Source organism: Neisseria sp. P0020.S005 (assembly GCF_051957055.1).
GTDB classification, from domain to species: Bacteria; Pseudomonadota; Gammaproteobacteria; order Burkholderiales; family Neisseriaceae; genus Neisseria; species Neisseria subflava_A.
In genome coordinates, this window is record NZ_JBQCWV010000002.1 from 1 (window position 1) to 56,659 (window position 56,659).

Annotated in this window: 54 protein-coding genes, 1 rRNA gene and 1 other RNA gene (1 of these 56 cut by a window edge); 26 read left to right on the forward strand and 30 right to left on the reverse strand. The window is 50.3% G+C overall.

The genetic code is table 11. From position 1 onward, the window contains the following. The 5 genes from ACTHTU_RS02065 to ACTHTU_RS02085 form a co-directional block, all read right to left on the reverse strand. Window positions 1-131 (reverse strand): 16S ribosomal RNA (locus ACTHTU_RS02065); the annotation flags it as partial. A 456-nt stretch (window positions 132-587) separates the two neighbouring features. Further along, window positions 588-1,004, reverse strand: a complete 417-nt coding sequence (gene dksA / locus ACTHTU_RS02070) for an RNA polymerase-binding protein DksA (protein WP_003747644.1) — start codon at window positions 1,002-1,004, stop codon at window positions 588-590. Window positions 1,005-1,236: 232 nt separating this feature from the next. Further along, window positions 1,237-1,794 carry a YggT family protein gene (locus ACTHTU_RS02075; protein WP_222570616.1) on the reverse strand — a complete coding sequence of 186 codons (558 nt, stop codon included), beginning with the start codon at window positions 1,792-1,794 and terminating at the stop codon, window positions 1,237-1,239. Between the two features lie 2 nt (window positions 1,795-1,796). Next, window positions 1,797-2,594, reverse strand: coding sequence for a pyrroline-5-carboxylate reductase (gene proC / locus ACTHTU_RS02080; RefSeq protein WP_440361614.1), 798 nt, complete (start codon window positions 2,592-2,594; stop codon window positions 1,797-1,799). A gap of 76 nt (window positions 2,595-2,670) precedes the next feature. Continuing rightward, window positions 2,671-3,366, reverse strand: coding sequence for a YggS family pyridoxal phosphate-dependent enzyme (locus ACTHTU_RS02085; protein ID WP_440361615.1), 696 nt, complete (start codon window positions 3,364-3,366; stop codon window positions 2,671-2,673). Window positions 3,367-3,483: 117 nt separating this feature from the next. Between ACTHTU_RS02085 and ACTHTU_RS02090 the strand changes: the two genes are divergently transcribed. The 3 genes from ACTHTU_RS02090 (at window position 3,484) to yccS (ending at window position 8,147) form a co-directional block, all read left to right on the forward strand. After that, window positions 3,484-4,530, forward strand: coding sequence for a type IV pilus twitching motility protein PilT (locus ACTHTU_RS02090; protein WP_440361616.1), 1,047 nt, complete (start codon window positions 3,484-3,486; stop codon window positions 4,528-4,530). An 86-nt stretch (window positions 4,531-4,616) separates the two neighbouring features. Further along, complete coding sequence (locus tag ACTHTU_RS02095; RefSeq protein WP_049333157.1) at window positions 4,617-5,846, forward strand: PilT/PilU family type 4a pilus ATPase; 1,230 nt, start codon at window positions 4,617-4,619, stop codon at window positions 5,844-5,846. A gap of 165 nt (window positions 5,847-6,011) precedes the next feature. Next, window positions 6,012-8,147: a YccS family putative transporter gene (gene yccS / locus ACTHTU_RS02100; protein WP_440361617.1), complete on the forward strand. Its 2,136-nt coding sequence runs from the start codon at window positions 6,012-6,014 to the stop codon at window positions 8,145-8,147. A 167-nt stretch (window positions 8,148-8,314) separates the two neighbouring features. Here the strand turns inward: yccS and ACTHTU_RS02105 are convergent, their stop codons facing one another. Next, window positions 8,315-9,493, reverse strand: a complete 1,179-nt coding sequence (locus ACTHTU_RS02105; protein ID WP_440361618.1) for a phosphoglycerate kinase — start codon at window positions 9,491-9,493, stop codon at window positions 8,315-8,317. 194 nt (window positions 9,494-9,687) lie between these two features. Here ACTHTU_RS02105 and ACTHTU_RS02110 point away from each other — a divergent pair, with 194 nt between their 5' ends. Together ACTHTU_RS02110 and ACTHTU_RS02115 are read left to right on the forward strand one after the other, a co-directional pair. Next, complete coding sequence (locus tag ACTHTU_RS02110) at window positions 9,688-11,037, forward strand: M16 family metallopeptidase (RefSeq protein WP_440361619.1); 1,350 nt, start codon at window positions 9,688-9,690, stop codon at window positions 11,035-11,037. A 58-nt stretch (window positions 11,038-11,095) separates the two neighbouring features. Next, window positions 11,096-12,394: a M16 family metallopeptidase gene (locus ACTHTU_RS02115; protein ID WP_440361620.1), complete on the forward strand. Its 1,299-nt coding sequence runs from the start codon at window positions 11,096-11,098 to the stop codon at window positions 12,392-12,394. 254 nt (window positions 12,395-12,648) lie between these two features. Here the strand turns inward: ACTHTU_RS02115 and glmS are convergent, their stop codons facing one another. From glmS to ACTHTU_RS02135, 4 genes are all read right to left on the reverse strand, one after another. Then, window positions 12,649-14,487 (reverse strand): glutamine--fructose-6-phosphate transaminase (isomerizing), encoded by a 1,839-nt coding sequence (gene glmS / locus ACTHTU_RS02120; protein WP_440361621.1) that lies wholly within the window; start codon window positions 14,485-14,487, stop codon window positions 12,649-12,651. Between the two features lie 161 nt (window positions 14,488-14,648). Then, window positions 14,649-16,022, reverse strand: coding sequence for a bifunctional UDP-N-acetylglucosamine diphosphorylase/glucosamine-1-phosphate N-acetyltransferase GlmU (gene glmU, locus ACTHTU_RS02125; protein WP_440361622.1), 1,374 nt, complete (start codon window positions 16,020-16,022; stop codon window positions 14,649-14,651). Between the two features lie 98 nt (window positions 16,023-16,120). Continuing rightward, complete coding sequence (locus tag ACTHTU_RS02130; protein WP_440361623.1) at window positions 16,121-16,405, reverse strand: hypothetical protein; 285 nt, start codon at window positions 16,403-16,405, stop codon at window positions 16,121-16,123. A gap of 61 nt (window positions 16,406-16,466) precedes the next feature. After that, the gene (locus tag ACTHTU_RS02135; RefSeq protein ID WP_440361624.1) at window positions 16,467-17,114 is read right to left on the reverse strand and encodes a pyrimidine 5'-nucleotidase; all 648 of its coding nucleotides are present in this window, start codon (window positions 17,112-17,114) and stop codon (window positions 16,467-16,469) included. Between the two features lie 64 nt (window positions 17,115-17,178). On the opposite strand from ACTHTU_RS02135, the gene ACTHTU_RS02140 reads away from it, so the two are divergent. The 3 genes from ACTHTU_RS02140 to ACTHTU_RS02150 all read left to right on the forward strand — a co-directional run bounded on the left by ACTHTU_RS02140 (window position 17,179) and on the right by ACTHTU_RS02150 (window position 19,681). Further along, window positions 17,179-18,180 (forward strand): thiamine ABC transporter substrate-binding protein, encoded by a 1,002-nt coding sequence (locus ACTHTU_RS02140; RefSeq protein ID WP_440361625.1) that lies wholly within the window; start codon window positions 17,179-17,181, stop codon window positions 18,178-18,180. 111 nt (window positions 18,181-18,291) lie between these two features. Further along, entirely contained in the window at window positions 18,292-19,137 is an 846-nt protein-coding gene (locus ACTHTU_RS02145; RefSeq protein ID WP_440361626.1) for a mechanosensitive ion channel family protein, read from the forward strand. A 76-nt stretch (window positions 19,138-19,213) separates the two neighbouring features. Next, the gene (locus tag ACTHTU_RS02150) at window positions 19,214-19,681 is read left to right on the forward strand and encodes a CinA family protein (protein WP_070822553.1); all 468 of its coding nucleotides are present in this window, start codon (window positions 19,214-19,216) and stop codon (window positions 19,679-19,681) included. A gap of 77 nt (window positions 19,682-19,758) precedes the next feature. Here ACTHTU_RS02150 and ACTHTU_RS02155 read toward each other — a convergent pair whose 3' ends face one another. The 6 genes from ACTHTU_RS02155 to ACTHTU_RS02180 all read right to left on the reverse strand — a co-directional run bounded on the left by ACTHTU_RS02155 (window position 19,759) and on the right by ACTHTU_RS02180 (window position 25,341). Continuing rightward, window positions 19,759-21,858 (reverse strand): peptidase domain-containing ABC transporter, encoded by a 2,100-nt coding sequence (locus tag ACTHTU_RS02155; protein WP_440361627.1) that lies wholly within the window; start codon window positions 21,856-21,858, stop codon window positions 19,759-19,761. After that, window positions 21,855-23,147 (reverse strand): HlyD family secretion protein, encoded by a 1,293-nt coding sequence (locus tag ACTHTU_RS02160; protein ID WP_440361628.1) that lies wholly within the window; start codon window positions 23,145-23,147, stop codon window positions 21,855-21,857. Before ACTHTU_RS02160 ends, ACTHTU_RS02155 begins: the two co-directional genes overlap by 4 nt. A gap of 736 nt (window positions 23,148-23,883) precedes the next feature. Then, a complete protein-coding gene (locus ACTHTU_RS02165; protein WP_440361629.1) occupies window positions 23,884-24,120 on the reverse strand; it encodes a hypothetical protein in 237 nt (78 codons plus the stop codon). 118 nt (window positions 24,121-24,238) lie between these two features. Continuing rightward, on the reverse strand, window positions 24,239-24,346 hold the full coding sequence (locus ACTHTU_RS02170) for a bacteriocin (RefSeq protein WP_440361630.1): 108 nt from the start codon (window positions 24,344-24,346) through the stop codon (window positions 24,239-24,241). 431 nt (window positions 24,347-24,777) lie between these two features. After that, window positions 24,778-25,020, reverse strand: a complete 243-nt coding sequence (locus tag ACTHTU_RS02175; protein ID WP_440361631.1) for a hypothetical protein — start codon at window positions 25,018-25,020, stop codon at window positions 24,778-24,780. A 147-nt stretch (window positions 25,021-25,167) separates the two neighbouring features. After that, entirely contained in the window at window positions 25,168-25,341 is a 174-nt protein-coding gene (locus tag ACTHTU_RS02180; RefSeq protein WP_440361632.1) for a hypothetical protein, read from the reverse strand. A 417-nt stretch (window positions 25,342-25,758) separates the two neighbouring features. On the opposite strand from ACTHTU_RS02180, the gene ACTHTU_RS02185 reads away from it, so the two are divergent. Next, complete coding sequence (locus ACTHTU_RS02185; RefSeq protein ID WP_440361633.1) at window positions 25,759-27,096, forward strand: TolC family protein; 1,338 nt, start codon at window positions 25,759-25,761, stop codon at window positions 27,094-27,096. Window positions 27,097-27,230: 134 nt separating this feature from the next. On the opposite strand, the gene efeB is transcribed toward ACTHTU_RS02185, so the two are convergent. From efeB to efeU, 3 genes are all read right to left on the reverse strand, one after another. Continuing rightward, window positions 27,231-28,496 carry an iron uptake transporter deferrochelatase/peroxidase subunit gene (gene efeB, locus ACTHTU_RS02190; protein ID WP_049344915.1) on the reverse strand — a complete coding sequence of 422 codons (1,266 nt, stop codon included), beginning with the start codon at window positions 28,494-28,496 and terminating at the stop codon, window positions 27,231-27,233. Between the two features lie 135 nt (window positions 28,497-28,631). Next, window positions 28,632-29,798 carry an iron uptake system protein EfeO gene (efeO, locus tag ACTHTU_RS02195; RefSeq protein WP_049335642.1) on the reverse strand — a complete coding sequence of 389 codons (1,167 nt, stop codon included), beginning with the start codon at window positions 29,796-29,798 and terminating at the stop codon, window positions 28,632-28,634. Between the two features lie 12 nt (window positions 29,799-29,810). Then, complete coding sequence (efeU, locus tag ACTHTU_RS02200; RefSeq protein WP_137041370.1) at window positions 29,811-30,635, reverse strand: iron uptake transporter permease EfeU; 825 nt, start codon at window positions 30,633-30,635, stop codon at window positions 29,811-29,813. A 382-nt stretch (window positions 30,636-31,017) separates the two neighbouring features. Here efeU and ACTHTU_RS02205 point away from each other — a divergent pair, with 382 nt between their 5' ends. From ACTHTU_RS02205 to ACTHTU_RS02215, 3 genes are all read left to right on the forward strand, one after another. Then, a complete protein-coding gene (locus ACTHTU_RS02205) occupies window positions 31,018-32,193 on the forward strand; it encodes a cytochrome-c peroxidase (RefSeq protein WP_440361634.1) in 1,176 nt (391 codons plus the stop codon). A 139-nt stretch (window positions 32,194-32,332) separates the two neighbouring features. Next, window positions 32,333-32,662, forward strand: a complete 330-nt coding sequence (locus tag ACTHTU_RS02210; protein WP_094192864.1) for an FKBP-type peptidyl-prolyl cis-trans isomerase — start codon at window positions 32,333-32,335, stop codon at window positions 32,660-32,662. 126 nt (window positions 32,663-32,788) lie between these two features. After that, on the forward strand, window positions 32,789-33,037 hold the full coding sequence (locus ACTHTU_RS02215) for a BolA family protein (RefSeq protein WP_003686612.1): 249 nt from the start codon (window positions 32,789-32,791) through the stop codon (window positions 33,035-33,037). Window positions 33,038-33,181: 144 nt separating this feature from the next. On the opposite strand, the gene ACTHTU_RS02220 is transcribed toward ACTHTU_RS02215, so the two are convergent. Further along, entirely contained in the window at window positions 33,182-33,976 is a 795-nt protein-coding gene (locus ACTHTU_RS02220; RefSeq protein ID WP_440361635.1) for a class I SAM-dependent methyltransferase, read from the reverse strand. A gap of 55 nt (window positions 33,977-34,031) precedes the next feature. Further along, a complete protein-coding gene (bioH, locus tag ACTHTU_RS02225; RefSeq protein WP_440361636.1) occupies window positions 34,032-34,778 on the reverse strand; it encodes a pimeloyl-ACP methyl ester esterase BioH in 747 nt (248 codons plus the stop codon). Between bioH and ACTHTU_RS02230 the strand changes: the two genes are divergently transcribed. The 7 genes from ACTHTU_RS02230 (at window position 34,777) to rnpB (ending at window position 38,895) form a co-directional block, all read left to right on the forward strand. Next, complete coding sequence (locus ACTHTU_RS02230; RefSeq protein ID WP_440361637.1) at window positions 34,777-35,493, forward strand: ComF family protein; 717 nt, start codon at window positions 34,777-34,779, stop codon at window positions 35,491-35,493. The genes bioH and ACTHTU_RS02230 overlap by 2 nt on opposite strands. Before the next feature lie 64 nt (window positions 35,494-35,557). After that, window positions 35,558-36,022, forward strand: a complete 465-nt coding sequence (trmL, locus tag ACTHTU_RS02235) for a tRNA (uridine(34)/cytosine(34)/5-carboxymethylaminomethyluridine(34)-2'-O)-methyltransferase TrmL (protein WP_070461542.1) — start codon at window positions 35,558-35,560, stop codon at window positions 36,020-36,022. A gap of 49 nt (window positions 36,023-36,071) precedes the next feature. Beyond that, window positions 36,072-36,791, forward strand: coding sequence for a septal ring lytic transglycosylase RlpA family protein (locus ACTHTU_RS02240; RefSeq protein ID WP_440361638.1), 720 nt, complete (start codon window positions 36,072-36,074; stop codon window positions 36,789-36,791). Window positions 36,792-36,889: 98 nt separating this feature from the next. Further along, complete coding sequence (gene ruvA, locus ACTHTU_RS02245; protein WP_070646431.1) at window positions 36,890-37,474, forward strand: Holliday junction branch migration protein RuvA; 585 nt, start codon at window positions 36,890-36,892, stop codon at window positions 37,472-37,474. A 13-nt stretch (window positions 37,475-37,487) separates the two neighbouring features. Next, window positions 37,488-37,718, forward strand: coding sequence for a methionine-binding protein (locus ACTHTU_RS02250; protein ID WP_440361639.1), 231 nt, complete (start codon window positions 37,488-37,490; stop codon window positions 37,716-37,718). Window positions 37,719-37,772: 54 nt separating this feature from the next. After that, entirely contained in the window at window positions 37,773-38,480 is a 708-nt protein-coding gene (locus ACTHTU_RS02255) for a hypothetical protein (protein WP_070587856.1), read from the forward strand. Between the two features lie 53 nt (window positions 38,481-38,533). Further along, window positions 38,534-38,895, forward strand: an RNA gene (gene rnpB / locus ACTHTU_RS02260) — RNase P RNA component class A. Between the two features lie 107 nt (window positions 38,896-39,002). Here rnpB and mltA read toward each other — a convergent pair. Both mltA and ACTHTU_RS02270 read right to left on the reverse strand, forming a co-directional pair. Next, a complete protein-coding gene (gene mltA / locus ACTHTU_RS02265) occupies window positions 39,003-40,325 on the reverse strand; it encodes a murein transglycosylase A (protein ID WP_440361640.1) in 1,323 nt (440 codons plus the stop codon). Between the two features lie 89 nt (window positions 40,326-40,414). After that, window positions 40,415-40,987 carry an RDD family protein gene (locus ACTHTU_RS02270; protein ID WP_070584504.1) on the reverse strand — a complete coding sequence of 191 codons (573 nt, stop codon included), beginning with the start codon at window positions 40,985-40,987 and terminating at the stop codon, window positions 40,415-40,417. A gap of 240 nt (window positions 40,988-41,227) precedes the next feature. On the opposite strand from ACTHTU_RS02270, the gene asd reads away from it, so the two are divergent. Beyond that, window positions 41,228-42,343 carry an aspartate-semialdehyde dehydrogenase gene (gene asd, locus ACTHTU_RS02275; protein WP_063076326.1) on the forward strand — a complete coding sequence of 372 codons (1,116 nt, stop codon included), beginning with the start codon at window positions 41,228-41,230 and terminating at the stop codon, window positions 42,341-42,343. Between the two features lie 88 nt (window positions 42,344-42,431). On the opposite strand, the gene ACTHTU_RS02280 is transcribed toward asd, so the two are convergent. Beyond that, window positions 42,432-43,229, reverse strand: coding sequence for a factor H-binding protein (locus tag ACTHTU_RS02280; protein ID WP_440361739.1), 798 nt, complete (start codon window positions 43,227-43,229; stop codon window positions 42,432-42,434). 197 nt (window positions 43,230-43,426) lie between these two features. Here ACTHTU_RS02280 and ACTHTU_RS02285 point away from each other — a divergent pair, with 197 nt between their 5' ends. Beyond that, window positions 43,427-43,909 (forward strand): dihydrofolate reductase, encoded by a 483-nt coding sequence (locus tag ACTHTU_RS02285; RefSeq protein WP_440361641.1) that lies wholly within the window; start codon window positions 43,427-43,429, stop codon window positions 43,907-43,909. Window positions 43,910-43,991: 82 nt separating this feature from the next. On the opposite strand, the gene ACTHTU_RS02290 is transcribed toward ACTHTU_RS02285, so the two are convergent. Continuing rightward, window positions 43,992-44,258: a DUF3079 domain-containing protein gene (locus ACTHTU_RS02290; RefSeq protein WP_003686685.1), complete on the reverse strand. Its 267-nt coding sequence runs from the start codon at window positions 44,256-44,258 to the stop codon at window positions 43,992-43,994. A gap of 166 nt (window positions 44,259-44,424) precedes the next feature. On the opposite strand from ACTHTU_RS02290, the gene ACTHTU_RS02295 reads away from it, so the two are divergent. Beyond that, a complete protein-coding gene (locus ACTHTU_RS02295; RefSeq protein WP_440361642.1) occupies window positions 44,425-44,880 on the forward strand; it encodes a GNAT family N-acetyltransferase in 456 nt (151 codons plus the stop codon). A 69-nt stretch (window positions 44,881-44,949) separates the two neighbouring features. Here ACTHTU_RS02295 and dinG read toward each other — a convergent pair whose 3' ends face one another. Together dinG and ACTHTU_RS02305 are read right to left on the reverse strand one after the other, a co-directional pair. Further along, the gene (gene dinG / locus ACTHTU_RS02300; RefSeq protein ID WP_440361643.1) at window positions 44,950-47,100 is read right to left on the reverse strand and encodes an ATP-dependent DNA helicase DinG; all 2,151 of its coding nucleotides are present in this window, start codon (window positions 47,098-47,100) and stop codon (window positions 44,950-44,952) included. A gap of 164 nt (window positions 47,101-47,264) precedes the next feature. Then, on the reverse strand, window positions 47,265-47,483 hold the full coding sequence (locus ACTHTU_RS02305) for a DUF2061 domain-containing protein (RefSeq protein WP_003686746.1): 219 nt from the start codon (window positions 47,481-47,483) through the stop codon (window positions 47,265-47,267). A gap of 128 nt (window positions 47,484-47,611) precedes the next feature. Here ACTHTU_RS02305 and ACTHTU_RS02310 point away from each other — a divergent pair, with 128 nt between their 5' ends. Next, a complete protein-coding gene (locus tag ACTHTU_RS02310) occupies window positions 47,612-48,562 on the forward strand; it encodes a D-2-hydroxyacid dehydrogenase (protein WP_440361644.1) in 951 nt (316 codons plus the stop codon). A 195-nt stretch (window positions 48,563-48,757) separates the two neighbouring features. On the opposite strand, the gene gnd is transcribed toward ACTHTU_RS02310, so the two are convergent. After that, on the reverse strand, window positions 48,758-50,206 hold the full coding sequence (gnd, locus tag ACTHTU_RS02315) for a decarboxylating NADP(+)-dependent phosphogluconate dehydrogenase (protein ID WP_440361645.1): 1,449 nt from the start codon (window positions 50,204-50,206) through the stop codon (window positions 48,758-48,760). A 482-nt stretch (window positions 50,207-50,688) separates the two neighbouring features. On the opposite strand from gnd, the gene ggt reads away from it, so the two are divergent. Beyond that, window positions 50,689-52,458 carry a gamma-glutamyltransferase gene (gene ggt, locus ACTHTU_RS02320; protein WP_440361646.1) on the forward strand — a complete coding sequence of 590 codons (1,770 nt, stop codon included), beginning with the start codon at window positions 50,689-50,691 and terminating at the stop codon, window positions 52,456-52,458. A gap of 237 nt (window positions 52,459-52,695) precedes the next feature. On the opposite strand, the gene lpxC is transcribed toward ggt, so the two are convergent. Then, window positions 52,696-53,610, reverse strand: a complete 915-nt coding sequence (gene lpxC, locus ACTHTU_RS02325) for a UDP-3-O-acyl-N-acetylglucosamine deacetylase (protein WP_070606547.1) — start codon at window positions 53,608-53,610, stop codon at window positions 52,696-52,698. Window positions 53,611-54,259: 649 nt separating this feature from the next. Here lpxC and gap point away from each other — a divergent pair. Then, window positions 54,260-55,264, forward strand: coding sequence for a type I glyceraldehyde-3-phosphate dehydrogenase (gene gap / locus ACTHTU_RS02330; protein WP_049335677.1), 1,005 nt, complete (start codon window positions 54,260-54,262; stop codon window positions 55,262-55,264). Window positions 55,265-55,360: 96 nt separating this feature from the next. On the opposite strand, the gene tsaA is transcribed toward gap, so the two are convergent. Further along, the gene (tsaA, locus tag ACTHTU_RS02335) at window positions 55,361-56,035 is read right to left on the reverse strand and encodes a tRNA (N6-threonylcarbamoyladenosine(37)-N6)-methyltransferase TrmO (protein WP_070646453.1); all 675 of its coding nucleotides are present in this window, start codon (window positions 56,033-56,035) and stop codon (window positions 55,361-55,363) included. A gap of 170 nt (window positions 56,036-56,205) precedes the next feature. Here tsaA and ACTHTU_RS02340 point away from each other — a divergent pair, with 170 nt between their 5' ends. Continuing rightward, window positions 56,206-56,659, forward strand: partial view of a nicotinamidase gene (locus tag ACTHTU_RS02340; RefSeq protein WP_070646454.1) — the 5' portion only. Its footprint extends 182 nt past the window's final position; the window shows 454 of its 636 coding nt (coding positions 1-454); its start codon is at window positions 56,206-56,208; the stop codon falls past the right edge of the window.

Here is a 56,659-nt window from a genome sequence, read left to right on the forward strand (position 1 = left end):
GTTCCGATATATTACTCACCCGTTCGCCACTCGCCACCCAAGAAGCAAGCTTCTCTGTGCTGCCGTCCGACTTGCATGTGTAAAGCATGCCGCCAGCGTTCAATCTGAGCCAGGATCAAACTCTTATGTTCAATCTCTAACTTATAACTTCTGGTCTGCTTCAAAGAAACCGACAGGACAATGTCTAAAACATCATCTTGTCTGTCTTTCAAACAGTGTGAGGCCTAACGCACTCACACTTATCGGTAATCTGTTTTTTAAAGAGCGAATCGAATTATACAGTACATTTAGCAAATGTCAACTAAAATTATCGAAAATTTCAACCAACTGTGTTATACTATCTGCTTCGTTTTCTTCACCGCGTCAGCAGCGAAGAACCGAACTATACTCCTCCCAACAAAACCAGTCAACACCTTTCGCAAAATTATTTTCGAAAATTTAATCACCACCCTGTTTTAACAGGGTTTTTATTTTTCTAAAAACACCTCAAATCTTCCCTATTCGCTTCCCAAATCCAACCCGATTCAATACTAAGGCCGTCTGAAAGAGTATTTCAGACGGCCTTTTTGAGGTTTTATGTCTATATTTTAGTCGGCAAACTGTTTTTTCATTCGTTCGCGTCGCTCTTGCGCTTCTACGGACAGTGTCGCGGTCGGACGTGCCAGCAGGCGTTTGAGGCCGATGGGTTCGCCGGTATCGGCACAGAAACCGTAATCGCCTTCGTCAATGCTGCGGATGGTTGCTTGTACTTTACTGAGAAGTTTACGCTCGCGGTCGCGGGTGCGCAGTTCTAAAGCGTATTCTTCTTCTTGGGTAGCGCGGTCGGCAGGATCGGGGGCGGATTCGTGCTCTTGGAGATGACCGGTAGTGGTGTTTGCATTTTCAATCAGCTCTTCTTGCATTTTAACCAGTAGTTCGCGGAAGAAGGCCAATTGGTCGCTGTTCATGTAGTCCTCTTCAGGACCATCCCAGTTTAAAATATCTTGTTCTGTCAGCTTTGCCATGGTGTCTGCTTTCGGTTTATGTTAATGATTTGGATGCTACGGGTTTGCTTTTATTGGGTTTTCTTGAATTTCCGTTTTGGAAATTGGGCGAATCATATCATGTTTTACCTATTCATTTGTTCTTTATATTTCGATTTGCACTTTTTTGCACTAGCTTACGCCTAAATATATTAATGCGCTTTTTAGGACGTTGTATTTTTGGTCGTTAATACCTGCTGCGCTTTCAGACAGCCTATTGAAGCAACCATAGGTTGGTTTGCTGGATAAGCTGGGGAAACCATCGTGTCAGCCACAACCATAATAAGAGTGCCAGCAAACTGCCTGAAAAATCGTATCGCCCTGCGCGTAAGAAGGAAAACGGTTTGAGCAATGGCTGCAGGATTCGTTCGATGGCATAAGTCAACGGCGAATAGCGACCCTGTATGCTGGACACCATTCTGATAATCAGAGCGATAAGTAATGTATAGGCTGCGGCTTTCAGCATATGGAGTGCGGCAAACCAGAAGTTTGCCAGAATCAGCTTATTGCTGATGGATAATGCCGGCGAGATGAAAATAATGGCGGTACAGGCAAGGTAATACACCAGAAAACCTGCGGGCAGGCAGTACCAATCGGTTTTCTCGCCGCTTGGAAATGCTTTTTGCCAAGGTTTGGTCAGCCAGCCTGTTGCCTGTATGCTGAATTTGAGCAGGGGGTGTTCTGCCGCCAATCCTGCGTATCGGAGCAAAAAGCGTGTGATACACAGGATGGCAACGGCGTCTGCCAATAATAGGAGCAAGTCGCCGCGCATGTTCAGACGGCCTTGTATTGTTGCGCCATTTCTTGCGAACGTTTAACGCAGGCTTCTACGCCCTGTTCGATGGCCTCGGCAACGTGACGGGCTTTGAAGGTTTCGATGGCTTCGTGTGTCGTGCCGCCTTTGGAAGTTACGTTTTGCTGTAATTGTGCGAATGCTTCGCCGGTTTGTTCGGCCAAAGCCACGGCGCCTTTAAATGTGGCGAGGCTCAATTCGCGTGCGTCTTGTTCGTTGAAACCTTGTGCCAAAGCCGCTTTTTGGAGCGCGCCCAACAGATAGAAAACGTAGGCGGGGCCGCTGCCGCTGATGCCGGTAATATTGTGGAGTTGCTCTTCCTCGTTCAGCCAAACGGTCGTGCCGACAGAGCGCATGATGCCGTCGGCGGCTGCGCGGTCGGCTTCTGAAACGCTTGCATCGGCAAACATACCGGATACGCCCAAACCGATTTTAGCCGGCGTATTGGGCATGATGCGTACGATACGGCGTGTGCCGCCCAGATACTGGCTGAGGGTATCGATGGACAATCCGGCCGCTACGGACAACACCAGCGCGCCATTCAAACGAATGTTTTGACAGGCTGCCTGCATGTCTTGCGGTTTGACGGCGAGAATGAGAACGTCGTCCGCACTCAATTCGGGCAGGTTTTCAGAAGTGGCTACGCCCAATTCTTGAACCAGCTGCGCCCGTCTTTCGGCGCCGCGTTCGACAATGTGGACACGATAGCTGTCTTGTTTGACCAAACCGCCTGCAATGGCAGTCGCCATATTGCCGCCGCCGAGAAAATAGATATTCATATATATGTCACTCCTTTGTGATATCGATCAGGCCGTCTGAAACTGCTGTCTGCCCTGTTCAAACGGCCTATTACTTTTATTGAGGATAATGCCGCTTGCCGAAAATCGCGCTGCCGATGCGGACATGGGTTGCGCCGCATTCTACCGCGATTGGCATATCTCCGGACATACCCATAGACAAAACATCTGCTTCGACGCCTGCCGCGTTCAGCTCAGCCAACAGCCGTTGCATAGTGTAAAACTGGCTGCGTAACTCATCGTCGCTGCTGTCGGCCTTGGCCACACACATCAATCCGCGCACTTTAATATTTGGCAACTTGGCCACTTCAAGGGCCAGCTCGACCGCTTCAGTGGGCGCTACGCCGTGTTTTGCTTCTTCCGCAGCGATGTTCACTTCAATGCACACCTGCAACGGCGGCATTTCAGACGGCCTTTGTTCGCTCAAGCGCCACGCCGTTTTCAGACGGCCTATCGTATGCACCCAATGTGCGCGCTCTGCCACAAATTTGGTTTTATTAGACTGCACATCGCCGATAACGTGCCAAACAATATCCGGCAAATCGGCCAGCGTTTCCGTTTTCTCAAACCATTCCTGAATATAGTTCTCGCCAAAATCGCGCTGACCGGCCGCATACACTTCGCGGATATCGTCTGCCGGAAAGGTCTTGCTAACCGCTACCAGCTTTACCGCATCCGCAGGCCGTCCGGCAACCTCAGCCGCCTGTTCAACTGCCCGGCATACGTCCTGATAGTTTTGTTGCAATACCGACATGTTTTTCTCCTTTAACCCGTTCATCACTCGGCATTTTGAAAATTTTACTTGGTCGAACGGATTTATCTATTTAAAATAAAGCGATTTTATTATTCTAAACCAAAACAAGGCCACATTATGCAGATTACCGACTTACTCGCGTTCGGCGTGAAAAACAAAGCCTCCGACCTCCATTTGAGTTCGGGCATTTCCCCTATGATACGCGTACACGGCGACATCCGCCGCATCAACCTGCCCGAGATGAGTTCGGAAGAAGTCGGTACCATGATTACCTCGGTCATGAACGACCACCAGCGCAAGCTCTATCAACAGGATTTTGAAGTCGATTTCTCATTTGAGCTGCCTAATGTTGCCCGTTTCCGCGTCAACGCCTTTATGACCGAACGCGGCCCGGCCGCCGTATTCCGTACCATTCCGAGCACCGTTCTGACGCTGGAAGAATTGCGTGCGCCGCGCATTTTCCAAAAAATTGCCGAAAATCCGCGCGGTTTGGTCTTGGTAACCGGCCCGACCGGTTCGGGTAAATCCACCACGCTGGCGGCGATGGTCAACTACATCAACGAAACCCAACCGGCCCACATTCTGACCATCGAGGACCCGATTGAGTTCGTCCACCAAAGCAAAAAGGCACTCATCAACCAGCGCGAGCTGCATCAGCACACCCACAGCTTCACCAACGCCCTGCGTTCCGCCCTGCGCGAAGACCCCGACGTGATTTTGATCGGTGAGATGCGCGACCCTGAAACCATCTCCCTCGCCCTGACTGCCGCCGAAACCGGCCACTTGGTTTTCGGCACGCTGCACACAACCGGTGCCGCCAAAACCATCGACCGTATTGTCGACGTATTCCCAGCAGGCGAAAAAGAAATCGTGCGCTCCATGTTGTCCGAATCCTTGCGCGCCATCATTTCTCAAACCCTGCTGAAAACCCACGACGGCAACGGCCGTGTCGCCGCACACGAAATCCTGATTTCCACACCGGCCGTGCGCAACCTCATCCGCGAAAACAAAATCGCCCAAATCAACGCCGCCCTCCAAACCGGTCAGGCCCACGGTATGCAAACCCTCGATCAAGCCCTGCAAACCCTTGTCCGCCAAGGCACCATCAGCCCCGAGCTGGCACACAGCAAGGCGCAAAACATCGAAAACCTCTCTGTTTTCTAAACCATCCTCAGGCCGTCTGAACCCTATCCTCCCGTTTTCAGACGGCCTTTCAGCCTGACCGAATACCCGTTTTAAAGAGAATCATCATGAGCGACCTCGCCCCTCTGCACGACCTGTTAAGCGAAATGGTGCAAGCCTACTCACAAAAAAACCAAGCACCGCACATCCCCACCCCGGCCGAAATCGGCACGCATCTTCATCCCCTGCTCGACCGCATGTGTGAAGAAGCCGAAAAACGCAACGCATCCGACATCTTCATCAGCGCAGGCTTTCCCCCTGCCATCAAAGTCGGCGGCACCCTCACGCCCATGCCCCACAAAGCGCTGACCGGCGCGGACACCGCCGCCATCGCCGAATCCACCATGAACCCCGACCAGCTCGAAGCCTTCAATCGCGACTGGGAAATCAACTATTCCGTCCAATCGCGCAGCAACACGCGCTACCGCGTCAACGCCTACCACGAGCAAGGCCGCGTCGGCATGGTATTGCGCCGCGTCAGCCAAGACATTCCCGAAATGAAGACCCTCGGTTTGCCCGAAAAACTCCAAGAGCTTGCACTCGCGCCGCGCGGCCTGCTGATCCTCGCCGGCCCGACCGGTTCGGGTAAGTCCACCACCATGGCCTCCATGCTCAACTACCGCAACCAAAAGCTGCCCGGCCATATCGTTACCATCGAAGACCCCATCGAGTTTATCTACAAACCTTGCCGCAGCATCTTCACCCAGCGCGAAATCGGCATCGATACCGACAACTGGAAAACCGCCGTTCAAAGCGCCATGCGTCAAGCGCCTGACGTCGTCTGCATCGGCGAAGTCCGCAGCGAAGAAAGCATGGAATACGCCCTCCAACTGGCTCAAACCGGTCATCTGTGCGTTTTCACCATCCATGCCAGCACAGCCTCCCAAACCATCGAGCGCATCATCAATTTCTATCCGGAAGACCGCCGCCAACAGGTTTTGATGGATTTGGCGTTAAACCTCGTCGGCATCATCGGCCAACGCCTCACCATCAAGAAAAACCGCCAACGCACGGCCGTTACCGACCTCCTGCTCAACACTCCGGCCATGCAGGACTTGATTTTCAAAGGCGAATTGCTGGAAATCCGCGACCTGATGGCACGCTCCGGCAGCAACGGCATGCAGACGTTCGACCAAAACCTCTTCAACCTCTACGCACAAGGCCAAATCGAACTCAGCGAAGCCCTGCGCCAAGCGGTATCCGCCAACGATTTGCGCCTGCGCATTCAAATGCACGACGAGGGCAACAATACCGAACGTCTCTACGACCGCATCAGCGACCTCAACCTGATGACCTAATGGCGCAAGCCAAACAAGGCCGTCTGAACGGATGTGGAAACGAAATCAAGTATTTTCCCGTATCCGTTCAGACGGCCTTATCCTATTTCAAACATTCTGAAACCGACTGAAAATCCTGTTAAAATCCAATCATTCACCTCATAACGAATAATAAACAACACCATCATGAACACTCCGCCGCTCAAACCTCTGATCATTGCCTCCCTGCCCGTCTTCGCCAGCGTATTCATCGCCGCCACCCTCGTTTGGCACTTCGATACACCCAAACTGGTTATGCCCTTCGTACTCGGCATTATTGCCGGCGGTTTGGTCGATTTGGACAACCGCCTCACAGGCCGTCTGAAAAACATCGTCATCACCGTTGCCCTGTTTACCCTCTCCTCATTGCTTGCCCAAAGCACCATCGGCACAGGCGTTCCCTTCATCTTGGCCATGACCCTGATGACTTTCGGCTTCACCATCCTCGGCACCGTCGGCCTCAAATACCGCACCTTCGCTTTCGGTGCGCTCGCCGTCGCCACCTACACCACGCTGACCTACACCCCCGAAACCTACTGGCTGACCAACCCCGTCATGATTCTGTTGGGCACTGTCCTATACAGCGTCAATACCCTGATCTTCCAAATCATCCTGCCCCACCGCCCCGTCCAAGAAACCGTTGCCAACGCCTACGACGCACTCAGCAACTACTTCGATGCCAAAGCCGACTTTTTCGACCCCGACGAAGCCGCATGGTTGGGCAACCGCCAAATCGACTTGGCCATGAGTAACACCGGCGTGATTACCGCCTTCAACCAATGCCGCGGCGCACTTTTCTACCGGTTGCGCGGCCAACACCGCCATCCGCGTACCGCCAAAATGCTGCGCTACTACCTCTGCGCGCAAGACATGCACGAACGCATCAGCTCCGCCCACGTCGATTACAGCGAAATGGCCGAGCAGCTCAAAAATACCGACCTCATCTTCCGCATCCGCCGCCTGCTCGAAATGCAAGGCCAGGCGTGCCGCAACGTTGCCGCCTCCCTGCGCAACAACAAACCCTACGCATACAGCAAACGCCTCGGCCGCGCCATGGAAGGCTGCCGCCAATCCCTCAGCCATTTTGCCGAGACCCATGCCGACAATGCCAACCTCCACAATATCCGTCGCCTGCTCGACAACCTCAGCAGCGTCGATTACCAACTGCGGCAACTGCAAAACGATGCGTCCCTTGCCGAAAACGACAACGCCAACACCCGCATCGCCGCCCTTGAAAACACCAAGTTCCGCAATATCGGCGAGACCGTCCTCAGCCAGCTCAATTTCGAATCCGGCGTCTTCCGCCATGCCACTCGCCTCTCCATCGTCGTGGCCGCAGCCTGCATCATCGTCGAAATCCTCCATCTCAACCTCGGCTACTGGATTCTGCTGACCGCCCTCTTCGTCTGCCAACCCAACTACACCGCCACCAAAAGCCGCGTGTACCAACGTATCGCCGGCACGATTCTCGGCGTGATTGTCGGTTCGCTCGTCCCCTACTTCACCCCGTCTGTTGAAACCAAACTCTGGATTGTCATCGCCAGCACCACCCTGTTTTTCATCACCCGAAGCTATAAATACAGCTTCTCCACCTTCTTCATCACCATCCAAGCCCTGACCAGCCTCTCGCTTGCCGGTTTGGACGTGTACCACGCCATGCCCATCCGCATCATCGACACCATCGTCGGTTCCGTTATCGCATGGGCTGCCGCCACCTACCTCTGGCCCGATTGGCGTTACCTCACTCTCAGCCACACCGCCGCCCAAACCATCACTGCCAACGGCCGTTATCTCGACGCCATCCTCGACCAGCTGCAAAACGGCAGCCGCGACGATTTCGACTACCGCCTTACCCGCCGCCAAGCCCATGAAAGCACCGCCGCCCTCAGCAGCACCCTGTCTGACATGAGCAGCAACCCGAAAAAATACCAAGACCGCCTGCAAGACGGTTTTACCCTGCTCAAAACCAGCTATGCGCTGACCGGCCATATTTCCGCGCTCGGCGCATACCGCGACCAAGTCCGAATCGACGGCAACGACGGCTTTGCGCCCTATGCCAAGCTAACCCACCACATCGCCGAGTTGCTGACCCAAATGCCCCAAACCGACCCCGAGGCTTTTGAAACGGCTATGACCCAAATCCGTCAGGAATTTGCCGAGCTTGAACAAAACACACAAGCGCAGCAAGACCACATCCTCAAACACCAGCTCGACCTGATCATCCGCCAGCTTACCCCGTGCTATCAGGCATTGCACCGACAAGCCGACGTAGAGGCCGTCTGAAAAGAGCCGGACGCTTTCCAGCCTGTTTAGCAACAAGTCTGCCAATCATCAGCGTTGAATCCAGCTGAACCCTTTCTCCAATAAACACCTAAAAACAAAAGGCCGTCTGAAACCTGATTTCCAGATTTCAGACGGCCTTTATTTTTAACAATCGATATTAAAACCGATTACGCGCTGCGTTTTTCCAAGGCAGCAACGGCAGGCAACTCTTTGCCTTCCAAGAACTCAAGGAACGCGCCGCCGCCGGTAGAAATGTAGCTGATTTGATCGGTTACGCCGAATTTGGCAATCGCCGCCAAAGTGTCGCCGCCGCCGGCAATCGAGAACGCATCGCTTTGGGCAATCGCTTCGGCCAATACTTTGGTACCGCCGGCAAATTGGTCAAATTCAAATACGCCGACCGGGCCGTTCCATACGACCGTACCGGCAGCTTTGAGTAAATCGGCCAAAGCAGCGGCAGATTTAGGGCCGATGTCCAAAATCATGTCGTCTTCGGCAACGTCGGCAATGTCTTTCACCACAGCTTCCGCATCGGCGGCAAAGGCTTTAGCGACAACCACATCGGTCGGCAGCGGTACGGAGCCACCTTTGGCCGCCATTTTCGCCATGATTTTTTTGGATTCTTCCACCAAATCGTGTTCGGCCAAAGATTTGCCGATGGCTTTGCCTTCTGCCAACAGGAAAGTATTGGCAATGCCGCCACCGACGATGAGTTGGTCGACTTTATCGGCCAAAGATTCGAGGATGGTCAGTTTGGTAGACACTTTGCTGCCGGCAACGATGGCAACCATCGGATGAGCAGGTTGTTTCAGGGCTTTGCCCAAAGCGTCGAGTTCGCCCGCCATCAACACGCCGGCGCAGGCAACCGGTGCGGCTTGGGCAACGGCTTCAGTCGAAGCTTGGGCACGGTGGGCGGTACCGAATGCGTCGTTGACGAACACGTCGCACAAAGAAGCGTAGGCTTTGCCCAGCTCCAAGTCGTTTTTCTTCTCGCCTTTGTTGATGCGCACGTTTTGCAACATCACAACATCACCGGCATTCAAGGTCGGTTTGTTTTCACGCCAGTCGTTCAATACTTTCACGTCTTTGCCCAACAGTTTGCCCAAATGCGCGGCAACAGGCGCTACATCGTCTTCAGGATGGAATTCGCCTTCGGTCGGACGGCCGAGGTGGGTCATCACGATCACAGACGCGCCGTTGTCCAAGCAGTATTTGATGGATGCGAGCGAAGCGCGGATACGGGTGTCGTCGCTGATGTTGCCGTCTTTAAACGGTACGTTCATATCGGCGCGGATCAGAACGGTTTTACCTTGAACATTTTGTTCGGTCAGTTTCAAAAATGCCATGATGATTCCTTTGTGATGGTTGGAAACGGGAATGTTTGGGATTATCCGCGAATGAGGCGCGACGGTAAAGATTGGCAACGGCCGCGCTTGATGTGAATCAGCAGATAAGGCTGCAGGCCGTCTGAAATATTCGGCCAATCTTTCAGATTTTCCGCTATACTTTGGCAATTGATTTTCATTTTACGGATTAAACCATGTTACGCCGAATTGCTTTAATGCTTGCCTTCGCGCTACCTGCCGCCTCATGGGCGCAGACGCTTTCTGAAACCCTGCCCAACGGTCTGGAAATCATCGTCAAAGAAGACCACCGCGCGCCTGTGGCCGTTTCGCAGATTTGGTACAAAATCGGCAGCGTGGATGAAAAACCGGGCAAAAGCGGCCTGAGCCACGCTTTGGAACACATGATGTTTAAAGGCACGAAAGACGTCCCCTCCGGCGAGTTCAACCGCCGCGTGTCCGAGCTGGGCGGGCAAAACAATGCCTATACCAACCGTAATGAAACGGTGTATTACGAAAACGTCGCCGCCGCCAACCTGCCCGAGATTCTGAAGCTCGAAGCCGACCGCATGCACAACCTCAACTTCAGCGACAAAGAATTCCTCAACGAGATGAACGTCATCCGTGAAGAACGCCGCCAGCGCACGGAAGACACGGCCGACGGCAAAATGTGGGAGCAAGCCTATCTTGCCGCCTTTACCCAACCGTCCATGCGCGCCTCCGTCATCGGCTACATGAAAGATTTGCACACCCTAAAAGCCGACGACCTGCGCGCGTGGTACAAACAGTATTACGCGCCCAACAATGCCGTATTGGTCATTGTCGGCGATGTCGATGCCAAACAAACGCTTCAGACGGCCGCCAAACTCTTTGGCGATATTCCGGCCAAAGCCCAACCGCCGCGCAACAAGCTCCATACCGAACCCTATTTGCGCAAGCCTGTTACGGTTAAAGCCACTTCTCCAGTCACACACCAGCCACTGATTGCTATCAACTTCCGTGTGCCGAAACTCCAAAAATTCGATGACACGATGCCTTTCGCCCTCGACATCCTCTCCGATATTTTGGCAGGCAACGCGTCCAGCCGTTTTGATAAAAACCTCGTGCGCGGCAAACAAACCGCATTGAGCGCAGGCACGCATTACGACATCATCAGCCGTGAAATGCCGCTGTTCAGCGTCATGGCCATGCCTGCCGAAGGCGTGAAAACCGATACTTTGATTGCCCAGCTGCGCCAAGAAATCAAAGACATTGCCGACAACGGCGTTTCCGAAGAAGAATTGCAGCGCGTCAAAACCCAGGCAGCGGTCAGCGAAATCTACGCCAAAGACTCCATGTCTTCCCAAGCCTCCATGATGGGCCGCCTCGAAGCGCGCGGTTTCCAATATACCGACGAACAAGAAATCCACCGCCGCTTACAGGCAGTCAGCGCGCAAGAAGTACAGGCCGCCGCCCGGATGTTGACCGACGAGCGCATGAGTACCGTCATCATCGAGCCGCAAAAAACAGCCACCGCGCCAAGCAAAAAAGCTGCCAAACGCCGATAAACATCAGGCCGTCTGAAAGCCCATACCCTTTCAGACGGCCTTAACAGAAAGCCACAACATGAAACCCACCCTGCTCGCCCTTGCCCTACTCCTGCCCTTAAGCGTCCAAGCCGCCACCGACATCCAACGCTGGCGCAACCGCGACGGCACCCAAATTCTCCTTGTCGAACGCCACGAAAACCCCATCATCGACCTTGAAGTCAGCTTCAAGGGCGCAGGCAGCGTCGCCAATCCGGACGGCAAAAGCCAAGTTGCCGAATTTACTGCCGCCCTCCTGACCGACGGCACCCAAGAGCTGGACGAAGAAGCCTTCAATGCCGAAGCCGACAACATCGGCGCACAAATCAGCAGCGACAGCAATGCCGAAAGCGCGTCCGCAGGCTTCCGCAGCCTCAGCAAAGCCGACATCCGCGACAAAGCCGCCAACTTGCTCAACCACTCGCTGACCCGTCCGCGTTTTGACGAAGCCGTTTTCCGCCGCCGTCAAATCCAATCCATTACCGGCTTGCAACAACAAGAAACCACCCCCGACTACACCGCCACGCGCGAACTGACCAAACTCATCTACCCGAACCATCCCTACGGCAGCGGCGCAAACATAACCGTCGACAGCCTCAAACAAGTTAGTCTGGACGACATCCGCGCCTTCCACCGCACCCACTACGGCAAAGACAACGCCATCGTCGCCATCGTCGGCGACCTCAACCGCAAACAGGCAGAGCAACTGGTCGATCGCGTCCTCAAAGACCTGCCGGCCAAAGCCACCGCAACCCACGCCATCCCGCCCGTTCCCAAACAAACCGCCCAACGCCGCGACATCCCCTTTGCCGGCACACAAGCACAAGTCCTGCTCGGCACCTCCCTCATCAAACGCCACGACCCCGACTACTACGCCCTCGTTGCCGGCAACTACATCCTCGGCGGCGGCGGTTTCGACAGCCGCCTCATGAAAGTTTTGCGCGACCAACACGGCTACACCTACGGCGTATACAGCAGCCTCACCCCGGCAACAGAAGAAGGCACATTTACCGTTTCATACTCTACCCAAAAGAAAAACACCAAAGCCTCACTGGCCGACACCCAAGCCGTCATCGAGCAGTTTATCGCCGAAGGCCCGACCGAAGCCGAGCTGAAACAGGCCAAAGCCAACATCATCGGCAGCTTCCCCCTGCGCTACGATTCTAACGACAAACTGCTCAACTACCTGAGCCTGATCGGCCTCTACGACCTGCCCAACGACTACTTGGAAGTCTATCCCAAAGCCATCAACAGCCTGACCGTCGAACAAGTCCGCGACGCATGGCAACGCCGCGTCAAATTCAAAGACCTCAACACCGTCGTTGTCGGCGCAGAATAAAACGCTTTAAAACAACAGGCCGTCTGAAAGATTTTTCAGACGGCCTGTTGTCATTCTGTCGGTTTGCTGATCTTGCCATCAGAGGCCACTCTAATCAATAAAATATCGGTCACAATCAACTGTTGTTGTACATTTATAATGAAAGCAAAGACATCATAAATAGCATTTCTATTACTGAAACCGACAAATAAAAAGGCCGTCTGAAAGAAACCTTGAAACAGGTTTCAGACGGCCTTTTTTAACCGGTTTATTGTTTATTCAACCGTTACCGATTTAGCCAAGTTACGCGGTTTGTCCACGTCTGTACCGCGTTCAAGGGCGGCGTGGTAAGACAGGAGCTGCACGGGGATGGTGTGCACAATCGGCGAGAGTACGCCGACGTGGCGTGGGGCGCGGATAACGTGCACGCCTTCGGTAGCGTTGAAGTTGCTGTCGAGGTCGGCGAAGACAAAGAGTTCGCCGCCGCGTGCGCCGACTTCCTGCATGTTGGCTTTCACTTTGTCCAACAGGCTGTCGTTCGGGGCAATCACGACAACGGGCATATTTTCGTCCACCAAGGCCAACGGGCCGTGTTTCAACTCACCCGCAGGATACGCTTCGGCGTGGATATAGGTAATCTCTTTCAGCTTCAATGCGCCTTCAAGGGCGATTGGGAAGTGGATACCGCGGCCGAGGAAGAGTGCGCTGGTTTTCTTGGCAAATTTTTGCGCCCAAGCGGCGATTTGCGGCTCCAGATTGAGAGCGTGCTGAATGCTGCCCGGCAGTTGGCGCAGTTCTTCAACGTATTCACGCGCTTGTTCGTCAGAAACCAGGCCGCGCTGTTTGCCCAAGGTAACGGCCAGGCCGAACAGGACAACCAGTTGGGTCGTGAACGCTTTGGTAGAGGCAACGCCGATTTCTGCACCTGCGCGGGTGTACAGTACCAATTCGCTTTCACGCGGTAGTGCGGATTCCATCACGTTACAAATAGACAGGCTGTGTTTGTGTCCCAAGGATTGCGCGTATTTCAGGGCTTCCATGGTATCCAAAGTTTCGCCGGATTGGGAAATGGTGATGACCAATTGTTTCGGATCGGCAATCACGTCGCGGTAGCGGTATTCGCTGGCAATTTCGACGTCGGTTGGCACTTTGGCAATGGATTCGAGCCAGTATTTGGCGGTCAGCGCGGCATAGTAGGACGTACCGCAGGCAAGGATTTTGATGCTGTGGATATCGTCGAACACGTCGCGGGCGTTGGCACCGAAATTTTCAGGTTCGAAACCGCCGTCCAAGAAGACTTCGGCAGTATCGGCGATGGCGCGGGGCTGTTCGTGGATTTCTTTTTGCATGAAGTGGCTGTATGGGCCCAACTCCAAAGAAGCCAAAGATAATTCGGACACTTTAATCGCGCGTTCGGTTTGCGCACCGGTTTTGTCGAGCAGTTTTTCGATACCGTTTGCGTTCAGCAGGGCGATGTCGCCGTCTTCCAAGTAAGCGATGCGGCGGGTAAAGGCGATCACGGCGGATACGTCGGAAGCGATAAAGGTTTCTTGGTCGCCCAAGGCTACCAACAGTGGGCAGCCCATGCGCGCAACAACCATTTGTTCAGGGTTGTCTTGTGCGATAACGGCAATGGCGTACGCACCGTGGAAACGGGCAGTCGCAGCTTGGACGGCTTCAAACAGTTTGCCACCGTTTTGCGTGTATTCGTGGTTGACGCTGTGGGCGATGACTTCGGTATCGGTTTGCGATTCAAAGGTGTAACCCAACGCTTGCAGGCGTTCGCGTTCGGCTTCAAAGTTTTCGATGATGCCGTTGTGGACAACCGCGATCATGCCGCCGGAAATGTGAGGGTGGGCGTTAGGCTCGGTTACGCCGCCGTGGGTTGCCCAACGGGTATGGCCGATGCCGATATGGCCGAACACGCCATTTTCACGTGCTGCATCTTCCATCAGCTGAACACGGCCGACACGGCGGACGCGTTTGATTTTGCCGTCCATGTTTACGGCAATACCCGACGAATCGTAGCCTCGGTATTCAAGGCGTTTGAGACCGTCGGTCAGAAAATCGACTACATTGTGATTGGCGCGAATAGCACCTACGATACCGCACATATAAGTTCCTTAGTATCAAAAGTTTGAAAAAATGACTGCTGCTCCGGCTCCCGAAAGCGGCAGTCGGAAAACGCCGTTTTATATTCATTGAAACGGCAAATCTGGGTTTCAGACGGCCTGTTGTTTCTCAAGGCCGTCTGAAAACAAATAAAAGACCAGCCTTACTTCTTATCGCCTTTTTCCGGACGCACCCAGCCTTCGATGACGGTTTGGCGAGAACGGGCGAGAACGAGTTTGCCGTCTTCGCAGTTGCGGGTAATCGCGCTGCCCGCGCCTGTCGTCACTTTGTTGCCGAGGGTAACGGGAGCAACCAGTACACAGTTTGAACCGATGCGCACTTCGTCGCCGATGATGGTTTTGTGTTTGTTCACGCCGTCGTAGTTGGCAATAATCGTGCCGGCACCGAAGTTGGTTTTGCTGCCGATCTCGGCATCACCGATGTAGGTGAGGTGGTTGGCTTTGGTGCCGTTGCCGATGGTGGCGTTTTTGACTTCGACGAAGTTACCGATGTGTACATCATTAGCCAGTTTGGCTTGCGGACGCAAACGGGCGTATGGGCCGATTTGGTTGTTTTCACCGACTTCGCAACCTTCAAAATGGGAGAATGGGGCGATTTTGGTGTTGGCACCGATTTTGGCGTTTTTGATCACGCAATTGGCACCGATTTCGACGTTGTCGCCGAGTTCGACTTCGCCTTCGATGACGACGTTGACGTCAATCACGACATCTTGTCCGTGTTTCAGACGGCCTCGTAAATCAAAACGTGCTGGATCGCGCAGGGTGACGCCTGCTTTGAGCAATTCTTGCGCCTGTTCGGTTTGGAAAATACGCTCGAGTTCGGCCAGTTGGAGTTTGTTGTTCACGCCGGCAGCCAGATGGGAGGCACGGACTTGGACGGGATGAACTTTGATGCCGTCGGCAACGGCTTTGGCGATGAGGTCGGTCAGATAGTATTCGCCTTGGGCATTGTTGCTGGAAAGGCTGTTCAACCAAGCTTCAAGTTTGGCGTTGGGCAGAACCAAAATGCCGGTATTGATTTCTTTCACGGCTTTTTGGGCGGCATCGGCGTCTTTTTCTTCGACAATGGCGGTTACGCTGCCGTTACTGTTGCGGATGATGCGGCCCAAACCTGTCGGGTCGTTGGGCACGTCGGTCAGCAGGCCGACTTCGTCACCTGCGGCTTCGAGCAGGGTTTCGAGGGTGGCTGCGTCAATCAGGGGAACGTCGCCGTACAACACCAGCGTGCGGCCTTCGGCAGACAGGTGCGGCAGGGCGGTTTTGACGGCGTGGCCGGTACCGAGCTGTTCGGTTTGTTCAACCCAAACAACATCGCGTTTGACGGTATCCAAGACCTGCTCTTTGCCGTGGCCGATGACGACGCAGATGTTTTGGGGATTCAGGGAGGCGGCGGTATCGATAACGCGCTCAACCATGGGAAGGCCGCCGATGCGGTGCAGCACTTTGGGCATTTTGGAATACATGCGCGTGCCTTTGCCGGCGGCGAGGATGACGATATTTAAAGCTGTCTGAGCCATGATACGGTTTCCGTTGTCGTTGTTTGAGGCCGTCTGAAAAGTGTGGCAACAAGTGTTGGTTGTTTTTCACTCCGTTTCAGACGGCCTTGGGGATATTGTTATTCGGTTACTGGCTGTTGGTTGGCAAATTGCGGTTTTTGCCAATGTTGGCCGCGTTCGCCGTGTTCAGCATGATCCGCTTGATTGGATTGGACGGCGCGGCGCTCTGGGCGGAACTGGTTGTAATTCATGTTTTTAGAATAAGTACCGTCCTGATAAACGATAGGTGTGCCGGTAGCATATTTTTGGCGTACGGCGGTACGGCCGGATTCGTTGGTGTAGGTTTCCCAAGAGCAACCGGCCAAAACGGCGGCAGTGGTCAGAATTAAAGCGAGTTTACGCATGATGTTGTCCTTGTTTTTAAATGTCGGCAATACCGTGTATTGTACTTGTTTTTGCAAAACTTCACGGCAGTTTTGTGCAAACTTCAAGCAAACCCTGCATATCTTTCGCTATGCCGTCGGCAAATGGCAGCGGATGGGCCTTTTCGCCATACCAAACGGTCTTCATGCCCAAGGCTTTGGCTTGGTGCAGATTGTCGGCGCTGTCGTCCACCATAATGCACTGTTCGGGTGTGACGCCCAACAGGCGGCAGACGTTGAGATAGGCCTGCGGATTAGGTTTGTAGAGCAGGCCGAAGTCGTCCGTGCCGAACAAGCCGTCAAAATGCGCTTCCAAGCCCAACGCCTCAACCAATGCGCGGACATAAAACGAAGGCCCATTGGAAAATACGGCTTTTCGCCCTTTCAGACGGCCTAAAACGTCATCAGTTCCATCCATACCCTCCACCTTTGCCAAAATTTGCTTAAGTGGATGACTTTCAAGCAAAAATTCATCGATATCAACTTCGGGATGATGGATTTGCAAACCGGCAAGCGTCGCGCCGTATCGGTGCCAATAATCTTGGCGCAGTTGGGAGGCGGCTTCTTCGGAAAGCTTCAGACGGCCTGCCATGTATTCGGTCATGGCGCGGTTGATGATGTAGAAAATGCCGGCTTCGGCATTGTGCAAAGTGTTGTCGAGGTCAAACAGCCAAACGGGGGAATAATTCATATCGTGCCTTGATATGCAGATTTTGTTATGATATTTCGTATTTTACCCGCACAAAGGAAAGAGAATGAAACTGAAATTGTCCGCAGTGGCTCTATTACTTGCCTCGGCAAACCTGTACGCCCAAACCGAAGTACGTTTGGCCGTGCACAAATCCTTCAGCCTGCCCCAATCCGTCATCGCGCAATTTGAAAAAGCCAACGATGCCAAAGTGTCCGTCATCAAGGCAGGCAGTGGCAACGAAATGCTCAACAAGCTGATTTTGAGCAAGGCCAACCCGATTGCCGATGCGGTTTACGGTTTGGACAACGCCAACATCGGCAAAGCCAAATCCGCCGGCATCCTCGCCGCCAGCCAACCCAAATCCGCACCCGTAACCGCTTCCCTGCCCGATGCTCTGGCCGTTGATTACGCCTATGTCGCCATCAACTACGACAAAAAATGGTTTGAACAGAAAAAACTGCCCCTGCCGCAAACCCTGCAAGATTTGACCAAACCGGAATATAAAAACCTTCTGGTAACCCCGTCTCCCGCCACATCCTCGCCTGGCCTCTCCTTCCTCTTGGCCAACATCGGCGGCATGGGTGAAGAAGGTGCGTTCAAATGGTGGGCGCAAATGCGCCAAAACGGCGTGAAAGTTGCCAAAGGCTGGAGCGAAGCCTACTACACCGACTTCACCCAAAACGGCGGCGCCTATCCCCTCGTGGTCAGCTATGCCACCAGCCCGGCGGCCGAAGTCCACTACTCCAAAGGCAAATACAGCACCCCACCCACCGGCAACCTCTTCCTCAAAGGCGGCACATTCCGCCAAGTTGAAGGCGCGGCCGTTTTGAAAGGCACAAAACAACCCGAACTGGCAGCCAAACTGGTGAGCTGGCTGCAAAGCGGCGAAGTGCAAAAAGCCCTGCCTGCCGAAATGTGGGTCTATCCGGCTGCCAAAAATACGCCGCTGCCCAAAGTATTCGAGTTTGCCCAAACCCCGAAACACAGCGATTCCCCCAACCGCACCGACATCAACACTAAACAAAAACAATGGGTGAGCCGTTGGAGCAAAACCGTTTTACGTTAAACCGAAAAACTTAAAAACACATCAAGGCCGTCTGAAAAAACAAATCATTAGTTTTTCAGACGGCCTTGTTTTACAATGACCTTTTAAACAACTTTACACGCACACACAATTATGAATTTCGATCTTCAAGTCCTCTCTTCGTTCTCCGGCTGGGAACAACTCGCCCAAACCGGCATGTCTTTCGGTACCAACCTGCTGGCCGCCTTAGCCATCTTCTTTATCGGCCGCTGGGTCGCCACGCGCGTGGTGACACTGATGAAAGCCGCGCTGACGCGCGCCAAAGTCGATAAAACGCTGGTCAGCTTCCTCGGCAACGTCGCCAACATCGGCCTGCTGATCCTCGTCATCATCGCCGCACTGGGCAAACTCGGCATTCCGACCACTTCCGTTACCGCCCTGATCGGTGGCGCAGGTTTGGCGGTTGCTTTGTCTTTGAAAGACCAACTGTCCAACTTCGCCGCCGGTGCGCTGATTATCCTGTTCCGCCCATTTAAAGTCGGCGACTTTATCCGCGTCAACAGTTTTGAAGGCATCGTCCGCGAAATCAAAATGGTGCAGACCTCTTTGAGCACGCCGGACAACGAAGAAGTCGTCCTGCCCAACAGCGTGGTCATGACCAACAGCATCACCAACCGCTCTTCCCTGCCCCTGTGCCGCGCCCAAGTCGTTGTCGGCGTCGACTACGCCTGCGACTTGAAAGCCGCCAAAGCCGCCGTATTGAGAGCGGCAACCGAGCATCCATTATGTGTTCAAACCGAAGAACGACCTGCCGTCGTATACATTACCAACCTTGGCGACAGCGCCATCGAAATTACCCTTTGGGCGTGGACGCAAGAAGAAAATCTCGGCCCGTTCCGATTCGCTCTGAACGAGCAAGTAGTTGAAAACCTGCGCGAAGCCAACATCAACATCCCATTCCCACAATGTGATGTCCACCTCATTCAGCCGAAAGACTGATTTCAGCTTTCAGGCCGTCTGAAACCCGGCAGGTCAAACGCCCGCCCCATTCCACCCTTTTCTATAAGGAGCCGCCATGTCCCATCTGCAAACCATCGCCGAACACCTGACCAGCCGCCGCCAAACCGTTACCTGCGCCGAGTCCTGCACCGGCGGCCTGCTTGCAGGTGCGCTGACTTCCCTCTCTGGCAGCTCGCAATGGTTTCATCAAAGCTTCGTCACATACAGCAACCAAGCCAAACAAGACCGCCTCGGCGTCATGCCCGACACCTTGCTGAAACACGGCGCGGTCAGCCGCGAAACCGTCTATGAAATGGCACGCGGCGCAAAAGCCGTCGCGCAGGCAGATTACGCCTTGAGTATTTCCGGCATCGCCGGCCCTAGCGGCGGCAGCGCGGCCAAACCGGTCGGCACAGTCTGGTTTGGCCTGGCAACGCCCGAAGGTTCGTTTGAGCAAACCGCGCTATTCACAGGCGACCGTGAAGCAGTAAGGGCGCAAGCCGTCGAATACGCATTGGCTTTCTTGGCGGAACATTTGGTTTGATAGAAAAAACACAGGCCGTCTGAAATCTGGAAATCAGGTTTCAGACGGCCTTTAAATTCCTATTGAATGAAAGTGCTTTAACTCTTTTCAGTTTTTTGCATCTGTATCACCCTACCAGCAGACTCAATAGTTTCCTTCCGGTGCGCTACCATGATTTTAGTAATATTGAGCAATTTCAGGTTTTCATTAATCGCCAATTCATTTTTCATGTCTAGATTACTAGTTGCTTCATCTAAAAATAGGATACGCGGCCTTTTGTAAAGTGCGCGAGCTAGAATAACACGCTGCTTCTGTCCACCGGACAAGGCATTACCCATATCACCAATCAGGGTTTCGTACTCCATCGGCATTCTGATAATATCTTCATGTATCATCGCAATAGCCGCACATTGCACTATTAATTCCATATTTGGCGTTTCATCAAAAAAACAGATGTTTTCAGCAATCGAGCCTGCAAATAATACATCATCCTGCGTCACCGTACCGCTCAAGCCGCGGATGAATTTGGGCGAGAGTTTGTGAATATCATGTCCATTCACTAATACTTTACCCGACTCAGGCTTAAGATTACCGATTAAAATATTCATCAGCGTTGATTTACCGCAGCCGGAACTACCCGTAAAAGCTATGGATTCTCCCTGTTTGATATTCAGGCTAAAATTTTGCAGAACATAGGGTTCACTGTCGGAGTAGCGGAACGACACATTTTCTACGGCAATATCAATATCGCCCGAAACCTCGGGAACATAGGGATCTGCAACTTCTTCCGCTTCCGTTTCGGTCAATACAATGTCCGCAAGGCGCTCGGCATACAGCCCCAACATTTTGATTTTGATGTATTGGTTGACCAAATCGCCCACCCGGTTTTCAAACTGGTCTTTGTAGGCAAGGAAAGCCATCAGCGCGCCAACGGAAAACACGCCGTCCAATACGCGGGTTGCGCCCAGATAGATGATGACGATGCCTTCGATGCCGAACAAAAGTTTGTTGGCGAAATCGAAAACGTTGGTCAGCTTCAGGGTGGTCAGATGGGCATTGACGGTATCGACAAACAACGTCATCCATGAGCTGTGGCGCTGTTCGTCTTTCTCAAACAGTTTGACGGTATGAATGCCGCGCACGGTTTCCATGAAATAAGTGTTTTGCTTGGCTTCATGAACAATGTTTTCTTCGGTCGCATTACGCAGCGGATAATAGGCCGCGATGCGGATGATGATGTACAACACCAGCGCAATCAATACGACAACGGTCAGCATCGGGCTGTAAAAAAACATCAATCCCAAAGTAAAGACCGCCATAATGCCGCTCAAAACGGTTTTAAACGCAGTAGAAGTCAGCGTGTCCTGAATGTCGTCGATGGCGTGAAAGCGCGATATTACGTCGCCCAAATGCCGTTTGCTGAAATAATCGCTGGGCAGCTCGAGCAGGCGTTTGAACATATTCGCCTTCCATTGTACGTTCAGCGTAGTCGTCAGATGCATATTGACCCATGCCTGAAGTAAGGAAGTCAGTTGTTCGATGATTTTCAGTAAGCCGAATCCGAGTGCCAGCGTCAGCAAAAGATTTCGGTCGGCGGAAACAATCACATGGTCGATAACCCATTGAGTGAAAAACGGGCTGACCAAACCGAAAATTTCTAAAGCAAACGCCAAAATCAAAACCTGAACCAGCGATTTGCTGATGCCGGTAATGCCTTTGACCAAAGAGGAAATTTTAACTTTCTGCTTGTCGTTTTTCGCTTCGAAATGCGTGTTCGGCCACATTTCCAGCGCAATGCCGGTAAATTTTTGCGACACTTCCTCCATCGGAATTTTCCGCATTCCGACAGCGGGATCCATGATGGTAATACCGTTTTTGCCGACTTCTTTCAAGACTACAAAATGGTTCAAATCCCAATGCAGGATACAGGGGGTTTTCAAATTGGGCAGGTCGTTCAAATCCAAACGTAGCGGACGCGAAGTTAGGTTCAAATCGTTGGCGTAATGCACGATATTCGCCATGGTAGTACCCGTCTGCGAAATCGAATATTTCTGCCGCAATGTGCGCAAATCCGTGTGATAGCCGAAATAGCCCGCAATTGCAGTCAGACATGCCAAGCCACACTCAGCAATTTCCGTCTGCAAAACCACCGGCAGTTTTTTACTGAATCCAAAAGATAAACGTTCCAAATAACTCATCGACCTAACTCCCCTGCAATGCTGTAAAGTGGATCGAGTACCCATTCATAAAGTTTCTTACGCTCGTTCAGGATGTCGGCCTCCAAAGCCATCCCCATCTGTAACGGTTTTTCTTCACCATAAACCTTAACAGTCTGCTTTTCTGGCTTAACCTTCACTAGATAAACTGACTCGTTCGGGCGAGATGGATTTTCTTCCGTATCAGCAGGATAAACACCACCCAAATTGGCAAGCTCCTGTTTGCCCATAGCCGTTTTCGCAATAGAAATGATTTTGCCTTCGGCATGACCGAATTTCTGATAAGGATAAGCCTGATAACGCAGAATCACTTTATCGTCAGGCTTGATAAAGCCGATGGCATTGCTCGGCACATAAAGATTCGCCACCAAATCCGTCTTGCCCGGCACAATGCTCAGCAACAGGGTTGAAGCCGTTACCTGCTGCCCGACCTCTACATTGGACGTACTGACATAACCCGACTTGCTCGCACGGATGACCTGTTCCTGCTGGGAATCCAGATTCAGCGTTTCCTGCGTAATTTCCGCCACGCTGCGGTTCAACTGACTCAATTCCGTCTGCTGTTTTTCGGGCAGGGTTTTCAAAGTCTGCCGCTGCGCATTCAACTCGCGGACAATGCCAGACTCTTCCCGCCGCAGTGCATTCAGTTGGGACAGTTGGTCGAGGCGGCCGTTTTCATAGTCCATCATCTGCTGTTCTGAAATAAAGTCCTGTTTCAAAAGAGGACGGTATTTCGCAATCAACTCTTCGGCAAGCGCCACACGCTTTTTCTGTCCCGAAATCTGGCTGCGCACATCGGCGAGCTGGTTTTCCAGACGGCTGATGCTGTCGGAAGTCGTTCGCACTTCCCCTTCCTGCAACTTCTTCTGTCGCTCGATTTCATGAAGCAGCATTTCCTTTTTCGCTTCCGCCTCCTTGACCAGACGATCGCGGATATTGCCCTCACCGTTGTAACGCGGCATCGAAAGCTTCAGCAGAACATCGCCTTCTTGTACAAAATCGCCTTCTTTCACCATTTTCTCGGTAACGATGCCGGTATCCGCAGGATAAACCCGCACCAAGCCCGACACAGGCATCAACTGCCCCTCGACATTGGTCTTGCGCGTATAGCTGCCGAAAAAGGCAAACAATAAAATCGCCGCCGCCGCCGAAGCCGCACAGCCCGTCAGAAACACAAAAGAAAACGGGCGGGTCATGACGACATGCCCCGTCCACTTGTTCTTCTTCGCCTCGAAAATCTCAGGGCGGAAAAAACTGTTGTTATTTGACATTTATTACACTCGATTTCTCAATACGTCGTCTGAAAAACATCCTAAAGCATATCAACCACTATTTCAAACTGTTCAAGCCAACGGCAATTCCGCACAAAAAGCCGACAATCACGACAATGCTGAAAATAATGACATAAAGGGTTTTAGTTTTCTTGTCTTGAATCATAGTATTTTTTATTGAAAAATTTGTTCAGAAGCAGGATAAGCGGTACGAATATCAACGTGGAAACAGCAGCATGGCGTAGCAACTTGGCAAAATTCGGATAAATGAAAAAATACGACATTACCAAGATTACCGAAAAGTAAACCACGCCCGAAACCGCCGCATTTTTCAATAATTTTTTGGTGTTTTTTTCAATCTTCTTCATAGGCATACTCCCTTTTCGACAAATGACAATAAATAACAGTCATGGCAAGGATGACGATTGTCCAGAATATATTGGTTTTTGTAGGCTTCAGGCAGCATGGGGTAAACAAACCAATGCAGAACAGAAAATAGGATGCTTGATAGAAAAACAACTTTCAAATCGATAAATTTTTTCATATGCGCCGCAACGAATAATCAGCAAACAATCCCAAAAACAAAAACATCAAAAATGCCTTGGCATAAACGGCAAAAACATTCCACACGAATCCATAACGGTAAAGCTCATAGCACCAACCGCATACCGCCATCAGACAGAATACGGCAAAGACATATTTGCACACAGTCAAAACAGCCTGAAACCGCTTGCCTTTACCAAAAATCCGATCGCCGTCCATACGATAAACCGTCCCTACCTACTCTTCCGTTCAGTTTTTCAAAAGTTTTTCGCCCGCCAAGGTCATGAGAAATATAAACAGTGCCGATAAAAAACCAAGCAATAGCGAACGGGATAAAGCGTATTTGAAAAAAATAATACACCGCAGACAAGACGGCGAATACGGCAAAGTCCAAAAACAATATCGATTTCAAGCTGCGCTTTTTATTCATCTCGATTTTCCAAAACCATTCCAAACAACATGTCGTCTGAAAAGCTGCTGCCCGTCAAAGCAACCGCATGGGCATCCTTACCTAAACGGCTGCACCTTCGGGACAGAACCTTATCCGATCAAAACCATCTCATCCACCACGGAAAGCTGATGACAGGAAGGACGCAGCCTCCTTCGGTAATACCGCCGGAAATTTTCTCCAAGTCGCTGATGTTCAGTTGTTTCATAACAGACTCCTTAAGTTGTTGTTGACCGTTTGAAATTCGGTTGCCTAATTTGCTTGACGCAAACGGATTCCGAAAAACAAAACATAAATGGTTTTATATTTTTCCATCATAATAAGTTATCAAATAATTCGCCGAGCCAATAGGAGCTTACTTAAGTTTTTTCTTATTAAAAGTCTTATTTAAAATAAAATTTAATGGCAAAAAAATTAATGTGGAAATAACCGTAAATTTTAGGGATTCTACAAAGGTTGGGTAAATAAAAAAGTAAGAAAAGATAAACATAAACAGGAAGAAAAAACCACCCGAAACGAATAAAGAATTTTTTAATTCCATGACAAACCCTTGTAATTAAAATAATATGATTGTTAAGAAGATAGCCTGATAAAATTATCAAGCTATCTTTTCATAAAGATAATACTAACGGGAACAGATTACCATGCGTCGTTAATTACTGCTCCACCGAAACCGGCAACAAAACCGCCTGCCGCTCCTAATCCCGCACCAAGAGGACCACCGACTGAGCCAGCAATGCCACCACCAACTGCACCAGCACCACCTATAGCAGCAGCTCTGCCCCAGTTGACATTGCCCCAATTCCAACCACCAGCAATCAAATCCAATTCTTCCATAGTCAATTCACGGACAAAAGAATCGTTCATAGCTAAAGTTTGCATAATAATCTCCTCAAGATTAAGTTTGATAAAAGGCATAAAGCCCGTTTAAAACTGGAAGGCGACTCTCTGCCTCCCCTCTTACGGAGAAAGAAAGCAATTCTGCGAAAAATGTTTTCTTTCTCTGTATCCTTATACCGAATCTATGATTCAGTTGTTGCGCACGGCTTCGCGGGCTTCTTTCCATGCGTCGCTCAAAGCGTCGCCGGCTTTGGAGAAGCCGTTGCCCATTTCTTTCCAAAAATCTTTCCAGTCTTTTCGGAAATCTTTGAAGTTATAACCGCCTGCCACTTGTTCCAATTCGTGCTGTTTTAAATCTTTCATAATTACGACCTCATAGTTACGTTAGTTAAAGTTACAATAACATTTAAGCATTTGCTGTTTCAACTATTAATTTATTAATGGGACAATAAAGAATTAGAATTAGTTCTGTTTGTTTTTGTATAACGTCGTAAAGATAATTCAGATTGTTTCTACCACAGTTGAATTAAAACTCTTTTACCTTACCCCATGAAAGATCATATCTAATCTTTTAGTTAAGACCATTTATGTTTTAAGACATACATGTACCAAATCATCATATAATTACAAATGTTAAGCTTTATGATTTTTTGTTATTAATTTTAAATACCATATAATAATTTCTTAACTGCTTTTATATGCTTTTAAAATATTTTTTATTCAAATAAACTATTTTAAAAAGAAATGCTCTAACTAATTTATTTTGTGGAAACATAACTCATGTCTGATATTAAACTGGCACTTTGGTGTATTTTACCCGTTTGTCTAATTTCTCCTTCAGCACATTCTTTCACTCTGTTTGATGCTTGGCAGGCCGCGTTGGAATATTCTGCCGATTATTCTGCTGCAAAATATGAGCGTGATGCGGAAGCTGCAAAAAAAGTTCAAGCCCGGGCAGAGCTTCTGCCTCAGGCAAGTGCCAATTATCAATATCAGAGACAGCCTTATTCTCTCTCATCTAATACGCAAAGCAATGGTTGGAATGTTCAAGTCAGCCAGGTATTATTCGACCGTAGCAAGTTTGCACAATATAAACAGGGAAAATTAGCGGAAGAGATGGCGGATATCCGATTGGATAACAGTGGCAACGAATTGCAAATAGCGGTGGCAAACGCTTATTTTGACGTATTAATGTACAGGGATAAACTAAAAGCTATTCGTGAGGAAAAAGCGGCTTATGAGAAACAAGTAAAGCGCGCACAGGAAATGTTCCATCAGGGAGTTGCAACAGTGCTGGACACTCATGAAGCCATGTCAGGTTATGATAATGCGCTGTCCAAGGAAGTAGATACACTAACCAATCTGAGAACAGCAGAAAATACACTTGCTAACCTGACGGGGCTGGACCCCAACGAAATCACTGTATTAAAAATGAAGGATGGAAACGATACTATTGATTTATTAGATAATTCCCAAGAATACGAATGGCAGTCTTTAGCAGAAGTACATAATCCAGAGTGGCAATTGCAACGTAAAAATCTTGAAAATGCAAGACAAGAAGTAAAGGTTGCAAAAGGAGCACGGATACCGACGGTAACGGTTAACGGTGGTTATACGGACAACAGAGGTACCTATCACTACGATTACAGTGCATACGGAGCAAGCAGTTTTGACCAAGACTACCGAAGCAAAGGGGCAATGTTCAATATCCAGATCAGCATGCCACTTTTTACAGGCGGAAAAATATCAGGAAGAATTAAGGAAGCCGCATCACGAGAAATGCAGAATCGTGAGCTTCTGACAGCTGCAGAGCGCAAAATTCGCCTAGATATTAAGCAAGCGTATTACACAATCCACAGTAATAAAATGCAGATCATGGCACAACAACGTCTTTTGGAAAGTAGTCGTGCTAAACTGGAAGCAACCCGTTTGGGGAGACAGGTCGGAGTCCGCAATAATTTGGAAGAAACACAGGCACAACAAGCTGCATCAGATGCAGAACAAAAACTTGCCGAAGCTAAATACAGCTATATCAAAGCCTATTTACGATTGTTACAAAGTGCAGGGGTATTAAAAGATGAAAACCGTATCCGTAGGTTGAGTGCAGCTTTATTCTAATTCTGTCATTGATATAACAAAGCCTAAGATTAGTCTTTTATCATAAAATATTAAATAGATAAAAAGGCCGTCTGAAATCTGGAAATCAGGTTTCAGACGGCCTTTTTATTTATCTATTCAAACCATCGGCGGATTTATACGCCCAAAAGCTCTTTGCCGAGGAAACTGCCTTTTTCGACACCCGGCAGGACGAAGAAATAGCCGCCGCCAAACGGGCTGATATATTCCTCCAGCGGCTCACCGTTGAGCAGGTTTTGCACGAAGATGAAGCCGTCGGCAAGGTTGGCCTGATAGCAGATGAACACCAAACCGACATCGAGCTGGCCGTTGGCGGCGAGGCCGCGCGAGTAGTTGAAGGCGCGGCGGTAGAGCAGGTGTTTTTTCATAAACTCCGGATCGCGCGGGTTGGCAAGGCGCATATGGCTGTCTTTGGGCGTGATTTTGCCGTCGGGGTCTTTGGCGAAATCGGCGGTGTCGCCTTCTTTTTTACCGTCCATGGGCGCGCCGCTGTATTTGCGCCGGCCGAAAATATCGGTTTGTTCCTGCATCGGGGTGCGGTCCCAAAACTCGACAAAGTGGCGGATGAGGCGGACGGCTTGATAGCTGCCGTTTTTCGCCCATGCCGGTTCGTCCAAGCTGTTGGCGGCAACGCCCGTCCACAGGACTTGATCGGCGACTTTGGGATCTTCGACTTTGGGATTGCCTGAGCCGTCGCGGAAACCTAAAAGATTGCGCGCGGCAATGGCGCCGGGTTCGGCTTTAGGGAGCCAACCGTCTATGCTCCAACGGATCACGGCAAACTGGGCGGTATTTTTGATGATGTCGCGCAGGGCGGCTTGGCAGGTTTCGGGGGAAAACGCGCAAATTTGCAGGCTGAGGTCGCCGTCGCACCAAGATTTTTGGAGTTTGTCGTTGGGGAAGTCGCGCATTTCCTGCAGGTGTTTCGGCTTTTTGTCTTTGAGGCCGAAACGGTCGTCAAAGAGGCTGCTGCCGACGCCGACGGTAACTGTCAGCCCGTCGGGGCGGAATTGTTTGCCGAGGATGCCGCTGCCTGCTGGCGGGAGCTTGTCATCGCCGTCTTGGTATTCGCCACCTTGGGTGAGAAATTCGATGCGGGCGGTCAGGGCGCGGAACAAGTTTTCAAGTTGTTTGGCGTCTTTGGCGGTAACGTCAAAGGCACACATGATACCGAAGAGCTGGTGTGGCGTGACAATGCCTGCCTGATGCTCGCCATAACACGGATAGGCCAGCTCGGAATGTTGGTTGTTTTGGGTTTCGGCGGCAGCCTCGCCTTGTTTTTTACCGGCAAAATAACCGGCAACGCCGATAGCGCCGGCGGCAAGGGCAGTTTTGAAAAGGGTTCGTTTTTCGGGTTGTGCCGGTTGTTTGTTTTGGCTCATGGTCTGCTCCTTGGCAGGGAACGGAAAGATTGCAATCGTGTGAAGTAAGGTTGGTTTTCAAGCATATTTTGTGTGGGAGACAATAAGATTCAGACGGCCTTTCAATATCCAAAGGCCGCCTGAAAACGCGTTATCTTATTTCAAACCCAAAATGCCGCGCAGTTTGGCCAAGTCTTCTGCCAAGGCATTAATCGGCGCCTGCAGGGCTTTGCGGTCTTCTTCGCTCAATTTGTCGTACAGCTCGAAACCGTTCGGGGTTTTGTATTTCGCCAAAATGTCTTCAACCTGTTTGAAGTTGGCATCGGTTTTTTCCAACAACGCTTTGTCTTTGGCTTCGATCAGCGGACGGAACAAATCAACGATTTTTTTGGAGCCTTCCACATTAGCTTGGAAGTCGCTCAAGTCGGTATGGCTGTAACGGTCTTCTTCGCCGCTGATTTTGCTGCCGGCCACTTCTTCAATCAGTTCGGACGCGCCGCCGACCACCTTACCCGGAGGAAACGCCAATGCGTCGATTTCTTTTTGCAGTGCTTCGACATCGGTCATCAGTTTGGCTGCAATTTCCTTCACGCCGGATACGTCTTTTTCTACCCAAAGGGCGTGTTCGATACGGTGGAAGCCGGTAAATCCGGCATCTTTCGCACCGTCTTTGAAGTCGTCTTCACGCGCATCGATGACGGGGTCGAGTTCGCTGAAAAGCTCGGCAATCGGTTCGATACGTTCGTAATGGACGCGGGTGGCGGCAAACAGGGATTTGGCCTTTTCAATGTCGCCGGCTTTAACGGCTTCGGTAAAGGTTTTGGTTTTCGCCACCAGCTCTTTAACCTCGCCTTGAACGTAAGCTTTATAGTCGGCGAGCGGTTGAGACAGTTTTTCCAAATCCGCTTCGTTGGCAGTGTCTTTGAAGCCGCTGTCGGTAACAATCAGCTTACCGCGCGGATTGGTCAACAGGCCGCAAGTCATTTCATATTCGCCCGGCAGCAGGGTAACGGTCATTTTGTCGGATAAACCCGGGGCGATGTTTTCACGCTCGTCCACCACCATCACGCCTTTCAGGATTTCCCATTCCAGCTTGCGGCCGCTGTCGTTTTTGATGTTGAACACGACTTGGCCGCTGGGGACGGTCAATTCCATCGGTTCGCAGGCAGTATCGTTCACGCCGATATTGACCGAACCGTCGGCATTAGCGGCAGCGGATGCGCCTGAAGCGGCAGGCGCGGCTTTTTCGGCTTCAGGCGGCTGACACGCGGTCAAACCCAGAGCCAACATTACGGACAAAGCAGTTAGATTGAATTTTTTCATTTTACTTCCTTTTTATTTAGTTAACGTTTTTGCCGGCGCACTGCCGCGCAAAAACCAAATCATGACGGGAACCAGATACAGCAGCCAAATCAGGACTTCGCCTTCGGTCGGGTGGTCGGTATAGCCGAAGAAACCGCCGAGCAGCACGCCTAAAGGGCTGTCTTCATGCAAATATTTCGATGTGTCGAAAGCGATGTCCTGCATCACATTCCATACGCCGGCCTCATGCAGCGCGCGAAACGAACCGGCCAGCAGACCGGCCGCCACCACAATCAGAAACGCGCCCGTCCAACGGAAAAACTTCGCCAAGTTCAGGCGCATACCGCCCTGATAAATCAGCGTACCGATGACAACCGCCACCAACAGCCCTAATACCGCGCCTATCGGCATAGACCACGTCGGGCTTTGCTGGAACACGGCCAGCAGGAAAAACACGCTCTCCAAACCTTCGCGCGCCACAGCCAAAAATGCCATGCCGACCAAGGCCCAACCCTGGCTGCTGCCGCGGTTCAAGGCCGACTGAACAGAATCCTGAAGATGCTGTTTCATCGAACGTGCGGCCTTTTTCATCCACAAAATCATGTACGTCAACATCGCCACAGCCACCAGGCCGATAACGCCGACCACCAATTCCTGTTCTTTTTGCGGAATCTCGCCCGTAACGGAATGAATGCCGTAACCGATACCCAAACACATGGCCGCAGCCAAAAACACACCCAGCCAAACCTTCGGCATCAGCTCGCTGTGTCCCGACTGTTTCAAAAAACTGGCAACAATGCCGACAATCAGGGCGGCTTCGATGCCCTCGCGCAGCATAATCAATAAAGCAATCAGCATAAAAAAACTCTAAAGTGAAACATTCATTTATTAACGCATTTATAACGCTTTATGCTTAATAACGCAAATTATTTTTATTTTTTAATAACCCCATATTTATTAAGATTTTTTAAAATAGAATAACGGACGTAATCAATAAAAACTAAAAGGCCGTCTGAATTTTATTTTTTCAGACGGCCTTAATTTATCTAAGCAATTGTAAATAAATAATAAAAAAGTTCCATAGTATAAATTTCCCTATCAGTGATATTTTCAAAATTTATCAAATTTAAAAGGTTGATTTACAACAAAAATTAAAACCGCCTTATCTTTTATAGTTGGCATATTGCTGGTGCAATCAGCAATCCATGACATAACAAACGCATAACAAAGGAACCCTCCTATGCCACGTTTAAAACTCCACCAAATCGCTTTGGCTTTGGCCGTTTCTGCCGCGTTGACCGCCTGCGGTGAGAAAACTGCACAAACTACTGAAACTCCTCAAGCTGCTTCTGCCGCGAGCGCTGCCGATACTGCCGCAAGCACCGCCGCCGTTTCAGCCCCTCAAAATTCTGCCGATGTTTCTGACGAAGACAAAGCCCTGTTGGAACGCGCGCAAGCTACGTTCAAACCTTTGCCTGACTTAGCCGAAATGCAAAAAGTCCGTCCGTTTACCGAAGAACAGGTCAAACTCGGCCAACAACTTTGGTACGAAAACCGCCTGTCCAAAGGCAACACCGTCAGCTGTAACTCTTGCCACAACTTGGCAACTGCCGGCGTAGACAATATGCCGACCAGCGCGGGTCATAAAAGCCAATTCGGCGGCCGTAACTCCCCAACTGCTCTGAATGCCGCCTTGTTGGGCAGCCAATTCTGGGACGGCCGTGCAGCCGATGTGGAAGAACAAGCCGGTGGCCCATTGCTCAACCCTGTTGAAATGGCCAACGCTACCGAAGCCGATGCCGCCGCCAAAATCGCCGGTATCCCTGAATACCAAGAAAAATTCAAAGCCGCATTCCCTGAAGACGGCGCGGTTTCCTTAAAAAACATCACCACCGCATTGGGCGCGTTTGAACGTACCCTGCTGACCCCGACCCGTTGGGACGACTACCTGAAAGGCAACGTATCTGCCCTGAGCGAACAAGAACGCAAAGGCGTACGCGCATTTATGGACAACGGCTGTATCGCTTGTCACAACGGCGTCAACTTGGGCGGTACCATGTTCCAAAAATTCGGTTTGGTGGACGGTCCTTACTGGAAACACATCGACGATCCTAAACACGACAAAGGCCGTGCGGACGTAACCAAAAAAGCCGAAGACGAATTCTTCTTCCGTGTTCCCGGCTTGAGAAACGTTGAACGTACCTATCCATACTTCCACAACGGCAGCGTTTGGGAACTGGATAAAGCCGTCAACATCATGGCGAAAGCGCAATTGGGTAAAACCTTGGCTCCGGAAGACACTGAAAACATCGTTGCCTTCTTGAAAGCCCTCTCTGGCAATGTTCCTGAATCTGCCCGAACCATGCCTGAGCTGCCTGTATCCACCGATGTCAAATCCCGACCTGACAACAAATAAGGTTTAGCGCAAAACAAAGGCCGTCTGAAAATCCGTTTCAGACGGTCTTTTTGTTGCCGGCCATATAGGCGCATTTGTTTCACGATTCCACACAATATGGTAATCTTGAGCCGATTTTCACCATACACCCGAAAGGAACATCATGAGCCTGATTATTGAAGACTTGCAAGAAGGCCACGGCAAAGAAGCCGTCAAAGGCAAAGAAATCACCGTACATTACACCGGCTGGTTGGAAGACGGTACCAAATTCGACTCCAGCCTCGACCGCCGTCAACCGCTGACCATTACCCTGGGCGTCGGCCAAGTGATTAAAGGTTGGGACGAAGGCTTCGGCGGCATGAAAGAAGGCGGCAAACGCAAGCTGACCATTCCTTCCGAAATGGGCTACGGCGCACACGGTGCCGGCGGCGTGATTCCTCCGCACGCAACTTTGATTTTTGAAGTCGAGCTGCTGAAAGTGTACGAATAAGCATTTGACGCTTCAAAAGACCGAGGCCGTCTGAAACCCGAAGTTTGGTTTTTCAGACGGCCTGTTTTTATCAAGATTCGGTATAATGCCCTCTTTTACAAGCAAACCATTTCCCAAGGAACCCCCATGCTTTTACCCGAACAAGTCAAAACCCTGATTGAAGGCGTTACCCCTTGCGAACACGTCGAAGTCGAAGGCGACGGCCATCACTTCTTCGCCGTAATCGTTTCCTCCTCATTTGAAGGCAAAGCCCGCCTCGCCCGCCACCGCCTGATTAAAGACGGCCTCAAGCCGCAACTCGAAAGCAACGAATTGCACGCGCTGTCGATTTCTGTTGCCGCCACTCCGGCCGAATGGGCGGCCAAACAGGCTTAATTTGGAATAAACAAAAGGCCGTCTGAAAACTTTTCAGACGGCCTTTTTCATACATATTAAACAGCGCAGGCAATCGATACAAACGACAAACCGCATTCGACAACACGCAATCGCTGTGTAAACCTTACCGGCACAACCGCCAAACTAGCCCTGCCGTTTCGGGAAAAACTGCACCACGTTCTCCCCTTGCGGCAACATCAATTTCTTCACGGCATGGCCGTACACGGTTTCAAGCGTGATGTTCAGACGGCCTTCGTTGGCAAAAATCTTATCCACACATTCCTTTGCCGCTTGCGGATTGCTTAACTTCAACGCATTCCACAATCCCAAGGTTTCCATGTCCTGCCAAAACGTCCCGGCTTTTTTATAGCTCAACTCCAGCTTGGCCGTGTCGGTCACCGGATCGTAAAAGCCGTTGTCGGCGAGCATATCGCCCAAGTCGTGCATATCAATCAGCGTGGGCGCTTCGCATTCGATGCCTTCATGGTTCAGACGGCCTGTCAGTTCGCTCAGGCTGTCGCGGCCAAAGTGTGTGAAAAACAATAATCCGTCGGTTTTCAAAGCAGCGGCCCAGTTTTTCAATACCGGCAAAATATCGTCGGCGCGGCTGAGGCTAAGGTTGGCCCACAACATATCGGCGGATGCTTCGGGCAACGGCGCGGTCAGGGCTTGGCAATGCTGCGGGATGGTTTTGCCGGTCAGCTTCTGCCAAAAACCGCCTTTGCGCGCGGCGGCGGCGGTTTTCAAAAAATCGGCATTCGGATCGTATTCTTCAAACACGGCGTCGGGATAACGCGCGGCCAGCAGGCTGCGGCTGATGTCGGCATCGGCACCAATCAGCATGATGCGTTTGGGTGCATTGCGGACCAGCTGCAGGCGCTCGTCGGTGTCTTGGGCGAGATGGCAGTGAATTTGCCAGCGTTTGTCTTGTTCGGTCATGGTGGGTTGTGTCAGCGGGCTTTGCCCGGCAATGTTTTTATGGTTTAAGGCTGTTTCAGACGGCCTTTTCGATAAAATTGCGGTAGGTTTCGGCAAATTCGTCGGCATGGCTTAAAAAGGGCGCGTGTGCGGCTTTGTCGATAAGGACCAGCTCGCTGTCGCTCAAATGGCGGTGTAAATATTCGCCCATGCGCGGCGGCGTGATGGCGTCTTTCTGTCCAAACACCAGCAGTGACGGCGTTTGAATAAGCGGCAACAGCGGACGCGCGTCGGCATGGTTGACCGCTTCAAGCGCGGCCTGTAAGGCGGAAGGCGTGCCGCAACGCACCAAATCGGGCAATACCCGGTTTAAGATTTCGCCGGAATGCGGCGTGTGCAGCAGTTGCAGTTGTAGAAACTGTTTAATATGTTTGGCATAATCTTGCTGAAATGCGCCGACCATCTTGCCCAAGGCAGGTTGCGCCAAGCCTTCGGGATAATCCGTATCGGCAGTCAATCGGGCAAAACTTGCCGTCAGGCAGAGCGATTGGATTTTGTCGGGATAAAGCGCGGTCAGATACAGGGCAACCAGTCCGCCCAGCGACCAGCCGAGAATGTGTGCCGGCGTGTCAATTTGTCCGGCGAAGGCTTCGGCAACGGCGGCAATATCAAACGGTTCGGCAAAAGGCGCATCGCCGTGTCCGGGCAAATCAAGCGCGCGGACGTCCCAATCGGCAGGCAGGCGCGGTATCAAATCGTCGAATACATGGCGGTTCGCCGCCCAACCGTGTATCAGATAAACTTTTTTGACGGAGTGTGGCATGAATGTTCTTTCTTGGTGGCGCAGTTTGAAACAACTCAATGCGCGACGTTGCGTATTATGCCACGATTCCGTTTCAGACGGCCTTTGCCGAGGCTGCGCAAACGATTTGACGGAATATTTTATCGACGCGGCACAAAGCTGCCCTTTGTGTTTCCGCCATATCGCGGGCGGGGCAGTGTGCGGCAGTTGTCAGAAAAAACCGCCCGCATTTGATAGAATGTGGGCCTCGCTGTATTACGAACCACCCGTCAGCAGCATGATACGCGAGCTGAAACACTTAGCAGATTTGGGCATGAGCCGTCCGTTGGCGGATTTGATGAGCCAAAACGCACCGGACTGGCTGACGACGGAACACTTCGATTTCGTCCTGCCCATGCCTTTGAGCAAAGAGCGGCGGCTCAAGCGCGGATTCAACCAAAGCGAGGCGTTGACGGATATTTTGGCAAAACGCTACGGCTGGACGCTACTGCCGCGCCACGCGATTTTCAGACGGCACAGCGAGCCGCAAAGTACGCTGAAAAGCGACGAACGTCGGCGAAATATCAAGAATGCATTTAAAATCAAAACCGAATTGCCGAAGGCGTGTAATATTCTGTTAATTGACGATGTCTTTACCACCGGTTCGACTTTAAACGAATTGGCGAAAACGCTGAAAAAATCAGGCGCAGGTAAGATTTTTTGCTGGAGCTTGGCACGGCCGCCAATGAAAAAATAGCTTAAAGTTTTTGACACCCATGGAACATTTCGGCATTATGCCACTCTATAAGTGATTGATTTATATGTTTACCATAGTTTTGTACCAACCTGAAATCCCGCCTAATACGGGCAATATCATCCGCCTGTGCGCCAATACCGGTGCCGATTTGCACTTGGTCAAGCCGCTTGGGTTTCCGCTGGATTCGTCCAAAATGAAACGCGCGGGTTTGGATTATCACGAGTTTGCCAAACTGACGGTACATGAGAATTTCGATGATTGCCTCAAGGCCCTTGAAGGCCGCCGCATTTTCGCGCTGACCACCAAAGGCTCTACCCGCCCCGACGAAGTTTCCTTCCGCGAAGGCGACGTATTGCTGTTTGGTCCCGAAACGCGCGGCCTGCCTGCCGAAGTTCTCGACAGCCTGCCTGCCGGACAAAAAATCCGCCTGCCGATGATGCCCGACAGCAGGAGCATGAATCTTTCCAATACCGTCGCCGTGATTTTATTTGAAGCATGGCGACAAAACGGTTTTGCCGGCGGCGTATAACAGGCTGTCTGAAAACCGCTGCGTTATCAACTCAAGAACGGAACCCGTTTTGACTTTTACTAAAAAAACCCTCCTTTCCTTAGCCGCCGCCACCATCGGCGTCCTCTCCATCAATGCCGCCGTCGCCGACAGCGTGGTCCGAGTCGAAAAACTGCATCCTTCTGCCAACCGCAGTTACAAAGTTGCCGGCAAACGCTACACGCCGCTGACCAAAGTTTCCTCTTTCAGCCAAACCGGCAAAGCCTCATGGTACGGCAGCCAATTCCACGGCCGTAAAACTTCCAGCGGCGAGCGTTACAATATGAACGCCCTCTCCGCCGCCCACAAAACCCTCCCTATTCCCAGCTACGCACGTGTGACCAATATGCAAACCGGCAAAAGCGTCATCGTCCGTGTCAACGACCGCGGCCCTTTCCACGGCAACCGCGTCATCGATGTTTCCAAAGCCGCCGCCCAACAATTGGGTTTCATCAACCAAGGCACGGCCAACGTCAAAGTTGAGCAAATTATCCCCGGCCAAACCGCCGCTCAAACCATTATTTCCCCAAACAACAAAGAATTTTTTGTTGATTTGAAATCCTTCGGTACCCAACGCGAAGCACAGGCTTATTTGAACCAAGCCGCACAAAGCCTGCCGTCAGACAGCAAAGTCATGCTTGAAAAACGCAACTACGAATACGTTGTCAAAATGGGTCCGTTCAGCAGCCAAGAACGTGCCGCCGAAGCAGGCGAACGCGCCCGTCATCTGAACCTGGCATCCGCCATCTGATTTCGTCCGCGTTACCACTGAAGTTTGATACAATACGAGGCCGTCTGAAACCCGATTGCAAGGTTTCAGACGGCCTTTTTTAATCACAGGGGAACACCATGATCAGCAGGCTCACAGGCAAATTGATTGAGAAAAATCCGCCGCAGGTCGTTATCGACGTCAACGGCGTCGGTTATGAAGCCGACGTTTCCATGCAGACTTTCTACAACCTGCCCCCCGTTGGCGAAACCGTCCATCTCTACACCCAGCTTGTCGTCCGCGAAGACGCGCATTTGCTGTTTGGTTTCGCCTCAGCCGAGGAACGCGCCACCTTCCGCCAACTGGTCAAAGTCAGCGGCATCGGTGCCAAAACCGCATTGGGCATTTTGTCGGCCATGAATGCCGATGAACTGGCGCAAGCCATCGCCGAAGAAGACGTCAAACGCCTCTCCTCCGCCCCCGGCATCGGCAAGAAAACCGCCGAGCGCATGGTGTTGGAACTGCGCGGCAAACTCGTATCCCATACCGTTTCAGACGGCCTGTTTGCCCCTGATGCCGTTGCCGACGAAAGCCAAGACATCATCAACACTCTGCTTGCCCTCGGCTACAACGAACGCGAAGCCAAAGCCGCCACCAAAGGCATTCCCAAAGGCACGGAAGTCGGTGAAGGTGTGCGCCTGGCCTTGAAAAACCTGCTCAAATAAGGCCGTCTGAAACATGAAAACCGCCGTCCTGAGTGCCGCCTTGCTTCTAAGCGCGTGCGTTTATACCGAGACTCCGTACGGGCGCACCGCTGTCTTAGACCTGCCCGTCCACTCGCAAACCACCGTCAACAAAACCGTGACCATCAACGCCCCGCCCGGGACGACCGTCATCTATCAAGACAGCGAACCCGTCCGCAATTACCCGGCCTATCCCGTTCCCCGCCGGGTTTATCGTTATCGATAAACAACGCTGACCATTTGAAACCATAGGTTCAGACGGCCTGTTGAGAGACCAACCATGAAATACATCCTTCCCCTGCTTTTACTCCTGAGCGCCTGCACACCGGACACCAAGACCACGGATGCCGCATCCGCCCCCAAAACACACGGCTTTGCACACCGCCTGACCGAAGGCGAAAAACTACTGACCCAAGCCCTCATCAAACAAGACCTCGCCGCCTACTTCAAACACGAAACCGGCGGCGCATTTGCCGAACAAGCCCCCTTATTCTCGGCCCAGCAACTTGCCGAACAGAAAAACATCCCCAAAAACGATGCCATCGGCGTTTACGGCAAAATCATCAAAACCCAAGGCCGCACCGCCTGGCTGCAAACCGACAAGCAAACCCTCAAACTCGATTTGGCCGAACCGCTGCAAGAAGCTCAAGGCGAAGTTACCCTTGTCTGCCAACACGAAAACACCGCATTCCAAGACTGCCAAACAGAAGAAAACTTCGCCCGACGCTTTACCGAACAAATTTTCTCGGCGGTCGAGTCCGGACGCGTATCCGCCCAAACAGACGCACCGGCCGAAGAAATCATGGCCGGCCGCCTCATCCCGTTTTTAAGTGCCGCCAGCGACTTTACCGGCAACTTCAAAGCCTGCGCCACCACCATGACCGAATACTGCACCAGCCGCCTGGCACGCGAAATGCCCGAATCCGCAGTCCGCAAAAAAGCACAGGAATTGGGTTTGACCGAAATAGCATTTAAAAAGAAAAAATAAATATTTAGGCCGTCTGAACCCTATAGCGGCTGTGTTATAATCCGCACCTCATACAGGTCGGACAGACAGTCGCCGCGTATCGCGTAAGGCATACGGGGAGGAAAGTCCGGGCTCCACAGAGCAGAATGCCGGCTAACGGCCGGGCGCGGTAACGCGACGGAAAGTGGAACAGAAAGCAATACCGCCGATGATTGCCTTCGGGCAAAACAGGTAAGGGTGAAAAGGTGCGGTAAGAGCGCACCGTGCATTTGGTAACAAAGCGCAGCAGGCTAAACCCCATTCGGAGCAAGACCAAACAGAACGCGATGACGCTGCTCGCCGAGCGTTCGGGTAGGTTGCTTGAGCACACCAGCAATGATGTGCCTAGAGGAATGACTGTCCGCGACAGAACCCGGCTTACCGTCCGAGCTGTATGTCCCCATACCGCGGCAGGTTTTTAAAACCTGCCGCATTTTTATAGAAATAAAAAAGCCGTCTGAAACCTGAATCTTGGTTTCAGACGGCCTTTTTTTAAACCGCTGTTTATGGACGGTATTCCGGTTTCATGCCGTTGGGCAGGAGCTGCCATACATAGCCTGTGGTTTTCATTTTGCCGGCCACTTCGCCTGCTTCGTCACCATAGCCCCAGAAATAATCCACACGGACCGCGCCTTTAATCGCGCTGCCGGTATCTTGCGCCATAATCAGGCGGTTGAGGGCTTTTTTGGTGATCGGGTGGGCAGTGGCGACAAACAGCGGTGCGCCAAGCGTGATGTAGTGGCGGTCGATGGCACCGGCGTATTCGCCCATCAACGGCGTACCTAATGCGCCCACCGGGCCTGAATCACTGCTGCCGGTCAGCTCGCGGAAGAAGACGTAGCTTGGGTTTTGTCCCAAAACTTCGGCAAGGCGGCCGGGGTTTTGCTTCATATAGGCCTTGATGCCCTGCATACTGGTCTGACCCAGCGGCAGATAGCCTTTGTCCGCCATATAGCGGCCGATGGAAACATACGGATGTTCGTTTTTATCGGCAAATCCTACGCGGATGTATTTGCCGGACGGGGTTTTCAGACGGCCTGAACCTTGAATGTGCATAAAGAAAAGTTCGACCGGATCATCTGCATAACCCAAAATCGGCGCTTTGCCGTTAAGCGCGCCGCCGTTGATTTGGCTGCGGGTGTAGTAAGGAACGAAACGGCTGCCTTCAAAACGGCCTTTCAGCGCAGTGCTACGTGCTGTAATCGGGAATCTGGACAAGTCAGCCGTGTATGTGCCGCTGTTGTCGATGACGCCGCTGTTTGGGCCGGTTTGGCGGATGCGGACGGTGGCTTTGCTGCCCCTCAAGTTTGCAGCCAACGGAACGGAAACAAAATCGTTCGGAATGCCGTAAATAGGGAAACGGGATTGGCTCGTGGATTTGTCGTCGCCGTGCAGGACCGGTTCGTAATAGCCGGTAATGGTGCCGGCAGGATTGCCGCCGTTATCGACGCGCCATGCGGTGAAATAGCGTTCAAAGAAGTGTTTGGCTTGGAAATGGTGCGCCGGCGTTTGCATGGCTTGGATACAAACGTCCTGCCAGCCTTGGCGGTTTTTAAGTTTTTCACAGCCTAAGCGAAAAGATTGCAGGCTTTTGGCGAAGTGTTGGGTGCTCCAGTGCGGCAGTTCGTTGTAGGAAACAACGGTGTAGTTTGCTCCTCCCCCGCTTACAGTCGTACCGATGGGATCAGACGTACCGGTGGGGCGGTCAGGACCTTTGATAACGCTGGTGTCGGTTTCGGGAAGATTTTTAATGCTTTTGCTCGGGCAGGCGGCAAGAATGGCTGCGGCAATACTGACGAGCGTAATGCGGTACAGATGTTTTTTCATGGAATCAATAGCGTGTCGAAAGGCCGTCTGAAAGCTATTTTTCAGACGGCCTATGTTGGAAAGTGCTGATTTTAACACAAAAAAGCGATTTATCGGCGCGGCGGCAATTTGACGACAACCGTATCGGCCAGCATATCGTAGAGCGTGCGACGGTTGCGTTTGACGGAGAAGAGCATGATGAAGTTGATGAAAGTCATAAGCAGAGAAACCAAATCTCCACCTGTTTCATTTACTGCCAACATTACCGCAATGACTATAATACCGACAATGAATGACCAAGCCACTTCGCGTATCAAAACCGTACCACCAAAACCCGGATTGCTACCGTCACTTTTTAACACCCGGATGCCCATAATTTTTTTACCTAAAGACTGACCGTCTCGGCTCATGTAATACAGTTGGAAGATACCAAAAACCAAATAGACAGCCAAAGAAATAAAAAATGTTATGACTGCATAGTCAGGAGTATTAGAAAGAGAAGACTCCGAAACTAATTCTTTGCTTTCATCAAAAGTGAAAACTACCATCACAATGAATGGTACCCATATCAAAAAAGTAAACAGATTATTCAACAAATATGCCGCAACCCTCGCCCCCGGCGAAGCAATATGGACATCTACTATTTCTGTTTTAGGCAAATCCGACAAATTGATTTCGCTCATTTAATCTTCCTCTGTGCAATTAATGAAATGTAGTTTCATTGTTATCTTAACCTATTTTCCCATCATTCTAAAAATTTTTGATAAAAACCTTTACATTTTCCGCAGACGGCGTTAAAACACTCGTTTTCCCCTTTTTTATAGTGGGTTAACAAAAGTCTGAACAAAGCGGCAGGCGATGCCGTTCCGATTTTTGTTAATGCACTATAAACTTATCCGGATTTTCTTTGTAAGGAGTAACACATGAAAGTAGGTTTCGTCGGCTGGCGCGGTATGGTCGGCTCTGTTTTGATGCAGCGTATGAAAGAAGAAAACGACTTCGCCCACATTCCCGAAGCGTTTTTCTTTACCACTTCCAACGTCGGCGGCGCTGCCCCTGATTTCGGTCAGGCAGCCAAAACATTGTTGGATGCCAACGATGTTGCCGAATTGGCAAAAATGGACATCATCGTTACCTGTCAGGGTGGTGATTACACCAAATCCGTCTTCCAACCCCTGCGCGACAGCGGCTGGAACGGCTACTGGGTTGACGCGGCATCTTCCCTGCGCATGAAAGACGACGCGATTATCGTCCTCGACCCTGTCAACCGCAACGTCATCGACAACGGCCTCAAAAACGGCGTGAAAAACTACATCGGCGGTAACTGTACCGTTTCCCTGATGTTGATGGCTTTGGGCGGCCTGTTCCAAAACGATTTGGTCGAATGGGCAACCAGCATGACCTACCAAGCCGCTTCCGGTGCGGGTGCGAAAAACATGCGCGAACTCATCAGCGGCATGGGCGCGATTCACGCCAAAGTGGCAGACGAGCTTGCCGATCCTTCCAGCGCGATTCTCGACATCGACCGCAAAGTGTCCGATTTCCTGCGCAGCGAAGACTATCCGAAAGCCAACTTCGGCGTACCGCTCGCCGGCAGCCTGATTCCGTGGATTGATGTGGACTTGGGCAACGGCCAGTCCAAAGAAGAATGGAAGGGCGGTGTGGAAACCAACAAAATCCTCGGCCGCAGCGACAATCCGACCGTAATCGACGGCTTGTGCGTACGCATCGGCTCTATGCGCTGCCACAGCCAAGCCCTCACCCTGAAGCTGAAAAAAGACCTGCCTGTTTCTGAAATCGAAGCCATCTTGGCAGGTGCAAACGATTGGGTGAAAGTCATCCCCAACGAAAAAGAAGCCAGCATTCACGAGCTGACGCCTGCCAAAGTTACCGGCACGCTGTCTGTTCCTGTCGGCCGTATCCGCAAACTGGAAATGGGCGGCGAATACATCAGCGCATTCACTGTCGGCGACCAACTCTTGTGGGGCGCTGCCGAGCCGTTGCGCCGCGTATTGCGTATTATCTTGGGCAGCCTGTAATTTAGGTTGGCATGAAAAAAGCAACGGTTTGAACCGTTGCTTTTTTTGTCACAAAAAGGCCATCTGAACCTTTCAGACGGCCTTTTTCCTATTCTTTCTTACCGGCCAAACCGATTTCTTTGGTGGAATCGCCAACTTTGATTTGCGCCTTACCGGCAATTTCTTCAGCCTGCGGACCAAAGAATTTCAAATCATAACGACCGTTTTCCACGCCATTCAAACTGGTTTTTCCGCTGATGGCGGCTTTGCCATTGTTATTGGCAATACCTGCGGCAAGCAGGTCGACATTATTGTGGGAAGCCATGCTGCTGATTTTGCCGTAACCTTGTTTTTTATCGAAATCGACGGTGTATTTCAGACGGCCGCTGCGGTCGTCGCCGTTAAACGCGATACCCGAATACTGATAGCTGCCTTGTTTGGGCAAATTGCGATACGCTGTTTCATCGCCTTGGACTTCGCCGACGGTGAATGTGTATGTATCGAGGTTTTGCAGCTTGCCTGCGTCATCGGCTTTTTGTTTGGCGTAACGCGCGGCAACAGTGGAATAATTTTGTTTATACACTTGAAAATCGCCCGTTTCCAAAGTGATGACTTTGCCGTTTACCTTGATTTTTTGGGCGTAGTCGTAAGAAGATACTTTATCGGTTTTCAAAAAGCCGGTATCGAGTTTGCCGCCTTTTTGCAGGGTTTGCGTTTTACCGTTAGCCGTCAGCTCCAACGTACCGTTTTCAGGGACGGATTCGTTCAATTCAACGGACAACACGCCTTTCGGATGCGGATTGAGCGGTTCGGTCACGGCATTCGACAAGCCGCTTGTTGCGCCGCCGCATGCAGCCAACATCAAAGACAGGGAAGCCGTCAAAGCAGAAATACGGAGGGTTCTCATCATTTTTTCCTTTCCTTTTTTATTTGGTATGATATTTATCATATACCTAAAAAAATGAACAATAAATGATTTTTGTCAAAATTAAGTATTTTGAATATTAATTTTATAAATATTGAAACATTTTTAGAATATCGGATATTCAGTCCATCCCGCCTCCCTTCCGCTATAATCATTTTATTTTGCAAACGGATTTCATCATGCCGAAAATCACCCTTATCGCCGCCTACGCCGCTCGCCGCTGTATCGGCATCAACAACACCATGCCTTGGCATTTGCCCGAGGATTTTGCCTTTTTCAAATCCTACACTACCGGCAAATCCGTCATTATGGGCCGCAAAACATGGGAATCTCTGCCGCGCAAGCCGCTGCCCGGCCGTCAAAATATCGTCATCACCCGCCAAGATTATCAGGCCGAAGGTGCGCAAACGGCGGCTTCTTTGGAAGATGCGCTGGCTTTGTGTCAGGGGGTTGAAGAAGTCATCATCATGGGCGGCGCGCAAATTTATGCACAAGCCCTGCCGATTGCCACCGATTTGCGTTTGACCGAAGTCGGTTTGGATGTGGATGGCGATGCGTTTTTTCCTGAGTTTTCCACAGAAACATGGCAAGAAGCCTCTCGGGAAAACCATGTTTCTGCCAAAGGCATCGAATATGCGTTTGTGCATTATGTGAAGGCATAATCTGACAACGCAAAGGCCGTCTGAAACCCTGTTTTTCAGGTTTCAGACGGCCTTTTTATTTCGTTTGTTTACGGCATACCGTTTAAGCCGTTTTGTTTTTCAAAGGCAGCTTGATATGCGGTTTGGCCGGCTTGGGCGCTTCTTTCAATCCAAGTTCGATTTGCTGCTCTTCGCTCAACAAATTGCTCCAGTCGCCTTTTTTATACCAGTCGCGGCCGTCCAACTCGATGGGATGTTGGATGCGCTCGCAACCGTTGCCGCATTGCAAATCGTCTTCTTTGCAGTATTTGTCGCAACCCCAGCAGATACGCTCGGGATTTTTCGGGAAAATGGGAAATTTCTTAGCCATGATGTTCTTCTTTTGTTTGTGTGCGGTATGGGCAGAATTATAAGTGATTTGAATGGGGCTGGCGGCGGGTTTATCGTGTTTTACGCTGATTTTTTAAGATGTGTTAACCTTTCAGACGGCCTATACTGTAAAACTATCCCTACGCGGTACAACAAGAGGACCCGATATGAACATATGCCGTCTGAAGCCTGAATTTGTCGAGCCTTTAGCCCTCGCGCTGTTTGAGGAGTGGCACGATTTTGCGCCGTGGTCGTCTCTGGATAAAATCCGTGCGTATTACGCGCAGTGCCTCGATGGGGATGATTTTCCGCTGGCATTTGCGGCTGTGGATAACGAAGGACGGCTGATGGGTTCGGCGGCATTGAAGCGGTTTGATATGGCGTGTTTTCCCGAATACGAATATTGGCTGGGCGATGTGTTCGTTTTACCGCAATTTCGCGGTTTGGGCGTAGGCAGGCAGCTGGTTTCGTTTTGCCTGGATAAAGCACGCGAACTGAGTTTGCCGCATCTGTTTCTCTATACGCCGGATGTGCAGGCCGTGTATGAAAAGTTCGGCTGGAAAGAAATCACGCAGACTTGGCACAACGGGGAAACCGTATCCGTCATGAAATTAGATTTATAGCTTGAAAAGAGTAAAAGGCCGTCTGAACATTTGGTTTCAGACGGCCTTTACCTTTTGAACAATCCGCAACTACCCTATCCGTTTAAACGGCGGCAAACAGGCCAATAATTGCTGGCCGTAGCGTTGCGTTTTGACGCGGTTGTCGAGGATGGTCACACGGCCGTAATCCTGTTCGGTACGGATAAGGCGGCCGACGGCTTGGATCAATTTGATGCTGGCTTCGGGCACCGTGATTTCGATAAAGGGATTGCCGCCGCGTTGTTCAATCCAACGGTTTTGGGTTTTCTCGATGGGGTTGTCCGGCATGGCAAACGGCAGCTTGGCAATAATGACTTGCACGCAGGCCGTGCCGGGCAGGTCGAGGCCTTCGGCAAAACTGTCGAGGCCGAAAATAATGCTGGCTTTGCCTTCGGCAATGGCTTGATGGTGCCTTTGTAAAAGAACGGCCTTGGACAACTCGCCCTGTACAAGCAGAAGCGGCAAGTATTCGTCAGGCAGGCGCAAGGCGACATCCTGCATTTGCTTGCGCGAGGAAAACAGCACCAGCGTGCCGATGGCTTCAATCGGCGAAACCAGCTTCGGCAACCATTCGACAATGGCGGCCGTATGCGCATCAGGGTCTTTGGGGCTGGCTTGAACCGGCGGAATATACAGCTCGCCTTGCGTATCGAAATTAAACGGGCTTTCCAATGCAAGCGTGGTGGTTTCGGGCAGCCATAATAGGCCGGTTTGGCGCAAAATCAGGTTGAAGCTGCCGAGCGATTGAAGGGTAGCCGAAGTCAGCACCGCACCTGCCGCGCGCCGCCACAGATTGTTGGCAAGATGGGATGCGCTGCTGATGGGGCTGGCATTGAAAATGTAGTCGTTTTTGTCGTCGGCACGGCGGGTTATCCATTTCGCCAACGGCTCTTCGCCCTCAATGGGAACGGTGGAGAGTAAATCCCAAACCGCGCTGATTTGTTCGATACGGGCGATAAAAAGGCCGAACTCGCTGGTCAGGCGGTCGATGAGCGCGCCGTCCTGTTCTTTTTCGCGGCGCGCGGCGGAAAGCGCATCGTTCAGCCCGACAACGTGTTTGAGCAGGCTGCGCGCAGCAATAGCCGTATTTGAAACTGTGGTTTCCAGGCCTTCGGGGATTTTGCCGTCTTCCCACAGCCAAGTCGGTTCGTTGTGTTTCCGCCTGTCGTTTTCAGACGACCCCAGACTTAAAGACGGCTCTTCCGCCAAATGGAACTGCCATTCGTGCAGGCTGTCGAGCAAGGATGTGGCAGCTTCGTCAGCAAGGTTGGCAAGTTCGGCTTTATCGGTCAGAGCGGCAATTTTGCCGGTCAGCTGCGGCAGTTTTTCCAGCGTCCATACGGCAATATTCCATGAATGTTCGGCGGCAAAACGGCTGAGGGCTTTTTTGGGCAGGTGGTGCGCTTCGTCTATGCAATAGAAACTGTTTTCGGGCGCAGGCAGAATCACGCCGCCGCCCATGCTGATGTCGGCAAGCAGAAGATCGTGGTTGGCAACGACGACATCGACGGTTTCCAAGACATCGCGCGCCAGGTAAAACGGGCATTCCGGACGGTTGGGACAGGCGGATTTCAGGCAGCCGTGGCGGTCGTTGGTCACTTTGAACCAAATCGCGTCATCGATTTTTTCCGGCCAAGTGTCACGGTCGCCATTAAAGCGGCGGGCGGAAAATTCATCGGCAATGTCGCGCAGCAGGTTCAATTCTTCCGGCTTGGGTTTGCTGTCCCACAACACTTCCGGCGTTTCAAAACCAAGCAGGTTTTGCTGGGCGTTGTTTTGCGTCAGTTGATAGAGTTTGTAAGGGCAAAGATAACGGCCGCGCCCTTTGGCAAGCGCAAAGGTCAGCTCCAAACCGCTTTTTTCCACCAGAAACGGCAAATCACGGTCAACCAACTGCTCCTGCAAAGCCACTGTTGCGCTGCTGACGATCAGCCGTTTGCCGCGCGTTTGCGCCATAATGCCGCCTGCCAAAAGGTAGGCCAATGATTTACCCACACCGGTCGGCCCTTCGATCACGGCAATGCTCTCGCCCTCGCGTTTGGGCGCTTCTTCGCCTTCTTCACGCGCCAACGTCCGCGAAAAAGCGTTGGCAATCGCCGCAATCATTTCCCGCTGCGAAGCGCGCGGACGGAAACCGGACAGGTTTTTGCCGATGTTTTGGTAATGGTCGCGGATGGCGTTTTTTTCTAAATCGGTGAGCATTGAGGCCGTCTGAATGGGTTTGCAAGAATAGCGTATTTTAGCATTTTTACCTTCATGAAACCTTCGTAAAGTCTTACTCTATTTTAGGGTTTGGCATTTTTATGGCGATGGGCGAACCGCAAAGACATAATCGGTTTTAATCAAGCAAAAGGCCGTCTGAAACTTTAGCCGCACTGATGCAGAGGCACCCACAATTTTTGCTTGTCGGATTTGTTTTTCTCGTAACGGTTCCACGCTTTTTCGTGAAAATAAAAGACGACAGTATTGACGATGGGTTCGACCAAAGCCACCGCGCTGGAAACGCCGATACTGCCGGTCAGAATATAGGCGACACTAAATGCGACGCTGAAATGCAAAATAGCAAATGTAATGGTTTTAATCATTTTGTTTTCCTGCTACATTGATGTTTTAATTGCTACATAATAATTATTATCAACTAACGCGTATATTTTAAATCCTTTATCCTGATTTAGATTTTATAAATCGATATTTTATTTCTGATAGGAATTTTATGAACCAGCTCCATATTGTCGTCCTCGACCGCGATACCCTCGTCAACCGCCCGTTTGATTTTGATTTTCCACATACATTGAGCAGCTACGGCACAACCGAAGCGCACGAAACGCTGGAGCGCATCCGCGGCGCGGACATTGTGATTACTAACAAAGTCGTGATTTCCGCCCAAGCATTTGCCGAAAATCCACAACTCAAGCTGGTTGCCGTTACCGCGACAGGCGTCAATAATGTGGACGTTGAGGCTGCCAAACAAAACGGTACGGCAGTGTGCAATATCCGCGCTTACGGCAATGAATCCGTGGCGGAACACGCGTTTATGATGATGATTACCCTGATGCGCAACCTGCCTGCCTATCAGCGCGACGTTGCGGCAGGCTTGTGGGAAAACTCGCCGTTTTTCTGCCACCTCGGCGCACCGATGCGCGATTTGAACGGCAAAACGCTGGCAATTTTTGGTCGCGGCAATATCGGTAAAACGCTGGCAACTTATGCTCAAGCTTTCAAAATGAATGTCGTGTTCGCCGAACATAAAAATGCCCAAAGCATCCGAGATGGCTATGTTTCCTTTGACGAAGCCATCCGCTCCGCCGATGTCGTGTCGCTTAATTGTCCGCTCACGCCGCAAACAGCCAACATGATAGGCGAAGCTGAATTGCAGCAAATGAAATCCGGCGCTATCCTCATCAACTGCGGACGCGGCGGCTTGGTTGATGAAGCCGCTTTGGTTGCGGCGTTGAAATACGGCCAAATCGGCGGTGCAGGTTTTGACGTATTGACACAAGAGCCGCCGCGCGACGGCAACCCTCTGCTGAAAGCCCGACTGCCCAACCTCATCGTAACGCCACACATTGCATGGGCAAGCCAAGAGGCCGCCAACCGTCTGTTTGACATCCTTTTGGACAACATCAACCACTTTGTGGCCGGCAATCCGCAAAATCTGGTTTAATCTATGGAAAACCTGTTGATAAGGTTGTGAACAATTTTAAAGGCCGTCTGAAATATTCAGACGGCCTTTATTAATCCTTATTTATTTCATAAAGTTATCTATTAAATAGGTTAAATCGTTTCATTCTTTATTGTGGATAACCTTATAAAAAGGCCGTCTGAAATACTCAGACGGCCTTTTGTTTGCTCAGGCAAATTAAATATCGTATGTGGTTGAAGCGGTATCGCCGCCCTTGCCTGTCCAGTTGGTATGGAAGAACTCGCCGCGCGGTTTGTCGGTACGCTCGTAAGTATGCGCGCCGAAGTAGTCGCGTTGCGCTTGCAGCAGGTTGGCCGGCAGACGCTCGGAAGTGTAGCCGTCAAGGAAGGTAATGGCGGAAGCCATGCAAGGCATCGGAATACCGCATTCAATCGCTTTGGCCACCACTTTACGCCATGCAGGCAGACAGGTTTCCAATACGCCTTTGAAATAAGGATCGGAACCCAAGAAGACCAAATCAGGATTGGCTTCGTATGCGTCGCGGATGTTGCCCAAGAACGCGCTACGGATAATGCAGCCTTCGCGCCACAAGAGGGCGGTATTGCCGTAATTCAATGCCCAATCGTTGTTTTCGCTGGCTTCGCGGATTAGCATAAAGCCTTGTGCATAAGAAATGATTTTGGATGCCAACAGAGCTTGGCGCAAAGCATCCACCCATGCGGCTTTGTCACCTTCAATCGGGGTAATGGTTTTGCCAAACAGGCTGTTTGCTTGGGCGCGTTGGTCTTTAAACGCAGAAACGCAACGTGCAAATACGGCTTCGGAAATCAAGGTCAACGGGATACCCAAATCGAGGGCATTGATGCCGGTCCATTTGCCTGTGCCTTTTTGACCTGCGGTATCAAGGATTTTTTCGACCAAAGGTTCGCCGTTTTCATCTCTGTAACCCAAAATCGCGGCGGTAATTTCAACCAGATAAGAATCCAGTTCGGTTTTGTTCCATTCGTTGAAGATTTGGTGCATTTCGTCATAAGACAGACCCAAACCGTCTTTCATGAATTGGTACGCTTCGCAAATCAACTGCATGTCGCCGTATTCGATGCCGTTGTGCACCATTTTGACGAAGTGACCCGCACCATCACGGCCGACCCAGTCGCAGCAAGGCTCGCCTTGAGGCGTTTTGGCGGAGATGGCTTGGAAAATCGGTTTAACAGCAGGCCATGCAGCTTCATCGCCACCAGGCATGATAGACGGGCCGTGACGCGCGCCTTCTTCGCCGCCGGATACGCCGGCACCGATAAAGCGGATGCCTTTTGCGGCCAGCTCGTGTGTACGGCGGGTGGAATCAGGATAATTGGCATTGCCGCCGTCAATAATGATGTCACCTTCGTCCAAAAGTGGAACGAGTTGCTCGATAAAATTGTCAACAACAGAACCAGCGCGCACCATCATCATGATTTTACGTGGTTTTTCTAATTTATCAACCAGATCTTGCAGTGAATATGCGCCGATAATATTGGTATTTTTGGCTGCGCCGTTTAAAAAATCATCTACTTTGCTGGTGGTACGGTTGAATGCAACAACTTTAAAACCATTGTCATTCATGTTGAGAATCAGGTTTTGCCCCATCACGGCAAGGCCGATAACGCCAATGTCGCCTTTCATTTGGTGAAACTCCATTATTGATTAAATTTATCAAGCGTAACTCTAGCTGATTTACAACTTTTTAACAATCCTTAACTTTTTAATTTTTTGAAAAGATGCCTTTACGTTTCAGACGGCCTTTGCCTTTGGGAAAACAAACTATAAATTAGATTTTAAATAATAAATAGAAGATGATATTGAGTGCTGCCACAGCTTGTTGATAACTTTTATTACAAAATTTTTTCAAATACTTAGCTGATCTTTTTTGATGAGGATAAAGTATGGTCGGCCTTGTTTGCAGATGTGGATAAAAATTTCCTGCTGCTTTATTCTGTGGGTAACTTTTTGCCTGTGCACAATCTTAGCCTGTTTTATACTTCTCTAATTGGAACTGATTGACTGGAGAAATAGTCAAATGGTTTTTTATTTCAAGCTGTTTTCATATTTCCTTTTATTTAAGCTGGGAAAAGGCCGTCTGAAAATATTTCAATAAGGGTGTGCATATGAAGTTTTCCTTTAGTATTAACCTATTATCCGTTTTGATTTTGGCCGCTTGTGCGCAACAGCCAGTTCAAAAGCCTCAAGTTTCCCTGCCCTCCGTATTTGTGGACAACCATGCGCCGGAGCAAGGAACAGGGCTGACGGAGCAGAAATTAATCCGCGCCAAGCATTATATGGCGGCGTCTGCCAATCCGCTGGCAACTGAAGCTGGTTATGAAATTTTGAAGCGCGGCGGCAGTGCGATAGATGCGATGATTGCCATGCAGACAACTTTGGGACTGGTTGAGCCTCAGTCTTCCGGATTGGGTGGCGGTGCGTTTTTGGTGTATTGGGACAATAAGGCGAAAAAGCTGACGACGTTTGATGCCCGTGAAACAGCGCCAAAAGCGGCAACACCGGAACTTTTCTTGGACGAAAACGGTAAACCGATGGGCTTTATGAAAGCGGTGGTCGGCGGCCGTTCGGTCGGTGTGCCGGGAATTCCGAAGCTGCTGGAAGATGTCCACAAGCGTTACGGCAAATTGCCCTGGGCAAGTTTGTTTGAGAAACCGATTACTTTGGCGGAACAAGGTTTTGCCGTTTCTCCGCGTATGGCGAAATCCATCGAACAAAATTTGGAACCCTTGCAACGTTATCCGCAAACCGCCGCTTACTTCCTGCTCGACGGCAAACCTTTGGCTGCGGGAACGGTTTTGAAAAACCCTGAATTTGCGCGTTCCGTACGCCTGTTGGCGGAAAAAGGCAGTGCGCCGTTTTATCAGGGAATGCAGGCGCAGAATATTGTTCGTGCCGTTACCGGTGCTGTGGATAATCCTGGCAAAATCAGCATGGCGGATTTGAAAAACTATCAAGTTATCGAGCGTAAGCCGGTTTGTGCGCCGTATCGTGAATATGAAGTTTGCGGCATGGGCGCGCCAAGTTCGGGCGCGATTGCTTTGGGGCAGATTTTGGGCGTATTGCAAAATCAGGATATGAAGGCGTTGGGTGCGGAAAATATCCACAGTTGGCGCTGGATAGGCGATGCGTCGCGGATTGCTTTTGCCGACCGTGATTATTATGTCGGCGATCCCAAGTTTGTGAACGTTCCGACCCGTGCCATGATTTCTCAAGCTTATTTGAAACCGCGTGCAGAAGAAATCCGCAAAGCTGACAAGGCATTGGAAATTATTCAGGCGGGCAAGTTTGGCAAGGCATACGCGCAGTGCATGGCGGTCGAGCTGCCGTCCACCAGTTATTTGGTGGTTGTGGATAAAGACGGCAACGTCGTGTCGATGACGACTTCGATTGAAAATGCCTTTGGTTCGGGGCTGATGGCAAACGGCTATCTGCTCAATAATGAATTAACCGATTTTGCCTTCAACCCTGTCGGAGAAGACGGTAAAACGGTGGCAAACAGCGTTGCCGGTGGAAAACGTCCGCGTTCTTCGATGGCACCGACCATTGTGATGAAAGACGGAAAACCTTATATGGCGGTCGGTTCGCCGGGCGGCAGCCGCATTATCGGTTTCGTCGCTAAAACACTGGTGGCGCATATCGACTGGGGTATGGACATTCAGACGGCAATTTCACTGCCGAATATGCTCAATCGCGGCAGCCAGTATGAGATTGAGGATAAAACAGCGGCTGCGGATAAAGCGGCTGCGTTGGAAAAACTGGGCTACAAAGTCCAAATCCGTGATTTGAATTCCGGCGTACAAGGCATTGTGATCGGCAAAGACGGTTTGCTTGGTGGTGCTGACCCGCGCCGCGAAGGCAAAGTCATGGGCGATTGATTTTGTCGGTTGACATGAAAAAGGCCGTCTGAACAGCTTCGTTTCAGACGGCCTTTTTAGTTTGGGAAAATATATGGATAAGATGTGTATAAGAATAACGTTAAAATTTAATATTTCTATTTTTCAATAAGATAAAAGGGATGAATATGTGGATAATTACTTGTGGAAAACAACATGATTTAGGCCGTCTGAAAGGTTCAGACGGCCTTTTTATTGGACTGTTTTGTCTATTCTCTATCAGGCTGCCGGCAGCTCGTGAAAAGCACTAGGCAAGTCTTCATCATCGGCAAACTCAACCCATTCGTAAGCGCTTTCATCTGCCAAAACGGCACGCAACAGCGCATTATTGATGGCATGGCCTGATTTGTAACCTTCAAATGCACCGATAATCGGATGGCCGACAATGTACAAATCGCCAATCGCATCCAGGATTTTGTGGCGAACAAATTCATCGGGATAGCGCAAACCTTCCGGATTCAAAACATCCATGTCGTCAATCACGATGGCGTTGTTCAAATTGCCGCCCAGTCCGAGATTGTGGGCGCGCATCATTTCTACTTCGTGCATAAAGCCGAAGGTACGGGCGCGGGCAATCTCATCAATATAGGATTTTCCTGCAAAATCAATCTCGAAAGTAGGTGCACTGCGGTTGAATACGGGATGGTCGAATTCTATGGTTAAAGTAACTTTAAAGCCGTCATAAGGCGTAAAGCGCACCCATTTTCCGGTTTCTTTGATTTCAACGGGTTTGAGGATTCTCAAAAAACGTTTTTGGGCTTTTTGATCGACAACGCCTGCATCTTGTAAAAGGTAAATAAACGGCAGGCTGGAGCCGTCCATAATCGGAATTTCAGGCGCGTTCAATTCAATCAAGGCATTGTCGATGCCGTAGGCAGACAGTGCCGACATAATGTGTTCAATCGTACCGATGCGCACGCCTTTATCGGTAACGATGGTTGAAGAGAGGCGGGTATCGTTAATCAAATAAGGATTCAATTTGATTACTTCGCCCATTTCTCCACTTAAATCGGTACGGCGGAATGAAATACCGCTGTTTTCTTCGGCAGGATGCAAAGTCAGAGCGACCCTTTCGCCCGAATGCAGACCGACGCCGGTAACGCTTACTGATTTGGCTAAAGTCCGTTGCAGCATAATTGCTTCCTTTTAAAAAGTCTGATGGGCAAATGATACGTTAAAAAGGAAAAAACAAGCCATCATTTTTAATAGTATTTGCCAATATGGATGTTTTGCGAGAGAAACCTCTAGATTTAAATTATCCACAATAGTATGTGAAATTGAAGTGGGTAATTTGGGTTTTATCCACAGATAAATAGAAAAACTAAGATTCTATCCTTTTTTATTCCGGCATTCAGTTGGGGTTGGCCTCAAAGATAAAAAGTAACTATCAAATTGGTTTTAAAGAAAGTTATTCCGTTATCCACAGATAGTTTGGTTTTTCATCAAAATCATCATTTTAAAAATTAAAATATTATGATTTGAAGAAAACACTGAATGATCAACAAAAAAATGGCAAAATATGGAGGAATAGAACTAAGTTTATGATTTCCATAAGCTTATGAAACTTTTAAGATTGGAAAATGGTTTTTATGAAATAAAATATCAAAAGCTAGAACTAATCCGATTTGCCTGATATTTTCCTACAAACAAGAATTTCATGTTTTCTTTATTTAAATCAAACAACTTAAAAGTAATTATCTGTAATCCTAGAAAGTAATTTTATTTCAGGATACAATGGACTTACTGAAAAATTTTTCCCATTCCATCTAATAGGAGTAGCAAAATGAGTATTAAAGTAGCGATTAATGGTTTTGGCCGCATCGGTCGTCTGGCATTGCGTCAAATTGAAAAAGCCCAAGGTATCGAAGTCGTTGCTGTTAACGACTTGACTCCTGCCGATATGCTGCTACACCTCTTTAAATACGACAGTACTCAAGGCCGTTTTGAAGGCTCTGCTGAATTGAAAGATGATGCGATTGTTGTTAACGGCAAAGAAATCAAAGTATTTGCCAATCCTAATCCTGAAGAATTGCCTTGGGGCGAGCTGGGTGTAGACGTTGTTCTCGAATGTACCGGTTTCTTTACTAACAAAACCAAAGCAGAAGCCCATATCCGTGCCGGTGCGCGCAAAGTTGTGATTTCTGCCCCTGGCGGCAATGATGTGAAAACCGTTGTATACGGCGTAAACCAAGATATTTTGGATGGTAGCGAAACTGTTATTTCAGCCGCTTCTTGTACGACTAACTGTCTGGCCCCTATGGCTGCGGTATTGCAAAAAGAATTCGGTATTGTTGAAGGCCTGATGACCACTATCCACGCTTATACCGGCGACCAAAACACCCTTGATGCACCACACCGCAAAGGCGACTTCCGACGCGCCCGTGCCGCTGCATTGAATATCGTACCGAACAGTACCGGTGCCGCTAAAGCCATCGGCTTGGTTATCCCTGAATTGAACGGCAAACTTGATGGTTCTGCCCAACGCGTTCCTGTTGCTACCGGCTCTTTGACCGAACTGGTTTCTGTTCTCGAACGCCCTGTTACCAAAGAAGAAATCAATGCAGCCATGAAAGCTGCCGCCAACGATGCTTTAGGCTACACTGAAGATCAAATCGTTTCTTCCGACGTTATCGGTATTGAATACGGCTCACTCTTCGATGCGACTCAAACCCGCGTGATGACAGTTGGTGACAAACAATTGGTGAAAACCGTTGCTTGGTACGACAATGAAATGTCTTACACTTGCCAATTGGTTCGTACCTTGGAATTTTTTGCCAGCAAAATCTAAAGGATAACGGGCTGAATCAATCAGTCTGTGGATAATTAAAAGGCCGTCTGAACATTTCAGACGGCCTTTTGTTTGTAGATAGATTCAATTGGTAATTCAGATTGTGGATAGTTTAATCACTGTGGCACATTTGTTTTCTATCCTAAACTGTACTTCATAATCCGCAATATTCATCACATAAATACGTTCGGGAATATCTTGATAGGCAGGGCGAGGATCTTGGGCGATGCTTTGTTCAATGAGATGTTTTTCTTCTGTGGATAAATGTTCCGCAAGCGTACTTTCTGCCCAAACAACGTTCAATTCTTCAGGTTTGCCGCTGACAAAGCCTGATGATGCGTCAGGTTTGGATTCGACAAACGGGATGTAGGGTTTGATATCCACTACCGGAGTACCGTCCAATAGGTCTGCACCGCTGCAATAGATGCGGACAGGTTTGCCTGTTTCGATGTGTTCGAGTTTCAGTAGGGATAAACCGAGATGATTGGGGCGGTGCGGGCTGCGTGTGGCAAATACGCCCATTTTTTGTTTGCCTCCGAGTCGTGGCGGACGCACCATTTGCGCCCAACCTTCATCCAATACGCCGTGGAAAATAAAACTTATCCACGCATAGTCGAAATCTTCCAAGCCCCGAACGCTGTCTGCGGTAAATTCAGGAGTAAGTTCAATGCAAATTTCTGCCGCAGGAACCAAACCGGGTTGGCGGGCAATGCCGAATTTTTGTTTGTAGGGAGAATGAACGGTTGCAATAGGCGTAATCGAATAGGACATAATCTGAAGATAAATATTCTGTGCAAACTGTCATCATATCACAGATGTTTTCCCACATTTTGCGGTAGTAATTTGTTATAATACAAAGCATTTATTCCAAATGTCCGTACATTGGCAATAAATGAATAATTTAAATTATTTAAAATAAAATCAATAGGTTATATTAATCCATGATTGTTTCTATCGATGTAGATGCACAAAAAACGTTTACGCCTTTGTGTCCGAAAGAATTGCCTGTTGCCGAAGGTCATCTGATTGCGGATGAACTCAATGCCCAAGCTGCATTGGCGGATTTACGCGTGATGACGAAAGATGCGCATCATGTTGCGGCAAAATGGCTTGTGGATAATCCTGTTGATATGTTAAAACCGACGGGTTTACCCGATGCGGATTTGACTTGGGTGTCACATGCGATGGTTGGAACATATGGCTATGAATTGTTGGATGGCCTGCCTTCAGCCAAGGAATACGATTATTGTGTTTGGAAAGGCATTGATCCTGAGTTACATCCTTACGGCGCATGTTTTCACGATATTGAAGAAAAGCTCAGTACAGGTTTGATCGAATGGTTGCGCTGTCAAAATGCAGATACAGTTATTGTCGGCGGTTTGGCAACGGATTATT

Excerpts from the sequence above, each read along its gene's own strand:
- dksA (WP_003747644.1), bottom strand. The coding sequence starts at position 1,004 with ATGGCAAAGCTGACAGAACAAGATATTTTAAACTGGGATGGTCCTGAA.
- ACTHTU_RS02075 (WP_222570616.1), bottom strand. The coding sequence starts at position 1,794 with ATGCGCGGCGACTTGCTCCTATTATTGGCAGACGCCGTTGCCATCCTG.
- proC (WP_440361614.1), bottom strand. The coding sequence starts at position 2,594 with ATGAATATCTATTTTCTCGGCGGCGGCAATATGGCGACTGCCATTGCA.
- ACTHTU_RS02085 (WP_440361615.1), bottom strand. The coding sequence starts at position 3,366 with ATGTCGGTATTGCAACAAAACTATCAGGACGTATGCCGGGCAGTTGAA.
- ACTHTU_RS02090 (WP_440361616.1), top strand. The coding sequence starts at position 3,484 with ATGCAGATTACCGACTTACTCGCGTTCGGCGTGAAAAACAAAGCCTCC.
- ACTHTU_RS02095 (WP_049333157.1), top strand. The coding sequence starts at position 4,617 with ATGAGCGACCTCGCCCCTCTGCACGACCTGTTAAGCGAAATGGTGCAA.
- yccS (WP_440361617.1), top strand. The coding sequence starts at position 6,012 with ATGAACACTCCGCCGCTCAAACCTCTGATCATTGCCTCCCTGCCCGTC.
- ACTHTU_RS02105 (WP_440361618.1), bottom strand. The coding sequence starts at position 9,493 with ATGGCATTTTTGAAACTGACCGAACAAAATGTTCAAGGTAAAACCGTT.
- ACTHTU_RS02110 (WP_440361619.1), top strand. The coding sequence starts at position 9,688 with ATGTTACGCCGAATTGCTTTAATGCTTGCCTTCGCGCTACCTGCCGCC.
- ACTHTU_RS02115 (WP_440361620.1), top strand. The coding sequence starts at position 11,096 with ATGAAACCCACCCTGCTCGCCCTTGCCCTACTCCTGCCCTTAAGCGTC.
- glmS (WP_440361621.1), bottom strand. The coding sequence starts at position 14,487 with ATGTGCGGTATCGTAGGTGCTATTCGCGCCAATCACAATGTAGTCGAT.
- glmU (WP_440361622.1), bottom strand. The coding sequence starts at position 16,022 with ATGGCTCAGACAGCTTTAAATATCGTCATCCTCGCCGCCGGCAAAGGC.
- ACTHTU_RS02130 (WP_440361623.1), bottom strand. The coding sequence starts at position 16,405 with ATGCGTAAACTCGCTTTAATTCTGACCACTGCCGCCGTTTTGGCCGGT.
- ACTHTU_RS02135 (WP_440361624.1), bottom strand. The coding sequence starts at position 17,114 with ATGAATTATTCCCCCGTTTGGCTGTTTGACCTCGACAACACTTTGCAC.
- ACTHTU_RS02140 (WP_440361625.1), top strand. The coding sequence starts at position 17,179 with ATGAAACTGAAATTGTCCGCAGTGGCTCTATTACTTGCCTCGGCAAAC.
- ACTHTU_RS02145 (WP_440361626.1), top strand. The coding sequence starts at position 18,292 with ATGAATTTCGATCTTCAAGTCCTCTCTTCGTTCTCCGGCTGGGAACAA.
- ACTHTU_RS02150 (WP_070822553.1), top strand. The coding sequence starts at position 19,214 with ATGTCCCATCTGCAAACCATCGCCGAACACCTGACCAGCCGCCGCCAA.
- ACTHTU_RS02155 (WP_440361627.1), bottom strand. The coding sequence starts at position 21,858 with ATGAGTTATTTGGAACGTTTATCTTTTGGATTCAGTAAAAAACTGCCG.
- ACTHTU_RS02160 (WP_440361628.1), bottom strand. The coding sequence starts at position 23,147 with ATGTCAAATAACAACAGTTTTTTCCGCCCTGAGATTTTCGAGGCGAAG.
- ACTHTU_RS02165 (WP_440361629.1), bottom strand. The coding sequence starts at position 24,120 with ATGAATAAAAAGCGCAGCTTGAAATCGATATTGTTTTTGGACTTTGCC.
- ACTHTU_RS02170 (WP_440361630.1), bottom strand. The coding sequence starts at position 24,346 with ATGAAACAACTGAACATCAGCGACTTGGAGAAAATTTCCGGCGGTATT.
- ACTHTU_RS02175 (WP_440361631.1), bottom strand. The coding sequence starts at position 25,020 with ATGCAAACTTTAGCTATGAACGATTCTTTTGTCCGTGAATTGACTATG.
- ACTHTU_RS02180 (WP_440361632.1), bottom strand. The coding sequence starts at position 25,341 with ATGAAAGATTTAAAACAGCACGAATTGGAACAAGTGGCAGGCGGTTAT.
- ACTHTU_RS02185 (WP_440361633.1), top strand. The coding sequence starts at position 25,759 with ATGTCTGATATTAAACTGGCACTTTGGTGTATTTTACCCGTTTGTCTA.
- efeB (WP_049344915.1), bottom strand. The coding sequence starts at position 28,496 with ATGAGCCAAAACAAACAACCGGCACAACCCGAAAAACGAACCCTTTTC.
- efeO (WP_049335642.1), bottom strand. The coding sequence starts at position 29,798 with ATGAAAAAATTCAATCTAACTGCTTTGTCCGTAATGTTGGCTCTGGGT.
- efeU (WP_137041370.1), bottom strand. The coding sequence starts at position 30,635 with ATGCTGATTGCTTTATTGATTATGCTGCGCGAGGGCATCGAAGCCGCC.
- ACTHTU_RS02205 (WP_440361634.1), top strand. The coding sequence starts at position 31,018 with ATGCCACGTTTAAAACTCCACCAAATCGCTTTGGCTTTGGCCGTTTCT.
- ACTHTU_RS02215 (WP_003686612.1), top strand. The coding sequence starts at position 32,789 with ATGCTTTTACCCGAACAAGTCAAAACCCTGATTGAAGGCGTTACCCCT.
- ACTHTU_RS02220 (WP_440361635.1), bottom strand. The coding sequence starts at position 33,976 with ATGACCGAACAAGACAAACGCTGGCAAATTCACTGCCATCTCGCCCAA.
- ACTHTU_RS02230 (WP_440361637.1), top strand. The coding sequence starts at position 34,777 with ATGAATGTTCTTTCTTGGTGGCGCAGTTTGAAACAACTCAATGCGCGA.
- bioH (WP_440361636.1), bottom strand. The coding sequence starts at position 34,778 with ATGCCACACTCCGTCAAAAAAGTTTATCTGATACACGGTTGGGCGGCG.
- trmL (WP_070461542.1), top strand. The coding sequence starts at position 35,558 with ATGTTTACCATAGTTTTGTACCAACCTGAAATCCCGCCTAATACGGGC.
- ruvA (WP_070646431.1), top strand. The coding sequence starts at position 36,890 with ATGATCAGCAGGCTCACAGGCAAATTGATTGAGAAAAATCCGCCGCAG.
- ACTHTU_RS02250 (WP_440361639.1), top strand. The coding sequence starts at position 37,488 with ATGAAAACCGCCGTCCTGAGTGCCGCCTTGCTTCTAAGCGCGTGCGTT.
- ACTHTU_RS02255 (WP_070587856.1), top strand. The coding sequence starts at position 37,773 with ATGAAATACATCCTTCCCCTGCTTTTACTCCTGAGCGCCTGCACACCG.
- mltA (WP_440361640.1), bottom strand. The coding sequence starts at position 40,325 with ATGAAAAAACATCTGTACCGCATTACGCTCGTCAGTATTGCCGCAGCC.
- ACTHTU_RS02270 (WP_070584504.1), bottom strand. The coding sequence starts at position 40,987 with ATGAGCGAAATCAATTTGTCGGATTTGCCTAAAACAGAAATAGTAGAT.
- asd (WP_063076326.1), top strand. The coding sequence starts at position 41,228 with ATGAAAGTAGGTTTCGTCGGCTGGCGCGGTATGGTCGGCTCTGTTTTG.
- ACTHTU_RS02280 (WP_440361739.1), bottom strand. The coding sequence starts at position 43,229 with ATGAGAACCCTCCGTATTTCTGCTTTGACGGCTTCCCTGTCTTTGATG.
- ACTHTU_RS02285 (WP_440361641.1), top strand. The coding sequence starts at position 43,427 with ATGCCGAAAATCACCCTTATCGCCGCCTACGCCGCTCGCCGCTGTATC.
- ACTHTU_RS02290 (WP_003686685.1), bottom strand. The coding sequence starts at position 44,258 with ATGGCTAAGAAATTTCCCATTTTCCCGAAAAATCCCGAGCGTATCTGC.
- ACTHTU_RS02295 (WP_440361642.1), top strand. The coding sequence starts at position 44,425 with ATGAACATATGCCGTCTGAAGCCTGAATTTGTCGAGCCTTTAGCCCTC.
- dinG (WP_440361643.1), bottom strand. The coding sequence starts at position 47,100 with ATGCTCACCGATTTAGAAAAAAACGCCATCCGCGACCATTACCAAAAC.
- ACTHTU_RS02305 (WP_003686746.1), bottom strand. The coding sequence starts at position 47,483 with ATGATTAAAACCATTACATTTGCTATTTTGCATTTCAGCGTCGCATTT.
- ACTHTU_RS02310 (WP_440361644.1), top strand. The coding sequence starts at position 47,612 with ATGAACCAGCTCCATATTGTCGTCCTCGACCGCGATACCCTCGTCAAC.
- gnd (WP_440361645.1), bottom strand. The coding sequence starts at position 50,206 with ATGAAAGGCGACATTGGCGTTATCGGCCTTGCCGTGATGGGGCAAAAC.
- ggt (WP_440361646.1), top strand. The coding sequence starts at position 50,689 with ATGAAGTTTTCCTTTAGTATTAACCTATTATCCGTTTTGATTTTGGCC.
- lpxC (WP_070606547.1), bottom strand. The coding sequence starts at position 53,610 with ATGCTGCAACGGACTTTAGCCAAATCAGTAAGCGTTACCGGCGTCGGT.
- gap (WP_049335677.1), top strand. The coding sequence starts at position 54,260 with ATGAGTATTAAAGTAGCGATTAATGGTTTTGGCCGCATCGGTCGTCTG.
- tsaA (WP_070646453.1), bottom strand. The coding sequence starts at position 56,035 with ATGTCCTATTCGATTACGCCTATTGCAACCGTTCATTCTCCCTACAAA.